Origin of the sequence: Paenibacillus sp. IHB B 3415, from assembly GCF_000802655.2 — a bacterium.
Classification (GTDB): Bacteria; Bacillota; Bacilli; order Paenibacillales; family Paenibacillaceae; genus Paenibacillus_AQ; species Paenibacillus_AQ phytohabitans.
Genome location: NZ_JUEI01000099.1, coordinates 1 through 45,192, shown reverse-complemented (window position 1 = coordinate 45,192; position 45,192 = coordinate 1). Strand labels below are relative to the sequence as shown.

At 48.7% G+C, this 45,192-nt stretch carries 43 protein-coding genes and 1 other annotated feature; of the genes, 8 read left to right on the top strand and 35 right to left on the bottom strand.

From position 1 onward, the window contains the following. Nucleotides 1-317 precede the first annotated feature (317 nt). From QW71_RS31540 to QW71_RS31490, 11 genes are all read right to left on the bottom strand, one after another. On the bottom strand, nt 318-848 hold the full coding sequence (locus tag QW71_RS31540) for a hypothetical protein (RefSeq protein WP_039308959.1): 531 nt from the start codon (nt 846-848) through the stop codon (nt 318-320). Next, nucleotides 845-1,264, bottom strand: a complete 420-nt coding sequence (locus tag QW71_RS31535) for a MerR family transcriptional regulator (protein ID WP_039308957.1) — start codon at nt 1,262-1,264, stop codon at nt 845-847. Before QW71_RS31535 ends, QW71_RS31540 begins: the two co-directional genes overlap by 4 nt. 396 nt (nt 1,265-1,660) lie before the next feature. Next, nucleotides 1,661-2,404: a hypothetical protein gene (locus QW71_RS31530; RefSeq protein WP_039308955.1), complete on the bottom strand. Its 744-nt coding sequence runs from the start codon at nt 2,402-2,404 to the stop codon at nt 1,661-1,663. A 45-nt stretch (nt 2,405-2,449) separates the two neighbouring features. Beyond that, a complete protein-coding gene (helD, locus tag QW71_RS31525) occupies nt 2,450-4,870 on the bottom strand; it encodes an RNA polymerase recycling motor HelD (protein ID WP_039308953.1) in 2,421 nt (806 codons plus the stop codon). A gap of 327 nt (nt 4,871-5,197) precedes the next feature. Then, nucleotides 5,198-5,791, bottom strand: a complete 594-nt coding sequence (locus QW71_RS31520; protein WP_039308951.1) for a flavin reductase family protein — start codon at nt 5,789-5,791, stop codon at nt 5,198-5,200. A gap of 29 nt (nt 5,792-5,820) precedes the next feature. Further along, nucleotides 5,821-6,759, bottom strand: a complete 939-nt coding sequence (locus tag QW71_RS31515) for a ring-cleaving dioxygenase (RefSeq protein ID WP_039308949.1) — start codon at nt 6,757-6,759, stop codon at nt 5,821-5,823. A gap of 394 nt (nt 6,760-7,153) precedes the next feature. Next, entirely contained in the window at nt 7,154-8,323 is a 1,170-nt protein-coding gene (locus QW71_RS31510) for an MFS transporter (protein ID WP_039308946.1), read from the bottom strand. 159 nt (nt 8,324-8,482) lie between these two features. Beyond that, on the bottom strand, nt 8,483-9,067 hold the full coding sequence (locus QW71_RS31505) for a GNAT family N-acetyltransferase (protein WP_039308943.1): 585 nt from the start codon (nt 9,065-9,067) through the stop codon (nt 8,483-8,485). 152 nt (nt 9,068-9,219) lie between these two features. After that, nucleotides 9,220-9,693, bottom strand: a complete 474-nt coding sequence (locus QW71_RS31500; RefSeq protein ID WP_039308941.1) for a GNAT family N-acetyltransferase — start codon at nt 9,691-9,693, stop codon at nt 9,220-9,222. Between the two features lie 18 nt (nt 9,694-9,711). Continuing rightward, a complete protein-coding gene (locus QW71_RS31495) occupies nt 9,712-10,197 on the bottom strand; it encodes an N-acetyltransferase (protein ID WP_039308939.1) in 486 nt (161 codons plus the stop codon). Between the two features lie 138 nt (nt 10,198-10,335). Beyond that, on the bottom strand, nt 10,336-11,211 hold the full coding sequence (locus QW71_RS31490; RefSeq protein ID WP_039308935.1) for a MerR family transcriptional regulator: 876 nt from the start codon (nt 11,209-11,211) through the stop codon (nt 10,336-10,338). Nucleotides 11,212-11,351: 140 nt separating this feature from the next. Continuing rightward, nucleotides 11,352-11,610 (top strand) — a binding site (T-box leader). 44 nt (nt 11,611-11,654) lie between these two features. Here QW71_RS31490 and QW71_RS31485 point away from each other — a divergent pair. Continuing rightward, entirely contained in the window at nt 11,655-12,653 is a 999-nt protein-coding gene (locus QW71_RS31485; RefSeq protein ID WP_039308934.1) for a tryptophan--tRNA ligase, read from the top strand. A gap of 95 nt (nt 12,654-12,748) precedes the next feature. Beyond that, nucleotides 12,749-13,570, top strand: a complete 822-nt coding sequence (locus QW71_RS31480) for a methyltransferase domain-containing protein (RefSeq protein WP_039308932.1) — start codon at nt 12,749-12,751, stop codon at nt 13,568-13,570. Nucleotides 13,571-14,021: 451 nt separating this feature from the next. Here QW71_RS31480 and QW71_RS31475 read toward each other — a convergent pair whose 3' ends face one another. The 9 genes from QW71_RS31475 to QW71_RS31435 form a co-directional block, all read right to left on the bottom strand. Further along, nucleotides 14,022-15,620: a hypothetical protein gene (locus QW71_RS31475; protein WP_039308930.1), complete on the bottom strand. Its 1,599-nt coding sequence runs from the start codon at nt 15,618-15,620 to the stop codon at nt 14,022-14,024. Further along, nucleotides 15,613-16,326 (bottom strand): ABC transporter ATP-binding protein, encoded by a 714-nt coding sequence (locus tag QW71_RS31470; RefSeq protein WP_039308926.1) that lies wholly within the window; start codon nt 16,324-16,326, stop codon nt 15,613-15,615. The genes QW71_RS31475 and QW71_RS31470 overlap by 8 nt, the downstream gene beginning before the upstream one ends. 76 nt (nt 16,327-16,402) lie before the next feature. Next, entirely contained in the window at nt 16,403-17,161 is a 759-nt protein-coding gene (locus QW71_RS31465) for an ABC transporter ATP-binding protein (protein WP_200905997.1), read from the bottom strand. Nucleotides 17,162-17,170: 9 nt separating this feature from the next. Next, complete coding sequence (locus QW71_RS31460) at nt 17,171-19,489, bottom strand: ABC transporter permease (protein ID WP_039308923.1); 2,319 nt, start codon at nt 19,487-19,489, stop codon at nt 17,171-17,173. Further along, nucleotides 19,474-20,781: an MFS transporter gene (locus QW71_RS31455; RefSeq protein WP_039308922.1), complete on the bottom strand. Its 1,308-nt coding sequence runs from the start codon at nt 20,779-20,781 to the stop codon at nt 19,474-19,476. The genes QW71_RS31460 and QW71_RS31455 overlap by 16 nt, the downstream gene beginning before the upstream one ends. Next, on the bottom strand, nt 20,765-21,427 hold the full coding sequence (locus tag QW71_RS31450) for a TetR/AcrR family transcriptional regulator (RefSeq protein ID WP_039308920.1): 663 nt from the start codon (nt 21,425-21,427) through the stop codon (nt 20,765-20,767). Before QW71_RS31450 ends, QW71_RS31455 begins: the two co-directional genes overlap by 17 nt. Before the next feature lie 243 nt (nt 21,428-21,670). Continuing rightward, the gene (locus QW71_RS31445; protein WP_039308917.1) at nt 21,671-22,534 is read right to left on the bottom strand and encodes an aldo/keto reductase; all 864 of its coding nucleotides are present in this window, start codon (nt 22,532-22,534) and stop codon (nt 21,671-21,673) included. A 42-nt stretch (nt 22,535-22,576) separates the two neighbouring features. Continuing rightward, nucleotides 22,577-22,921, bottom strand: a complete 345-nt coding sequence (locus QW71_RS31440; protein WP_039308915.1) for a helix-turn-helix transcriptional regulator — start codon at nt 22,919-22,921, stop codon at nt 22,577-22,579. 125 nt (nt 22,922-23,046) lie between these two features. Beyond that, entirely contained in the window at nt 23,047-23,817 is a 771-nt protein-coding gene (locus QW71_RS31435) for a hypothetical protein (protein ID WP_039308913.1), read from the bottom strand. 170 nt (nt 23,818-23,987) lie between these two features. On the opposite strand from QW71_RS31435, the gene QW71_RS31430 reads away from it, so the two are divergent. Beyond that, the gene (locus QW71_RS31430) at nt 23,988-24,689 is read left to right on the top strand and encodes a 1-acyl-sn-glycerol-3-phosphate acyltransferase (RefSeq protein ID WP_039308912.1); all 702 of its coding nucleotides are present in this window, start codon (nt 23,988-23,990) and stop codon (nt 24,687-24,689) included. Nucleotides 24,690-24,746: 57 nt separating this feature from the next. Here the strand turns inward: QW71_RS31430 and QW71_RS31425 are convergent, their stop codons facing one another. Then, nucleotides 24,747-25,202: a MarR family winged helix-turn-helix transcriptional regulator gene (locus tag QW71_RS31425; protein ID WP_039308969.1), complete on the bottom strand. Its 456-nt coding sequence runs from the start codon at nt 25,200-25,202 to the stop codon at nt 24,747-24,749. A gap of 167 nt (nt 25,203-25,369) precedes the next feature. Between QW71_RS31425 and QW71_RS31420 the strand changes: the two genes are divergently transcribed. Further along, complete coding sequence (locus QW71_RS31420) at nt 25,370-26,335, top strand: zinc-binding alcohol dehydrogenase family protein (RefSeq protein ID WP_039308911.1); 966 nt, start codon at nt 25,370-25,372, stop codon at nt 26,333-26,335. A gap of 171 nt (nt 26,336-26,506) precedes the next feature. Then, nucleotides 26,507-27,112 carry a histidine phosphatase family protein gene (locus QW71_RS31415; RefSeq protein WP_039308910.1) on the top strand — a complete coding sequence of 202 codons (606 nt, stop codon included), beginning with the start codon at nt 26,507-26,509 and terminating at the stop codon, nt 27,110-27,112. Nucleotides 27,113-27,153: 41 nt separating this feature from the next. Here QW71_RS31415 and QW71_RS31410 read toward each other — a convergent pair whose 3' ends face one another. From QW71_RS31410 to QW71_RS31395, 4 genes are all read right to left on the bottom strand, one after another. Then, complete coding sequence (locus QW71_RS31410; protein ID WP_039308907.1) at nt 27,154-29,028, bottom strand: LTA synthase family protein; 1,875 nt, start codon at nt 29,026-29,028, stop codon at nt 27,154-27,156. Nucleotides 29,029-29,434: 406 nt separating this feature from the next. Then, nucleotides 29,435-30,277 carry a phosphotransferase enzyme family protein gene (locus QW71_RS37435; RefSeq protein ID WP_235441606.1) on the bottom strand — a complete coding sequence of 281 codons (843 nt, stop codon included), beginning with the start codon at nt 30,275-30,277 and terminating at the stop codon, nt 29,435-29,437. Nucleotides 30,278-30,504: 227 nt separating this feature from the next. Next, a complete protein-coding gene (locus tag QW71_RS31400) occupies nt 30,505-31,035 on the bottom strand; it encodes a hypothetical protein (RefSeq protein WP_039308905.1) in 531 nt (176 codons plus the stop codon). Between the two features lie 199 nt (nt 31,036-31,234). After that, nucleotides 31,235-32,281, bottom strand: coding sequence for an aromatic ring-hydroxylating dioxygenase subunit alpha (locus QW71_RS31395; protein ID WP_047014079.1), 1,047 nt, complete (start codon nt 32,279-32,281; stop codon nt 31,235-31,237). Nucleotides 32,282-32,720: 439 nt separating this feature from the next. Between QW71_RS31395 and QW71_RS31390 the strand changes: the two genes are divergently transcribed. Then, nucleotides 32,721-33,263 (top strand): NADPH-dependent FMN reductase, encoded by a 543-nt coding sequence (locus QW71_RS31390; RefSeq protein ID WP_039308902.1) that lies wholly within the window; start codon nt 32,721-32,723, stop codon nt 33,261-33,263. 616 nt (nt 33,264-33,879) lie between these two features. Here the strand turns inward: QW71_RS31390 and QW71_RS31385 are convergent. Then, entirely contained in the window at nt 33,880-34,941 is a 1,062-nt protein-coding gene (locus tag QW71_RS31385) for a helix-turn-helix transcriptional regulator (RefSeq protein WP_039308901.1), read from the bottom strand. 128 nt (nt 34,942-35,069) lie between these two features. Here QW71_RS31385 and QW71_RS31380 point away from each other — a divergent pair, with 128 nt between their 5' ends. After that, entirely contained in the window at nt 35,070-36,185 is a 1,116-nt protein-coding gene (locus QW71_RS31380; protein WP_047014078.1) for a saccharopine dehydrogenase family protein, read from the top strand. A gap of 125 nt (nt 36,186-36,310) precedes the next feature. On the opposite strand, the gene QW71_RS31375 is transcribed toward QW71_RS31380, so the two are convergent. From QW71_RS31375 to QW71_RS31355, 5 genes are all read right to left on the bottom strand, one after another. After that, nucleotides 36,311-37,132 (bottom strand): methyl-accepting chemotaxis protein, encoded by an 822-nt coding sequence (locus tag QW71_RS31375; RefSeq protein ID WP_039308899.1) that lies wholly within the window; start codon nt 37,130-37,132, stop codon nt 36,311-36,313. 92 nt (nt 37,133-37,224) lie between these two features. After that, nucleotides 37,225-37,989 carry a DUF817 domain-containing protein gene (locus tag QW71_RS31370; RefSeq protein ID WP_039308897.1) on the bottom strand — a complete coding sequence of 255 codons (765 nt, stop codon included), beginning with the start codon at nt 37,987-37,989 and terminating at the stop codon, nt 37,225-37,227. A 30-nt stretch (nt 37,990-38,019) separates the two neighbouring features. Continuing rightward, nucleotides 38,020-38,235: a helix-turn-helix transcriptional regulator gene (locus QW71_RS31365; protein WP_039308895.1), complete on the bottom strand. Its 216-nt coding sequence runs from the start codon at nt 38,233-38,235 to the stop codon at nt 38,020-38,022. Between the two features lie 10 nt (nt 38,236-38,245). Next, nucleotides 38,246-38,734: a DUF2975 domain-containing protein gene (locus QW71_RS31360; RefSeq protein WP_039308893.1), complete on the bottom strand. Its 489-nt coding sequence runs from the start codon at nt 38,732-38,734 to the stop codon at nt 38,246-38,248. A gap of 108 nt (nt 38,735-38,842) precedes the next feature. Further along, on the bottom strand, nt 38,843-39,724 hold the full coding sequence (locus QW71_RS31355) for a LysR family transcriptional regulator (protein ID WP_039308890.1): 882 nt from the start codon (nt 39,722-39,724) through the stop codon (nt 38,843-38,845). A gap of 125 nt (nt 39,725-39,849) precedes the next feature. On the opposite strand from QW71_RS31355, the gene QW71_RS31350 reads away from it, so the two are divergent. Further along, nucleotides 39,850-40,518: an O-methyltransferase gene (locus tag QW71_RS31350; RefSeq protein ID WP_039308888.1), complete on the top strand. Its 669-nt coding sequence runs from the start codon at nt 39,850-39,852 to the stop codon at nt 40,516-40,518. Between the two features lie 101 nt (nt 40,519-40,619). On the opposite strand, the gene rhaM is transcribed toward QW71_RS31350, so the two are convergent. From rhaM to QW71_RS31330, 4 genes are all read right to left on the bottom strand, one after another. Continuing rightward, nucleotides 40,620-40,934, bottom strand: coding sequence for an L-rhamnose mutarotase (rhaM, locus tag QW71_RS31345; protein ID WP_039308886.1), 315 nt, complete (start codon nt 40,932-40,934; stop codon nt 40,620-40,622). Nucleotides 40,935-41,058: 124 nt separating this feature from the next. Further along, complete coding sequence (locus QW71_RS31340) at nt 41,059-42,147, bottom strand: rhamnogalacturonan acetylesterase (protein ID WP_047014077.1); 1,089 nt, start codon at nt 42,145-42,147, stop codon at nt 41,059-41,061. 85 nt (nt 42,148-42,232) lie between these two features. Then, the gene (locus QW71_RS31335) at nt 42,233-43,537 is read right to left on the bottom strand and encodes an alkaline phosphatase family protein (RefSeq protein WP_039308883.1); all 1,305 of its coding nucleotides are present in this window, start codon (nt 43,535-43,537) and stop codon (nt 42,233-42,235) included. Nucleotide 43,538: 1 nt separating this feature from the next. Further along, complete coding sequence (locus tag QW71_RS31330; protein WP_039308881.1) at nt 43,539-44,765, bottom strand: MFS transporter; 1,227 nt, start codon at nt 44,763-44,765, stop codon at nt 43,539-43,541. Nucleotides 44,766-45,192: the final 427 nt, after the last annotated feature.

Sequence of the window (45,192 nt, the reverse complement as noted above, 5' to 3'; positions counted from 1 at the left end):
GAATTTCCGGGAATGTAGCAGCTTGAAAATCGACTTTTTCAACAGTCTGAAAAACAGCATCTAATCTAGTTAGTTTTCGCTACTGTGGATGAAATGGGCGGATTTAAGTGTTGTTTTTCCAACTGTTGGTTTAGATGCTACCATTCGTTCATCAGCAAGTGGAGGAAATCCAACTAATTCCGCTTCCCCTCCTCTCTGAGCTTATCCAGTTCGTTCTAATCCCCCTAACGGGTGAATTGGTTTTCTAGCCAGCGGTCATTTGTCCGCTGGCTCTTCTTTTCTTAGCCATGATGGGCAGGATTTCCAAAAATACGGTACTATTCAATTGCCCCTTCGACGCGGTACTTCTTCTCCCATTCGGATACATTACTGGAGTCAATCCTGATCAGCTTGACCGGGGGGTACTCATTATCCTCGTTCATCTCACCACTGCCAGGCAGAAGCTGCAGTTCTTTAATTCTTCGCACCACTTCCTCATCGGTATCAATATCACCTGACTTTTCTTCGGGTACGACGATAAGCGGAATCTCCTGCCTGATACTGGTGCCCGATCCTACATAGTCTTTGTATGACAGTTCAACAGTAATATAGTGCATCCCGCAGGGGATTGGCTCCAGTGTAAAAATTTCGATGAACAGATCCGTTACAACCAGCGGCTCAAGAACCGATATCACCCCGGCGTTGTCCTCGTCTGCACCATTTAGATTACACACCCGGTGAAGTCCTGCCGGCAGAGTAATCTGCACCCGGGCATTCTGGACTGAACCCAACGGAGCAATCTGAAGCCAGAGATGATTCATACCTTCTGCATTTTCAATTGCAGATTTGGCATAGCGGACTTGTATCATGAGTGTCCCTCCTCCTTAAGTAACCGGTTGACGGTTTCGATCATCTTTTCTTTCAACGCTGGCGGGATACGCGGACTCACCGAGAGAATCACATCTTCATTGACAACAAGTATTTCGTTCCGAATCATCTGGTCTGACTGATACAAACGCAGATTCTCACCAATCTTAATCACTTCATCCATCGCCAGATCCGCTAATTTCTCTTGAGCCGAGGAGAGTGTGTCGCCGCCCTTGGACAAAACGAGAATGGCGCGTAAATAATGCAGATGATTATCCGTATACGCCCGCTTGTTGCCAACCAGCTCGAGCGGCGGAAGCATACCAATCTGTGTGTAGTACCTGACCGTCCGCAAATTCATTTGCGGATCTTCGCTTTGCAGTACTTCGGCTACTTGCTTCGCGGTGTACGTGTTCATAATAATCACCTTTCTTATAGAAACATTAGTTACAGTCATCTGTTTCTATTACATCTTAGTGTGTTAGTTACAGTTTAGTGTAACTAATATCCGTTGTCAACATTCCGCTTAGACGGAGACCAGAACATAAACATAAACTACCTCTCTCCGGTCAGAGTAACTTGGTATCCTATCGTTTCAGCACTAATGCCCCTCATTTACTCCTTCGGCCCGCGTCTGGGGAATTCCAGGGGACTTCCCCTTGATTGTCCCATATGGCCGGCTTCCAGGAGATTCAGTAGGATTCATCCACAACAAACGAAAATCATAATTTACTAAATATCAAAAAAACCAGCTGCTGCGCAGCCGGTCGGTTACTGTTCATATTTTCTTTATCATATATATTCAGAGCGTTCTTCATTTACCGCTAAGCGCACGTATCTTATTTCGCATGGACTCCTGATGGCTGGCAAACTGCATATGTCTATGTCCATTGGCGCCGGAAGGATGAGGGAATCCCCACAGACAATCTCCTGCATCCAGCACCCCGTCCGCTGCAAGCTGCTGAAGCACCTGCTCTACATTTTTGCCCAGAGGTATGATTAACGGCTGATTCATGAGACTGAGTTCATCTTGCAATGAGCGTAAGGCAGTCTGGTTCAGAAAAGGGTTGCTCAGCAGACGGGGATGGGTTCCGTTATAATTATTCCCCGCCACAAAAACCGGAAACCGCAGCAGAGAAGTAGTATGCAGCAGCTCATGCTGATCCTGAAACAAATCCCCGCAAGATCCGGCACCCAGATATCGATGCAGTTCAAGTCCGTCCAGCATGTCAATTAAGTGGGTTCTCATTGTTCCGGCAAAGCCGGCCGCTTCTTTCGCCAGCCTGCACACTGCCTCATCGGAGAGTCCAGCCTTAAGGCCGGCTTTGGCTGCTTGCAGCGCTATTCTCATTTGTGTCCATCCGGGCGTAATTCCGATAATCACCACTTTGGCAGCAGGATTGACATACTCGTTGTGCGGAGCATAATACATTTCAAGCAGGCCGCTGCGCTTCATGAGCAGATCACTGGCCAGCAAATCCGCTTTGGACAGCATTGTATCTTCCGGGAGCTCAAGAATCGTCTGTCTATACTTGTTCAAATGACTGGAAATCAGCATACCTCCGCTCCTTTCCTTTCAAGAAATCCCCAGGATAACCTGCGCTTATCGCTCCGTCAGTTCATACAATGCCGGGTCTACCTCCCGGATGAAAGGCGTCCATTCCCCCGTCGTGTACAGCTGAAGCACATGCATCGCCCGTGTACCTGCGGTATAAAAAAGCTTCCGCTCGTTCTCCCTCTGGTACGTCTGCGGGGAAGCATCGTAGATCAGCACAGCGTCGAACTCTACGCCTTTGGCCAGATAAGCAGGAATCACCTGTACCCCTTTCTCGAAAGTAGGCGTGTTCTTCGTGATCAGACGCAGCTCAGCGGCGCCTCCGGCGGTCAGAGTCTTATAAGCTTCTATACTCTCAGCTGCAGTCTTCGTAATCACGGCAATCGAAGTGTACCCTTCCGCCTGAAGCGCAGCAATATCTTTCACTATGCGTTCCGCCTTCATCTTATGGCTCTCCAGCTTAGCCAGAACAGGCTTTCTGCCTCTCCGCTCAAAAGGGACAATCACCTCACCGCCGGGCAACAGCGGCTTCGTGAACTCCACGATCTCATAAGTTGACCGGTAGCTCCGGACCAGCTGATACTGCGTAGTCTCCGCCTCTCCATACAGCTGAACCAGCGGTGAACCCGCACCTGACAGATTCGTCGCCTGCGTGAAGATCGCCTGGCCGAAATCACCGAGGACCGTCATACGGGCGCGGGGAAACAGCTTTTTGAGAAACTCATACTGAAACATGGAGTAGTCCTGGCCCTCATCAACGAAAATATGCCGCACCTGCGTGTTCGTCCGGACGCCTTCGATCAGCTCTTTTAAATACAGATAGGGTGTCGCATCTTCATAAAAGAGTTCCTGCCCGCTCAGCTTCTCCTTCGTCTGCGCACAGATCTCCGGCCAAAGCTCCGGCACCTCCGATTCACCTGTCATTTCCCTGTAGGCCCGTTCATCAGTGAACAGCTGGCGGTATAACCCGCTCATGTCGATAAATGTGAACCGCTTGATTCCCCGTCTCAGAGGTCTGAACTGCTCCTTCACGATCATCTCGCCCAGCAGCTCTTCCTCCCGTTCGGCGTAATCAAAATCACTCTCATCCAGCTCGCGCTTGTGCACCAGCATTTCCTGAAGCCGGAGGTATTTCTCGGCAAAGTCAAACACCCCCTTCTCTCTGTGCAGCATGCCGTATACCTTAGCGTATTGCTCATTATCGAGGTAATTCATCTCCTCCTGTACCCAGGACGCTCCCTGCTCCTCCTTTTGCAGTCTGGCCAGCTCTTCCAGCAGCCATTTCTGCACCAGGGTGACGCGGTTCGGCAGACGAATCGAAGGATCATAGCTATACAGCCTGGTCTTGATCTGCTCTCCTGAGATCAGCACGCGGTCCCGGAAACAGATGTCGTTAAACAGCATGCCCTCTTGCTTCAGCCACTGCGAATAGCCCTGAAGTGCCCGAAGGAAGGCTTCCGATGCCTTATATTCAATGGCTTGAAGACGGGACCCATAACCCCTGTCCTGCTCCCCGGTTAATACATATTCAATCTGATCAAACGGATCTTCAAGCCGGAATTCCGGACTTAGCCAAGTTTCCAGATATTCCTGAAAGGTCGTCTGCTGCATATTCTCTTCACCAAGTTCGGGAAGAACAGTAGACACATAGCTGTTGAACATCGGGTTAGGTGAGAACAGCACGATCTGATCCGCCGAGAGCCGCTCGCGGTGTTTATACAGCAGGTAAGCTACACGCTGCAGCGCTGCTGATGTTTTGCCGCTGCCGGCCGCTCCCTGCACAATGAGCATCTGGCTGTTATCGTTGCGGATGATCGCGTTCTGCTCCGCCTGGATGGTTGCCACGATACTTTTCATTTGGGCATCCGCACCCTTGCCGAGCACCTGCTGCAGCAATTCGTCGCCGATCGTTACATTCGCATCGAACAGATGCTGAAGCTGGCCGTTACGGATCTGGTACTGCCGCTTCAGACTCATTGTTCCGCTGATCCGTCCTCCTGGTGTATCGAAGGCTGCTTTTCCCGGCGGATAGTCATAGTACAGGCTCGCAATTGGAGTGCGCCAGTCATAGACCACAAAGCTCAGTCCGTCTGTATCGACGAAGGAAGAGACACCGATATAGACCTGCTCTTCAGCACTCTGGCCATCCTCATGAAAATCAATCCGCCCGAAATAAGGGGACGGCAGCAGCCGTTGCATATTCTTCCACTGCTGCAGCTTCCGCGCGTGGCTGCGTTCCCGCTCAGATAAGACGGCATCCTGCTGAGTTATGGTAAAGAAGCTCTCTTCGAAGTCTTCCTGGGTGCTGGTATTCACCGTTACCTCTTCCCAGAATCTTTTGCGGATATCTGTTGCCTGCTCCTTTAACCGGCCAACCTCCGGCTCCAGGTTAGCGATCCCCAATTTCAGCTTTTCTTTTACCTGCTCCAGCCACTCCTGCTCCTGCTCCCAGCTGCTTATCTTCTCCATCACCTGACCACTCCCTTTTCTTGAAGGATAAAAATTTAATTACGTCGCGCCTACACTTTCCTTATCTTCCCCGCTGAAATAATCCCAAACTGGCGGGTTGACAAACCGGATGTCCCTTTGCTATAATTAAAATATAAATAAGATGTGTAACCTCCGTTCTTTTTTTAAAAAAAGTCAACAGTTCTTTAACATTAACATATTACTTCTTTGTATGCAATACTTCCCGATACATAATTAACCCTGGCGCTTGCGCCAGGGTTTTGTTGTTCAGATATAAGAATCTGAGTATAACAGACATCCTACGACTGCCTGCTTACCAGCACAGCCTTAAACCGGTCGCTCTATGGTAAAAACCTCACCAATCCCCGCATAATTATTCCCCGCCAGACGGCTTACCGCTCCCAGCTGTACCGGATCTATTCTCCCCTGATTATAAATATCCTCATCGATATGAAACTGTACAATCCTGCCGATAATCAGGTCATTATTAGGCAGCTCCAGACAATGCTCAAGTGTACATTCCATCCGCACCTTCGCTTCCTTAACCCCCGGAACAGCAATCTGCAGGCTATCTACAGGCGTCAATCCCGCTAAAGCAACTTCACTCTGGTCCGGAGGAAGGGGTGCTGCGGTGATATTTACCTGCCCGACATTCTGCTGATCCACAATATGAACGACAAACTCCTTCGTCTGCTTAATATTCCGCGCCGTATCCTTGGACTGGCCCGCAGCATGCTGAATCGAAATGGAGATCATCGGCGGGTTGGAGGAAACAATATTGAAGTAGCTGAACGGCGCACCATTCAAGATACCCTCCCCCGACATCGTCGTGACAAAAGCAATCGGCCGCGGGATAATGCTCCCGGTGAGAAGCTTATAATTATCCCGCTCGCTATTCTGCAGTGGATCAATTGAAATCATCTTAGCATCCCCTCTTCTCTGAAAGTCGGTTAATCTACTGCCCTTACGGTAAAAGGCAGCAATACCTGCTCAAGCTGTTCTCTGTGCGGCTCATATTGTGCCGGCAGCATCAGGTGGCTGCCCATCGTTTCCGGCGATTCATCATGGGCGAAGCCCGGAGGATCAGTGGCGATCTCAAACAGGATCTCCCCATGCTCTCTGAAGTAAATAGCATTGAAGTAATTCCGGTCCTGAACTGGCGTTACTCCATATCCATTATCATGCACATAATCCTGCCATTCAAGCTGATCCTGATCATCCTTCGCTCTCCAGGCAATATGATGCACGGTGCCGACACCCATTTCGCCGCGCTGCACCGCAGTTACCTTGAGTTCAACTACATTTCCGATATCCGCAGTGGAATGGTAACGGGCGACATCGCCTTCTTGTCCTACGAATGTAAGTCCCATCACTTTCTCCAGCAGCTCCGCCGTTTGTTCCGGATGCGTGGACAGCAGTGTAGCACCGCCGAAGCCCTTGATCGCAACCTCTGGTGTTACCCCGCCGAAGGTCCATTCGTTACGTTCTCCTGCCTCCCGTTCCACCAGTTCGAGATGAAGACCGTGGGGATCATCGAATTCCAGGTACTGCTCGCCAAACCGCTCTATTTCGGTAAAAGCAACCTTGAACTTCGTCAGTCTTTCTCTCCAGAAAGCCATCGCCCCTACCGGAATCACATATGAAGTAACGCCGACCTGCCCCCCGCCAATTTTACCCTGATATGCATCTGCCCAAGGGAAGAAGGTGATAATGGTCCCCGGCTTGCCTCCATTGTTGCCGAAGTAAAAGTGATACGTTCCGGGATCGTCGAAATTGACGGTTTGCTTAACCAGCCGGAGTCCCAATACGCCTGCATAAAAATCCATATTTTCCTGCGGATGGCCGACAATTGCGGTGATATGATGAATGCCCATAGTTTGTTTTTTCATTTAAATTCACTCCTAATTAAATTTAGTTAGATTATATTAATGTTTTATCTTTACTTTAAGATATTAGGTTGAATATTATCTTTAAGTTAAGATAATTTATATTCTCACTTTACTTTTTATTATTCTGCTTGTCAAGCACTTGTCTATATCTCTTACTATTTACAATCCTGCACAAAATACAACATCCTCCTCCCAAAAACGTCCATAATCGAAAATTGTTGTACAGAATGCAGCATTTTATATCTGTTCGGTGAAAATAAAGTATTAGACTGGAGTCGTTGATTTAACGCGAGCAGCGAACAGAACAAGACTTGAAAAATAAAGTCTTAGACTGCCGCTATTGTCGTTAAACTAACGTTTCCCGTTAGCTAAATAACAAGACCTCGTTCTGAGGTCATCTATCTTCTGAAAAAACATATTCTTTTTTGGCTTCTTGTACCTTTTGGGTACTGAGTATAAAACTAACGATTGCTGCGCCGCTACAAACATAAGGGAGCAGTGAATATCCCCAATTAGATATGACATAACCTCCAATCATTGAACCAATCGTGATACCTATATATAAAGCTGTATTATTCCATGCCATTGCAATTCCTCGTTCTTTTGAATATTCCATTGCCAATCTTGCTTGATATGATGTGAATCCTGCATAACCAACCAAAGCCCATATAAACAGAAAGAAATAAACCCAATCGCCAGATGAGAAGAATATCCCTAAACAAATGAGTATAAGAGTCAAGAAAATTAGTGTAGCCTTTGAAATTTTTCTTTCTCCAAACTTATCTGTTAATTGTCCACTTATAAGGCTTCCTAAAACCGCTCCGATACCATAAAAAGTAACAGCTAATGCGATTTCTGATGACGAGAATCTATTTTCGGAGTAAAGAGCTGCTCCCAAATAAACATAAAGAGTGTACATCGAAATTGCCCAAATGGTAGTAACACTTACAGAACCTAATATTCGAAGAAGATTTCCTTGTAGTAGATTTATGGTTGAATCACTTCTTGGAATAGAAACCCATGTTTTGAAATTCACTACTGCCAATATTGCTCCTATGGCAGCCATTACAACAAATACTGAACGCCAACCTAGAAAATGCTCCAATAACGTACCGAACGGCGTTCCTGCCCAAAGACCCGTTAAGTGTCCTGAAACAACAATTGAAAGCCATGATCCCCTCCGATTTGGCGGTGCAATATCACTAATGATTGCATAAATCAAAGGGGTAATTGAAGCGACGGACAAACCAGCTAAAATACGGCTTATAATTAACCATAAAAAAGAAGGAGTAAAAGCGGTTAGTGTATTAGAAATAGCAAACAGCAATAAACCAAACGTAATAAATAATTTCCGTCCCTTTTTATCTGAAAACCAACCAAAAAAAGGAGCTGAAAAAGCATATGTAACTGCAAAAACTGTTACCATCCATCCAGTGGTCGATGTACTAACCTGATATGCTTCCGAAATGAACGGTAATAACGGAGACACCACAAATAAGTCAGTACCCATAAGAAACAAAGTTATCCAACCAACACTTAAACTTATCTTCCCTTGTAACTCCATTAAATCCCCCCCATTGAAATGTATATTCACAAAGGGGCATAAAAAGAGTTAGGTTGGAATCATTAATGATGAAACATATCACTACAAAAAAAGGGCTGCCGAACGCAGCCCATCTTATCGAACAATCGAATCCCTTCGTTTAATAATCAAGAACTTACGCTATTGTCGTAGCATACTCTCTAATCTGTCCTTCACGAAAAGCCATTCTTCATCGATTACACTGTAATACACAGAGTCTCGCACATATCCATCATACATGATGCGATGCCGACGAAGCACTCCTTCCTTAACAGCACCTAATCTTTCAATTGCCTGTTGAGACCTAAGATTACGACCATCTGTTTTTATTTGTACACGAATTGTCCCTAGTTTTTCAAAGCAATGCTTCAAAAGAAGATACTTACACTCAGTATTTATACTTGTTCGCCAAACTGTCGGAGACAGCCATGTCCAACCAATTTCCAAACTCCGATTAGGTATGGATATATCAAGAAAACGAGTGCTTCCCACAACTTTTCCTGAATCATTATCATAGATAACGAAAGGAAATTCAGTTCCTTGTACTTTTGCTTGAAGCGCTCCATCCACAAGACATTTCATATCTTCAATTGAATTTATTTTCATTGGCATATACGCCCATATATCTGGATAGTTTCCCGCATCAAATAATTCCTGTACGTGATCAACTTCCATAGGAAGTATCTTAACCCTTTTTCCTATCAGTTCTACTGGCGTTATCTCCATGATAATTCTCTCCTTTTTATGAATATTGAATAGTCATTTCGTCTCTTTTATGCCTTCTCCTTCTTATTCAATTAAACTGCCCGTTAGATTAATGAAGCGCCCGCCAGTCTAACACTTTATTTTCTTTGAACAATATCTTTACGACGTGAACCTTAAAAAAGCGTTTTTTCATAAAAGCACAAAGTCAGCTTGTCGTTGATCTCTTTGGTCTCACCCGTTCTTCTATAACCCAGCTTCTCATACAAGTAGCAGTTTCTTTCCTCTTGCACGATGGTAGCCAGCCCCCAAGACTTAGCGTCAGCATAGATGCGCTCAATCTGGCTGAAAACTTGCTGGGCAATGCCTTGACCTTGAAATTCCGGCAAGATGAATGTTGTGCCGATCCAGTAATGATTATCCTCTTTCTTCACGACTCTAATACTACCAGCCGCAACACCGGCATTCCGGATGATGTAATAATCTACACAAGCTTGATTGAGCCGCTCCACTACTCTTTCTACAGTTTCACTAGCAGGGTTCGTATCATAGTCCTGATATTTCTCGAGCAAAGGCAGGAATGCCCGGGTCTGCATTTCGTGAATCGCTGCCGCATCTTCCACTATCGCTTTACTTAAAGTAACTTCCATCCTATGTACCTCCAGATTTTATACAAAATATACATAATCCAAGTGTTCGCCATCCAGTCCGGCAATATGATTATTCTGTCTTCTATGCGAGAGGCTGAACCCGATACTCTCATACATCCGCCGGGCAGGAACCAGATCATCATTCGTCGTTACAATAATTTTCCGGACTTCATTTTGGAGGATTCTATTCACTGCTTCTTGAAGCTGCATTTTACTGTAACCTTTACCTTTGTGTGCTGAAGCAATGCAGTTATGGCCGATTTCCGCAACCTCCGGCAGATTCCTCGGGTCCCAGAAAACAAAGCCGATAGCTTCATCGTGCAGCGTTGTGATAAACCCGTATTTATCTGCAATCGGCGGATTGTCAAAGAAAAAGTTATCAAAATCCCGCCATTCAGCAAGGCAGCTTTGTTCATATCTGCAATCAAAAGAATACGCATCTTTTAATAGTTCAAAGAGTGTTCCCCGTTGAAAACTGCTCACCTTCTTAAATTCAATCCCCATGCCTCGCCCCCTCGCCATTCCTCTTAAATTCACTTCCAAACATTACATTGAATTACATCATTCTACCATGACATATTGCATGTAAGTGCTTGGACGCGAACAGGCAGAACTTCACTAAGGATGCCCGCCTGTTTACACTTATTTCGCCTTTACCGGCTCCAGAAGGTTAAGATCATACAGGTTGCCGCTGCCCTCCGGATGATCGTTACGGATATGCTCTTCGAGGCAGAGCCTTCCGCGATCAGAACGGTATTTCCTGCTTTGCGATAATTGATTCATCAGACTTTTCCAGGAACCGCCGATGTCGTCACTGCTACCAAGCATGGCATACAGTCCTCCAGGCAGCTGCATTTCCTTGAAAGGCTCTGGAACAACGACTGCCTCTGGAATTGTCGCACACATCCCGTAACCATAGGGTTTGCCCGCACTGCTTGGCATGGGCTTCATATTACCACCGAAGAGCCGCGCTGTACCCAGCAGGTTCGCTGACTTCAGCCAGTCCATTAAAGGGCCCATCGCTTTGTCTTCGGGAGATACGTCTACAACAATATGAAAAGCCACTCTCATGGGAGGTAAATCGATAATTTTGAATACATGCGGTTCCGTTAAACTGCTCATAAACACAGCCTCCGTCTCGGTAAGAATATCATCCAGGTCCAGCTTGCCTTCGTTCTGCCGCTCAAGGTATTCGAGGACCCGGTTTAACTGCCGCTCAACACCCCCTATCTCTTCCCTTTGCTTCTTGATAGAATTCACTTTATTCACTATGACTTTACTGAGCCCGGCTACTGAATTCGCACTAATCACTGACTTTATTTCTTTGATCGGTATGTCCATCTTCCGCAGCACCGCCATGATCCGAATACTTGCCAGCGCATGTTCATCGTACACACGCCACCCCGAGGAATCATCTCTACCGCTTTGGAATAACCCTTCCGCTTCCCAGTGGCGCAGCGTGCGGCTCGTCAGCCCGAGTTGCTCCGACATTTCTTGTATAGCAACAGATCTGTTCATTTCGCTCTCCTCTCTGAGATCTCATAGCTATCGTATCACTTGACGCCGCGTCAAATTCAAGGGGGGTTTCCATAAATCCAATAATAAAAATTGACTTTCACCCGCATGTATTGTAAAAATACAGTAATACAATAGTATACAACTTTGCAATGACGAAGAGAGTACGCATAACGAATACTCCAGAGAGCTGATGATTGCTGCGAATCAGTGTAGGGATTATGCCGAAGTGGGCTTCTGAGCATCCAAACCGAACCTTCAGGAAGTAGGCTTTGGCGAAGGTCTCATCGTTACAAGAGACGCGTATTCAGGGCACTTAGCAGTGTCGCGATACGTTCAAGCGGGTCCGGATCACAATTCGGGCTAATTAAGGTGGTACCACGGGGTTCTCTCGTCCTTTTCAGGATGAGAGGACCCCTTTTTGATTACATAAACGGAGGGATAACATGAGTAAGGAAATTGTATTAACCGGAATTAAGCCTACCGGCAAAGTCCATCTGGGGAATTACATCGGTGCGATCAAGCCTGCACTGCAACTCGCCGGGGCCGGTGATTGTACTGCACTTTATTTTATCGCTGACTATCATGGATTAACTTTCATTCAGGACAGAGACGAGTTTCGTGATCTGTCTTACGGTATCGCAGCTACATGGCTGGCACTGGGACTGGACCCGGAGCGGGTAGTCTTTTATCGGCAATCTGATGTGCCGGAGATCTTCGAGCTTCACTGGATTCTATCTTGTCTGACGTCCAAAGGTCTAATGAACCGTGCCCATGCGTACAAAGCCATTCATGAACAAAATATTCAATTAGGCGTGGATGCAGATGCAGGAGTCAATATGGGCCTGTTCACTTATCCGGTGCTGATGGCTGCGGACATTCTGCTGTTCCAGTCTGACAAGGTCCCTGTCGGTAAGGACCAGATTCAGCATGTGGAGATCGCCAGAGATATTGCCGAGGGCTTTAACCGGGTTTATGGAGATACCTTCAAGCTCCCTGATTATAGGGTCGATGAGAACACATCCGTGATTCCAGGGCTGGACGGGCGGAAGATGAGCAAAAGCTACAATAATACGATTCCGCTGTTCGAAACACCAGAAAACCTGAAGAAGCTGATCAGCAAAATCAAAACGGACTCTACGCCTCCCCAGGAGCCGAAAGACCCGGATACGTCTAATATTTTCTTGCTGTACAAAGAGTTTGCGGCTCCCGCTCAAATACAGGATTTCAGGAAGCAATATCTAAGCGGCATTAGCTGGGGGGAGGCCAAGCAGGAGCTGTTCCAGGTGATCAATGCTGCTCTGGAGGAACCCCGGAAGAAATACAATGAGTTCATGGCAGCACCAGAGCAGATCGACGCGATCTTGAGTGAAGGTGCCCGGAAGGCAAGAGCCATAGCTGCTCCTCTGCTTGCGCAGGTCAAAGCGAAGATCGGGCGTTTTTAAATAAGCTCCCTGGAGCGGAGTTTAACTCAAACGGACGGTATGGTAAAATTATCAAATTCAAACTTTTACAAATAGCCGGTTGGGAGGCAATAGCTATGAACGTACGTAACTCCACGTATAATTTCCAGAATGTCAGTAACGGGGCAGAATCAGAAATGCTGCGCCTGCAGGAACAGGCTTCGATGGGCTGGAACAAAGAGTACCGCACCTTGCAGCAATTCGGATTGGCAGACGGGATGAAGGTTCTGGAGGCCGGTGCAGGTCCGGGATTCGTTACCGCCCAATTGCTGGAGCACTTGCCGCACAGTGAAATCACAGCCCTTGATATCGATGATGCTTTACTAGAAGAGGCTAAGCTCAGGTTAAGCAACATCCCCGAATCACGGCTTACCTTCGCCCATGCTTCGGTGTATGAGACTGGACTGCCCGACAATCAATACGATTTTGTTATTGCCCGTTTAATTTTCCTTCATCTATATAACCCGCAGCAGGCAGCAGCAGAGCTTAGACGTGTCCTCAAGCCAGGCGGTAAATTGGTCATTATTGATGTGGACGACGGGGTGTTCGGGGCAATCGAGCCTGAAATCGGGATTATGCCTGCTATTATCCAAAAGCTGGTCCAGCAGCAAGCTTCAAGAGGCGGAAACCGCAACATTGGCCGAAGCCTGCCACGCCTGTTATCCGGCTCCGGCTATACAGATGTAGATATGGATGCCATCCTCCAGCATAGCGATCTGCATGGTATAGAAGGCTTCAAACGTCAATTTGATATTAACCGGTTCACCGGGTTCTATAAGAAAGGGATCATTACGGAATATGAGTATGAGGAATTGAACAGAGCCTATGAACAATTCGACCGTTCCCCGGATGCACATGCGATGATGCTATTTTTTATGGCCTGCGGCACCAAACCTTAATAGAGTACTATAGCATTCCGTTTAGTCTTGGTGAGCTATTGTCATAGACAGCACAAAGAAACCACTTCTTTAAAAGGTTTAATCCTACTTTAAGAGTGGTTTCTTTTGTATAAAATCGTTTCCCGCTTAAACAGCGGAGAGGACGGAATGATTGTGGAAAAGCGGCAGCGGTCGCCTTTGTCCCCGGATTTTCACCGCTAAGGAGAATCAATAAAATCTGGGGACAACAGCGATTGGAACAACAGTCCGTTCGCGCAATAAAATCGTTTCCCGCTTAAACAGCGGAGAGGACGGAATGATTGTGGAAAAGCGGCAGCGGTCGCCTTTGTCCCCGGATTTTCACCGCTAAGGAGAATCAATAAAATCTGGGGACAACAGCGATTGGAACAACAGTCCGTTCGCGCAGCGTCCACCCAAGTGCTCACGTTGATCCTGCTCAAGACAACAATGGCTACAACCTCAGAAACAACCGTTCCCCGCTAACCTGTATATATCTGTACATTCCGGCGCAGACCACGGCCATAAGGATTCCATAGCCCAGTAATATGAGATTTCCATTCACCGAACGAAGCAGCATGAACAGCGCGGCCGGAACAACCAGACTGATGAACCCCAGAATCATCGATACCAGCACCGCTGCACTCTGCTTGATTACCGCAACCTCACTTGTCCAGTCCAGCTTAGGCAGCTTCAGGTTCACAATAACGCCCAGCATGGCAGAATAACAAGCGTAGATCACCGGGATCACAAGCATTAATATACTTTCCATCCATCCGGTCCGCAGTGTATAGATAAGCAGCACCCAGCTCACGGCAATGACCGGTAGCGTAATGGTGAGATTCACAGCTACTTTGCTGAGTATAATGGCGGGTTTAGAGACGGGCGAGCTTTGTAAAATCCACAAATGATTCCCTTCAAGCGAAATCGAACTCGCCGTAGTGCAGCTCAGAACCACAAATAAAGAAACCACAAGCGGACTCAGCGTGCTCAAATACTCGGATAGCCGGGGAATATCGAGCAGGACGCCAAGCTTCTCCGAGCTGACGAACAATAAGGAAACCGACATAACCAGTAATAGCACCATACCGATACCAGTATTCAGCACATAATTGGCTGAGCTGAAATAGCGGCGCAGCTCTTTGAGATACAACGCCTTAAAAGCAGAATTCGCCTGCAACGGCTTCATCGTATACCTGCTGCCTGAGTGGCTGGTCATAAGGCCTGTATGAATGGCTTTGTACCGGGTTGCCAGCACGGCGGAGAAGAGTACAAATGCAAGGACAGACAGGGCAATGAAGAAGATCAGTGAACTTACCCGGTACGAGCAGACTGCATCGACATACACGGATGCCAGGGGATACAGCTTAAAGATCGCATCACCCAGCCCTGCCCCCATATCAGCAAGCTCCTGCTGGTCTCCATTAAGATTAAATGAACCCAGCATGAAAAGAATAAGGACGGCAAAAGTGAACACTACACTAATCATCTTGCTTGCTCTAAATCTCGAAGACACCCAGCTGATGAGTGCGCCAATGATCGTTGCCGCTATAATCGGCAGCAAGGTGATGAACAAGAGCGTTATTAGAAAGAACAGATAAAACAGCACTCCCGGATTCACTTGTATCGCATACACCGCACCTGCAGGCAGCATAACCAGCAGTGTAAAAAACAGATTCATCACATATAGCTGAAGCACACGGCTTGCCACCACATGACTCGTCTTCACCGGCAGCGACATGATCATATCATAATCCTTATAGCTGAATAAGACCCCGCTTGCCTTATAGACCGTGGTGAAGAACCCGACAATCGAAGTAACGGCCATCATAATCGCCAGCAGCAGATCCATCCGTCCCAGCTCTTCAAATGCCATCGCCATCATGAAGCTGTAGCTGAAGGAGAACGCCCCAATCATAAGCACACCGGCCATAATCGTTATGCTGAGCAGCAGCGCCTTGCGTCTCTCTGCAGGATCTTTCGTATGCAGCGCTTTATTCAGGCCGAAGGTGGACATCAGCTGCAGCTTCGTTAACCTCCAGATATTAATCATTGTCGATCAGCTCCATGAATACTTCCTCAAGGCTGTTCTTGCCCTTCACCTCTTCAGTGCTGCCATGGGCAATGAGCTGGCCTGCCTTAATGATCGCGATCTTATTACAAATCTTCTCTGCCGTATCCAGCACATGCGTCGAGAAGAAGATCGCCCCGCCGCTGCTGCATAGCTCAGCCATGATGGTCTTCAATGTATGCGCAGCTTTGGGATCCAGGCCTACAAAAGGTTCATCCAGCACCAACAGCTTCGGCTCATGAATAAGCGCAGAGATAATTGCAAGCTTCTGCTTCATCCCGTGAGAATACGAGGAGATCATATCACCCAGATTGGCCGTTAGCTGAAAGGCATCGCTATATTTTTGAATAAGCCGTTCACGGTTGGCCTTGGATACTCGAAATAGATCGCCGATGAAATTCAAATACTGGATGCCCGTAAGATGATCGTACAGATCGGGGTTATCCGGAATATAGGCAATATTCGCCTTGCAGGCTACCGGATCTTTTTTAATGGAGATTCCATCAATTTCTATTTCCCCTTCTTCAAAATCAAGAACACCTACTACAGCGCGGATGGTCGTTGTTTTGCCCGCCCCGTTGTGTCCGATGAAGCCATAGATATCGCCCCGCTCGACCACTAAGCTTAAGTCATCTACCGCTTTCTTCCCGCCCTTATAGCTCTTCGTAAAATGTTTAATCGTCAGCATGTTCTCTCACCTCTTCATTGGTGTCAGCAAATAAATATAATACGTACAGCCCTCCCTAATCGTTCATTTGCAATCGTTAAATCCCGATCTCCCGCATTTTCACCGTAATCTTCTCCACCCGGTCCTCTATGTCCTTGCCGCTATATTTAGGCAGCCGCATCTCGCTGACGATTCTGCCGTCACACATAAACATAATCCGCTCCGTCCTCGCAGCAATCGTTGCATCATGAGTGACCAGCATGGCCGCAGTACCTTCCGCGTTAATTTCTGACAGCAGGTTCATTATGCCCTGAGCCGCTGCCTGGTTAAGCGCACCGGTCGGCTCGTCAGCAAAAATAATGCCCGGGCTGCTCATCAATGCGCGGCATATCCCTGCACGCTGAAGCTGCCCTCCAGAGGCCTGCGTAATATCCCGCTGCGCCAGCTCCGCGATTCCCACCTTCTGCATAAGCTGTCTTGCTTTCTCTGTAATCCCTGCTGCGTTGCGCCTGTTGTCACGCATGGACGGAAGGATAATATTATCCAGGATGTTCAAGTTCTTCATTAGTGTCGGCTGCTGAAACACAAAGCCCATTCCCGTTCTGCGCAGGTCAGCAAGCTCATTCTCCGCAAGTGTCCCCAGATCCCTGCCGTCAAAAGTAACCCGTCCGCCGTCAATCCGCTCCATTCCGCTCAGCGCAAACATCAGAGTAGACTTGCCTGAGCCCGAAGGTCCCATAACCGACACGAACTCCCCTTCTTTAATTTCGATAGACACTCCGTCCAGAACATTACGCTTGTCATCACCGGTGCCGTAATGTTTGGTTATATTTATACCGGTAATCATCTTCTTCATCTCCATAACCTACTCCTTAATATTCCCGGATATTTGAATTCGCCCTGTTCCTGCTGTACCAATAATTGTGGCGATCAGCACTGAGCCTGCCATCATCAGCGGGCATAACACATACGCCGATAGCGGATTGATTACGAACTTGAACGATGAAGCTCCAAACGAGGAAATCAGCACCCCCGCAAGTACCTGCCCGAGCGTGTTTGCCAGCAGTGTGCCGAGAACCATCCCGATAAGCAGCACGAATACCGAACGTGAGAAATACTGTACAGTCAGATCCGAATTTGTAAACCCGAGTGACTTCATGACGGCAATGGAATGCCGGTCCTTGGCCACAAGCATCCGCATAAACAACAGCGTTATCAGTACATTGATGAACAGCATCACGGTAATGGCTACCCGGGAGGCCTTACCGACTGAGCTGATAGTAGAGCCGAAGGTCTGTGTAACATATTCATCAATACCCGACACCTTCGCATAATTGAAGCGGTCCGCATATTCGGTTACCTTGCTGCCGGTTAGCGACGGATCTGCAAGCTCCGCATAAATAACGGACCACATAACCTCAGCCGATTTCGTAGTGAACACCGCTTTGGCTGTTTTCCCGCCATTGGTCACATCCGAATAAATGCCGCTTACCGTGAGCTCCCTGGCCTCCCCGTCGATCATCACGCTAAGAGCATCGCCAGTCTTTTTGCCCAGTTCATCCGCATTCACAGCGGAGAGGGCAATTTCATGCTCCGCAGCCGGTCTGTTTCCCTGGGAATAAGCCACCGGGAAGATCGAATGATCGCCAAGCTCAACCTTTAACCGTTCCTCCGATCCATCCTCCAGCTTCACCTTGAGAGCCTGCGTTGTCAGCACTGCATAGCGGGAGATGGCTGCATCCTGCTTCATAGCCTGTGCAATATCTGCAGCCTTCACGGCAATATTGCCGGTCTGCTGAATATCCAGGCGCAGATCACTGTCCCCGATTCCCATGTAGGTGATGAAGCTTTTGGAGGCAATCGTGTTGTAGAGGTTCTGGGGAACAATCATAATAAATGCAGAAATCACGAGTACAGCGAGCATTGTGCCGTATAGACTTTTCCTCGACAGGACATCCTTGATGCCTAGAAAAACATTCGTATTCAGCAGCCGGTTCCCGCTCAGATTGAAACGCTTCGAGCCCGCCGGCTGTTCCTGGGAAGTACCGAAGCGGATGGCTTCTGCGGGGGAAATCTTCCGGAAGCGTGTCAGCACCCTATTCACATAAGCGGTAACCCCAAGGAATACAAGCAGTACTCCAAGGACTCCGCAGCCTAAGGCAAGCGCCGAGTTCTCACTCTCCCCCATGTATAACCTGATATTCTCAAGCAGAAGACCTCTGAATAGGAACGAAAGCGCAAATCCGAGAATACTGCCCAGCGCGGCCATACCTGCGTATTTCGCAAGATAGATTTTCTTCAGGTCAGATACACGTAATCCGATGGCTTTCATCACACCGATCTCGCGGTAATCACTTTCTATGGTTGCAAGGAGCGTAAAGCGTATACACATAAATGCAATAATAACCACCAGCACGCTTGCCAGGAGGATGACTGCAATCATGAGTCCGTCGGATATGGCATTAAGCATTTTGAATAGCGGATAGGTTAGGGTCGGTCCGTTGGCTTCAAGACCTGCTGCGGTGTAATCTGATTCGAATGCGCCAAGCGTGGACAAGTCCTTGAGTCTGAATTCAATCAGATATTCGGTGCTTCCTGAATCCTTAATTTCTGCATAATCATGCTCACTGACGAGGAATCTCTTGGACGAGGCAAGCAGCGAATTCATCTGTGAATCACGCAAAAAACCTGCTACAGTGAGAGTCTTGCCGGCCACTGCGAGCGTACTCCCAACCTTTGCTGAGCCGTCCTTCATATAGGTAACCGGAACATAGACCTCACCGTCGGCTGCCGTAATCACGTTCCCGTCCAGGTCCAGCAGATAATCAAATTTCCCGCTTTGCGTACTGAAGCCGTTATCCTGAACGCTGTCCGCAAGCGATTGGCCGTCAATCACAATCCTCGTACCTTCAACATTGAGGAAATCGAGCACCTGAAATTCGTCAACCTTGCTGTTCTGCTCGGCAAAGGCGGTAAACCGCGGCTTATCCAGTTCACCGGAATGCATCTGCATGAAATGCGGTGTTCCGGCCTGCTTCATGAGCGTATCAATGGCCCCGGACAGATTGACGACCAGGATTGCTGACAGAGAAACCAGCATCGCTGCGGCAGCCACAAATATCATCGTGGTCAGGGTAATCCCTTTGCTTTTGAGAATATCATTGCGGATTATTCGGTGGTACATATGTCACCTCTGTTCTCAAGGCTTCTAATTGATTTCAAATGATAAATGATGAGCGAGGCTAAGCTTAACAGCAGCCCTGCGATAATAATAAGCAGTCCCATGCCCCGTCCGCTGCCTGTGCCGATGACCTTCCCCACACTGCCTGCAAGCACTCCGCCTGTAACCAGCAATGGAGTGAACACATAATCTGCCAGCACACCGGATAGCGAATAAGCGGCGACAAACCCGAGTTGTGACACCAGTCCAATCAGTGACCAGGCTCTTCCCTGAACGGAATTATCGATGTTGGTGCGGACCAGATAATCCAGGGCTGTGTTCGTGAATGGCAGCATGGCAAAAAAGAGAAATCCTGAAATTCCAAGCAGCACAATATTCTCACGGAGTCCGAAAGCCGCCATACTTATTCCCGAGCAAAAGAGCGACACTGACAGGATTTTGACAAACCCCTTCTTCATCGGCAGCATTCCTATGATCACACTCGACACAAGCATCCCCGAAGCAATAATAGTCTCAAGCGTACCTAATACCGCACTGTCCGAAAAAGTCAGGATCATCGGCATGGACAGGGTCTCAATGAAACCAATAAAAAATGTCATTACAGAGGTCATAACCACAAGCACGAGCACGCCCCGGTTACCGGAAACAGCTCTCCAGCCGTCTTTGAATTCACGGATAAAGGGTTGTGCCTGCCCGGAGCTCTTCGGGGAAAGACCGCTGCGTACAGCAAGTGTTACAGCAACAGTTACGAAAAATGTGCAGATGTCGATGACCAGCAACAGCTTCACATCTGAAACAACGAGCAGAAATCCGGCGATGACAGGCGAAATCAGATATTTGGCCGAACCGGCCACCTGAACAAAACCGCTAGCCTTCGTGTATTGCTCCTCGCTGAGCAGATCCGTAACCGTAGCCTTGTAAGCCGGATCAAGCAGCGAGGAGAACGCCGAGCTAATAGTCACTCCTATACAAATCTGCCACAGCTGCGCTTCTCCGTTCAGTAAACAGATTAGAATGAAAATAAGTCCTGTTGCGGAAAGACTGTCGCCCAGTACCATCAGCAGCCTGCGGTCATAGCGGTCCGCCAGCACCCCCGCTAGCGGACTCAACAGCAGCGAAGGCATAAACGCCAGCAAAGTTACCAGTGCCATGGCGGATGCCTGACCGGTCTGCTGAAAAATATAAATCCCCAGCCCGAACGAGGTAAGCCCGCTTCCTATTGCTGAAATCAGCTGTCCTGACCAGAGCAGCAGAAATTTACTGAACCCTTTGCCGGATCTATTCGCCGTCTTCATCTCTGGCTTCCTCTCCGTTACCGAACATCTGCATTACGCTCATCAGACTTCCGCTTTCGGCCCCGAGCAGCCTTTCTACATTCGAAATAAACGCCAGTACCCGTGACATGCGTACCTCATCCGTCATTTCAACCATGTCATCATCAAAAATCGTGTTCGCATAGATCACAACCATTTCCATACATTCATAGGGGTACTGGGTGTTGAATATTCCCTGCTCAATGCCTTCGCAGATAATCGGTGTCAGGATCGGCGGAACACCGCTGATGATCGCTTTTTGAATCTTCTGATGCATAAGCGCGTTCTGCGGCTTGTGAATATGCTCCATGATTTCCGTGCTGCTTCCGCTTCCGCCGCTAATGTTCAGTGCCATAACCACGCGGAGAATCCGGTCAATGACAGGTATGCTCTTGTCAGCGGCAATGTGCTGCGCAGCCCCCAGAATATTGGCATTCGTCCGTTCAATCAGCGCATCCATAATATCCTCCTTGGACTTGAAGTGATAATATAGCGTCCCCCGTGCAATCCCAACCTTGCCCAGAATATCGCCCGTGCTGGTTCCGTCAAAGCCCTTCTGGCCGAAAAGCTCTTCCGCTGCGTCAAGAATTTCATTTCTGCGTATTTCGGCTTCTTTTACAATTCTCATGGTTTGGTTCTCCTTAAGTTGTACCGACCGACTGTCTGTCGGTAATTGATTATAGAATAACATGCTTTTGCAGAGCTGTCGCGTTAAAAATGTTACAAACAGGAAAAAAGGGCGCAGCTCCGGCGCCCTTAAGTCTATTTTCCACAGTCATAAAACGTGTACAGCCATTTCGCTCTGCGGTAGACTGCGCCTTCGCTAACTGCTATGCCAACTTAGAAGATGCTCCAATGCACCTATGTGGAGTCACCTTGGAATGAATAGCTTCATGAATGTCACGTACACCGGATTAACCATAAGACCTGCCGGGTTTACGGAATATCTCTTCCCCGTGTCCAACCGCCGGATTCGGTCCATTTCCTCCCGGTTCAGTGCAAAGTCGTAAATTTCGCTATTCTCTTGGATCCTCTGCGGATTTGACGACTTAGGGATAACAATACTCCCCCGCTCCAGATGCCAGCGCAAAATGACCTGCGCAACCGACTTGCGGTGAGAGCGGGCGATTGCTGTCAGCTCCGGATGCTCCAGCAGCACCTTGCTTCCCTGCCCGAGCGGCCCCCACGCCTCATGAAGAATCCGGTTCTGAACCATATAGTCATACAATTCGTTCTGTTGGAATTCAGGATGAGTTTCGATCTGATTCACCATCGGCATGATCCGGGCGTTCTTCTTGAGCTGCTCCAGATGCCGGATACCGAAATTGGCAACACCTATGACTTTGATCCTGCCTTCATCGTACAGCTCCTCCATCGCCTTCCAGGCCTCAACATAATGAGGGCCCGCGAAATGTATCAGATACATATCGAGATACGTTACGTTCAGCTTCCGGCAAGTCTGCTCGAACGCCTTTCTCGTCGCATGATACCCAAGATCCGTCGTCCAGGCTTTGGAGGTAATGAAGAACTCCTCACGGTCAATGCCACTGTGCAGGATGACCCGGCCCAGTGCCGCTTCATTACCGTAAATTTTCGCTGTATCGAAATGGCGGTACCCGCTTCGAATAGCCTCTTCGGCCGTCTTCTTAAAGGCTTCCCCGCTCTTGATCTTATACAGGCCAAACCCCAGTTGGGGAATGTTTACTCCGTTCACCGCTTGAACTGTCTGATTCATTGACGGTCCCTCCCTTTTTCTTCCGGATTACGGATACGATGATTACCTGTCACATTGTGCAAGGGCCTTCTCCAATTCGCTTACTAAGCTTTTCAACAACATCAGCTTGCTTCCGGTGTCCAGACGATAATAGTTACGTGTTCCTTCTTTCCGGACGCTTATAATCTGTGCCTCTTTCAGGATTTTCAGATGATGCGAAACGGCCGGACGGGATAAGTGGGTTTCCACCCTTATCTCACCTACACGCATGCCGGGATTCTGCGGCCCTTGAAGCAAGGCCATCAGGATGGCCTGCCGGGTCTCATCTCCAACGGCGTTCAGCACCTTGAGCGAGTTCCTAAATTCGATGGCAAGAGCAGCCACAAGTTTCTGGTCTACGGAAATCATCCCTTTTCGTTTAATCGTTTATTTCTTTGGACGGAAATAAGATACCACAAATTCCACCCCGGCTGCATTTCGGGAAAGAAATTCAAGAACCTTTCTTTCCCATAACAGGAAGCAAGGTCGTTACTTTACATAAGCTTGGCCAACCGCCGGATCTCATTGCTTAACCTTGGATTGACCGGATACACCTCTTCCAAGAAATCCAGAATGCATAGTGCCGATTCGGGCACATGATCGTATCCCAGAATCATCCCGCCGATAATCTCTGCAAAACGGGGGTATCTCTTCTCCAACCGTCTTTCATTTCCAAACGGGTCGGGATAATAATAAACCTCGTCCTCCAGCAGATGGAGTACAGACAGAATCCTGTCTATAGCATATCCCTGAATAAACCGCGTAGCGGATAGACGCTCGCCTCTTGCATAACGGCCAAGTCCTACATATAAATTGGTTAAGGCTTCGTTCAAAGGAAAGTCCAGGGAATCCTCCTTCGGGGAAGGGAGGGGTCTTAAAGGTCTGGCGATTGCCGTATTGGCATAGAGCGGATTCTTCCATATCACCCGGCCCTCCGTGTAAGCGGCGTCAACCAGCTCCGATTCCTCGAATACAGCATATTCCGCGAAAATCCCATCCTCGAACAACACCTTATATCCAAGGTCCGAATTCTTGAAGGCATAGGCAAGAGGCTGTATGGCTTCGAGCCAATCCAACTGGTCGATATATCTCCGGGTCACTCCCGGCTTCACAATAACGAAGAAATCCAAATCTGAATACTCATCCATCCGTGCCGTCTCGACCCCAACGGAACCAACACCTAATAATAATAGAGCATCGCCCGTACGCTCCAGTGACTTACCGATTTCGTCAAGCCGCTGCAGCAGCAATTCTGTTCTCCGCATATGAATCCTCCTCTGGTTCGGCAATGCAAAAAGGGTCCAACCCCACTTCTCAGCGAGGTTGAACCCTTAGGTTACATTGCCTTTATTAATCTACCGTAAAGTTATCATGTTTGAATTGTTGCTGTCAAATGGTATCCTAGATTACAGGTGAATATTGGGGGGACACGAACATGATTACCGCTACAGCGGCAAGAATCATAAATTTTTTGCCGGATAAATGGGTCACATCCATATCGAAAAATATTATAAATAATTACCTGAACAAATATGCAAATATACATATAACCGGCAGTGAAAACTTAAAAGAAATACAAACACCTACTATTTTTGTATGTAATCATCTAAGCAATTCGGATGGATTAGTGCTGGACAAGGCTCTAAAAGCGATTGATCCGACTTTTGTAGCTGGGGAAAAGCTGTCAAATAATGCAGTGACCAGTATCGGTGTCAATGTAATGAAGACTACAACTATTAAGCCCAATACTGCTGACAAAGAGGGTCTCGAAAAGATAATCAAGCTTGTTAAACAAGGAGAAAGCTTACTGATCTTCCCGGAAGGAACCCGAAGCAGAGCCAGCAATTTGATTGAAGCGAAGAAAGGTATCCTTCTTATAGCAAGATTAACCGGAGCTCCAATTGTACCTATCGGGTTATATGGAACAGAGAAGCTTTTACCTATTCATCAAGATGGCAATATGAAGGCGGAAACGTTCAATAAGGCAGATGTGCATATCCAGATCGGACAACAATTTGAATTGCTTCAGCGGGCGAAGGAGCAGGATAAAAAAGAATATGAAGAATTCACCCTCACATACATAATGAAAAAAATAGCAGAATTATTACCCGAAGGCTATCGGGGAGTCTATAAATAATCTGAGCCATCCTTTGAAATTTCTAAGGCCATCCTTTGCGGATGGCCTTCTTTATGTTCAGCGACTCGCCCCAGGCGCAGTAATCAGAATTTTACTGGCAAGAGCAATAGTCTGTGCACGTTCCGCTTCAGTAAGACCTGCGGTTACCTCCTTAATCTGACGCTCAATCTGCTCTCCGACTTCATGAATGATCTGCCACCCTGCCGCAGTTGCCCTCACGTTGAATCCCCTCCGGTCACTCTGCGAAACGGTACGCTCCACCAGTCCGCGGCGCTGTGCACGGTCCACCAGTCCGGTAATGCTGGATTTATCAAGTCCCAGATGCTTCGCCAGCTGCAGCATACCCGGTTCCCGGTCCCGGAGGATACCCAGCAGCCGGATCTGAATGATCGAGAGATCATGCTCCGCCCCTATTCTGGCGAGAATGTTCTGGATCAGGAAGGATAGCTGCACCAGACTGTCCACAATCGACAGATCATCCAGTTTATCAAAAGAACCATCGTAACTGCTCATATGCTTCACTCCGCGCTCTGTTATATTCTTATCTGCTTTTTCCATTGTATCATAATCGCCGTTGACTTTGTACGTGAAACAAACTATATTGTTTGTATTGCAAACTTATTAGTTTGTGTCACAAACAAACAAACAAACCGCCCATGGGGCAAATGGAGGCCAATATTATGTATGCTGCTGTTGTACGATCCTTCGATTCAGGTCCGAAATATGAAATTCACGATACTCCGGTACCCTCAGGAGAACATGAAGCTCTGGTTGATGTGCTTGCAGCCGGGTTACATCTCCGGGTACGGGCACAAGCCAATGGCTCTCACTACACCAGTACGGATGAGTTGCCGCTGATCCCTGGTGTTGACGGGGTAGGCAGGCTGCCGGACGGTCAGTTGGTCTATTTCGTTACAACAGATACTGCTCTAGGATCTTTTGCCGACAAAACTGTAATTGACCTGCGGCGCAGTGTGCCAATTCCGGCTCATGCCGATCCCGTGCTCATCGCTGCCGCTATGAATCCGGCCATGTCAGCCTGGGTGACCCTGCGCCGCCGGGTTCAGGCGCAGCCCGGGTTCAAGGTTCTGATTCTGGGGGCAACCGGCAATTCCGGAATGATGGCGGTCCAGATCGCCAAGCTTATGGGCGCCAGTCAGATTATCGCTGCCGGTCGGGACCCGGAGCGCCTCCGTTCGCTTACGCCGCTCGGTGCTGATGTAACGGTGTCGCTTGCGGGTGATCCACAAGCAGCCGCCCGGCGCCTCGGCGAGGCGGCTTACGAAGTGGATATCGTTCTCGACTATCTGTGGGGCGAGCCTGCCGGGTTGGCTATGATTCCGCTGCTGACCCGCCGGGCTGACCGCAGCCGGCTGTTGACCTGGATCCAGATTGGTTCCGTTGCCGGAGCGGATGCCGCTATCCCTTCTGCCGCACTCCGCTCGGCCAACTTCCAGATCATCGGCAGCGGTCAAGGGTCTGTGACTCCGGCCGGATACTTAGCCGAATTCCCGGCGCTCATCGATGCGATTGCTGGAGGCAAGCTTATTGCGAACCCTATTGCTTTTCCGCTGTCCAAGATTGAAGAAGTGTGGAATACTCCAGCAGGCTGTCAGCAGCGGGTAGTATTCACGCCGGCGAATTAAGCAATCCCTGACCTGAACTGTCTAAGCAAGCCCGTGTCCGGCTTTTGTCAAGCTTTGTTATCCCGGTTGTAACTTCTCCTCTTGATAAATCTGGAAAGTGAGTGATAAACTTAGCAGGGCATCCCGCATAAGGAAGCATGCTACTCTCACAGAACAGGAGGCCGAAGGAAATTGGCGATTTATTTGGTAAGACACGGCAAAGATGATGAAGGATTCCGTGGCGGATGGAGCCAGCGGGGACTAATCACGCAAGGTTACCGACAATCTGAGAAGCTCGGCCGCTATCTTCAAGATAACCAGTCTTCATTTAACATAAAGCGTATTGTCAGCAGCGATCTGCAGCGGGCTCTGGATACGGCTGGTGAGCTGGCAAGAGAGCTCGGATTGCCGCTCGAGCGCAGTATGGACTGGAGAGAAATGAATAATGGCGTGATCGCCGGCATGCCGAACGAAATCGTAAATGAACGGTTTCCGGGTTTGTATTTCTCCGGTTTACGGATGGACGAGCGCTATCCCGGCGGCGAAAGCCCGCTGGAGTTCTTCACACGTATCAAGGAAGCGTTCGGCCGCTTATGCGAAGACCAGGCAGACAGCCATCCGGAAGGTAACCTCATGATTGTTACTCACGGCGGAGTCATTAATATCATCTATCATATTATAAAAGAATTAGACTGGAACAACCGCGGCAGTAAATTCCCGGCTTCCTATACCGGCTTGCACACCATCGAGAATCAGGACGGCAAATGGATCGTTTCCCTGGAGAATTATACTGTGTAGCTTACAAAAAAGGGGTTCTGCCCTTTTTTTCAAACCTAAATCTATTCTTCTGACTGAACATCCGGACGGTCCGGCAGCTGTTCAAGGTAACTGTTAGACATATTCAGCAGCCGCTGCACGTTATTGAACTGCGCCTCAGTCGATCCGCCAGCAAGCACCGAATTATCCTTCTGGCTGAAGTTGGTTCCGTCCGCGTAGGCTTCTCCGGTTACATAAATACTTGAATTGTTGATAAAAGAGCCCGTCGGCAGGAAATGCCGGACCGGTAACAGATTGGTCTCCTGATTCAGCAGATCCTCCCCGAAGTGAAGCTGATTCTGCACGGAGACGCCCAGCAGATTGGCTACAGTCGGCAGAATATCAATCTGTCCTCCGGTATGACCGATCTCGGCAGGCAGTATTCCCGACGGAGAGTGTACAATGAACGGGATATTGAACATGTCGGTATAACCGTACTCATACCCGATCAGCTCTTTCAGCCAATCCTTCTCTTTATCGCCAAGCGCATAGAGCGGTACGCCCTGGTGATCCCCGTAAAATACAATCAGGCTGTCGTCCCACACTCCGCTGGCTTTAAGTTCATCCAGGAACTGCCCCATCGCGTAATCCGCATAATTCTGGGCCTGGATATAGTCGCCAAGTAAAGTCCCCTGATACTGCTCAGGCAGAGTCATCATAAGCTTATCCTCCGGCAGACGGAAAGGATGGTGAGCACTCATGGAGATGACCATGGCATAGAACGGCTCTTCCTTCGCATCCAGAGCGGCCAGCTCTGGAACGGTTTTGGCGAACAGCACTTCGTCTGAAGAACCAAAAGCAATATGGTCATCGTCGCCATAGAAGCTCTGATCATAATACTTGTCGAATCCGATGGCTTTGTAGAGCTCTTTGCGGTTCCAGAAATCCACGCTGTTGGTATGGAAGGTATACGTATGATAGCCGTTTGATTTCAGCAGACCCGGCAGGCTCGGCAGCGTTTTGTTCATATAATTGGAAGAAGTCGCCGGCTCATTCTTGGGCACATAAAAAGAAGTATTCACCACGAACTCCGCGTCCGAGGTTGTACCTTGACCCGCATCCGTATAAAAGTTATTAAAATAGGTATTGTCTTTCACCAGCTTGTTAATGTTCGGCGTAACTTCCTGTCCGTCAATGGTCAGCCCGATCAGGAAGTTCTGGAAGGATTCCATCTGTACCACGATCAGATTCTTGCCTTTGTCGGCAGCAAAATACTGCGGGGACTCTGGCACGGTAATGCCTTTCAATTCATTCACAGCTGTCTGCGTAATCTCTTTGCTGTCGATGATTTCTTCCTTCTCCGTAGTATCGGCGAACAGGGTATATACCTCGTAGTTGAGGATGCCCATACTCTCGGCTTTCTTGATCTCATTCATGCTCGCATGGTTCGGCCAGATATTGAAGATACAGAGTCCGATGGAGACAGCAGTGATCACTGTCAGCACCGGCCGGCTCATCCGCACGGTACCTCTTTCTTTCCAGCGCGAAATATATTTCGGACGGAACATCAGGAACAGGAAGAACACGACGTCTACGAAGATAAACAGATAATAAGGAGTGATAAGGGAATAGGTGCTCTCCCCTACCTTCGTAACTTTGTCGGCCTGCTGCAGCGCATGATACGTCGCAATGACGCCATAATACTTGTAGTACATCAACACAGCGAAATAAATGACCGTTATAAACAGATTGGCCACCATGTAATAGAGAATCTTCCGCTTGCGTGCCAGCCACTCGATGAGACTGAATACAATGAGGAAAAATGGAATTTCCGTAAACATTGTGCCCCAGTTAGGCCCGTCATTAAAAACAACATACCACGCCACCCCACTCTTGAGCAGCAAGAGAAAAGTGAACAGCAATATAGGCTTGTTGCGGATATCAAATGATTTTTTCATAAGTGTTCTCTATCTCCTTGTATTTCAGAAAGAATTACATCACGTTTCAATAATATGCACAGCAAGAGGTCTTTGCTCCAGCTGTTGCCATAGAAGGACTAACGATTGGTCACTTCCTCACATTTGTTGTAGGCGTAAATTGTACTACTGAATTAAAGCACAAATTACATAGGTTATCAACCTATTTTAATTTCGCGGATAAAAACGGCAATACCGCCCTTTAAGGGACGGCATCTGTTTCATCCTTCATACTCAAACGGTTCGTCGCACGAGTAAATCTCATCGAAAAATCCGTTATACAGAATATCGTCTTCCAGGCATTTAATGAGAAAAGACAGCCGCCCGTCACATTCCGGTTCCCCGCCGTTATTCCGCATGACCTCGAAGGCATCCACAACACTTTCCATTAGAGTGACTTGGATGAATAAAGGCAACTGATCCAGTACCGCTGGTTCAATCCCGGTCTCTGACCGGTACCCTGCGAGACAAAGTAATCATCCATGAATTCCTTGCGTTTACCGGGATCAGGTTCAAATTGAATCCAGCCCACTCCATGTGTCCAGAGAGCTGCCAGCTCAAACATATACCAGCCGAAACAGCAATTGTCGAAATCGTATACGGTAATTTGTCCGGTATCATAATCTATTGAATAATTCCCGTCATTGTAATCGAAATGAAGCATTCCGTAAGTCTCCCTGTTCGCTTCCACTTCCTGCAGGGTGCTAAGCAGCTCAATCAGCTTCCCCTTAAGCAAGGTCAGGGATTCAGGAATCAGCTCATCCAGATATGCGGGATTGTATTTGTCAAAAAAGCTATACCGGCGATGGACCGGCGTGTACTCTTTGGATAACTGATGCAGTTTCCCCAGCACTTTACCGCAGTTATAATAATATTCGGTAATGGGCACACCTTCCCTGTACCGGTAATGATGCTCCACCAGCATTGTTCCTGCGGCCTTAGTGAACAGGCTGACAAAATACCTGTGATTATCATGAGTAATCTCTTCCAGCAGATTCCCGTTCCGGGAGCTGATCACATTCGCGACGCTGCCTCCATGCTCATACGCGTAGCGGATATACTCCAGTTCACCCAGGAAATCCTCGCGGCTCCGGTCAGGCAGGAAAGCGAACCTGAGTATTTTGGGACTGGCGCCTGCTTTTTCACAGGTGTATACAATATTACGCCCTCCCTCATGCGCCTCAATCTGCTCGAACTCGTAGCCGTTTAACCCGTACAATTCTGATGCCAAGGGAAGCAAGTGTGCAGTACTTTTTTGGGCAACCTCAATATAGTTTATAATATCTCCTCCAAATCTAATTTGCGCGGCGATTTCCTGTACCGGAATCCCAACCACCATATTTTACCAAAGAAACCACTCAAGCTCCAGGGATAGTTTTTATATATTCAAACTTTACTGCCATTTATTTCATTTCGCTTCTATACAGTCATCACAGTCATCCGCCAGCTTAATGAGATTCACTTCCCCCTTTGGCTGGCAACATAGTTACGGAAATAATCAACAAATGGGCTATACAGCCTTTTCGCCTCAGCAATAGCACTCTGAAACTCTCTTTCCACACTCTCCGCCTGTTCAAGCTCTAACCGATTGGAGAATTCATGATCCTCATAATCATTAAGCATATAATAAAAAAATTCACATGGTTGCTTCACTACCTGGTAATTGTCTGCGTATCTACCGGAGTCCGTCAAAAAGGAGGCCCAGGAGATTTCCTTACGTTCATACCGCAAATAGAGACAGCCAATATGCAGATCGTATACAGTATCCGGAAAAGCCTCAAAGGGTTCTGAGAATGCGTACGTATTCACTATTCTTATAGCGTCCCCAATGTACTTTTGGGTTGCCAGGTCCATAATCCAATATGGCGGTTTATCCATCTGTTCAATTATTTCATCACAAAAGAAGTAATAATGCTTGTACCAGATAAGCCTGGCTTCAAGCATAACCCCCATTTTTCTTGCGAATAGTCTATTCAATTCGATCTCCATAGATCTGCTCACCTCAAACCTAATTTATTCCTTCAATATAGCACACTTCCAATTTTCAGAATGCTGCGACATCAGAATCCTGCGACATAAGTGAATTAGAATAAAATAACTAAACACAAAAAACAGCCCCGGTCATTCGCTGACCATCGGGCTGCTTTCTATTCTTATAAACAACGGTTCGAAGGAGCTACGCCTGCGGTTAAGACGTATAATTCTTGCCCAGTCCCAGGCTGGTCAGCAGCTGTCTGTAGGCAATCGATGTCCGGTCTGCCGGGATATGGGCTTCCGCCTGCAGATCGAGCGGCAGATCCTCCGGAGTCTGCGACTCCACCATCTCTGCATCCTCCTGGAACACCTGCAGATTGAACTTTATCGTATCCTCTACAGGGGCGCTCTTGTCAAAGTTACGGGAGATCGGGCAGAACAGCCGGGTATAGCGGGCGGATACCGGGGAAGCACAGTTCAGAATCTTCAGCCTGCCCTCATCCGGGAAATAGACAGTCAGCGAAGCGGCGAACGGTGCAAAGACGCGGAACTCGCGCAGCCACATGAACCCTTCGGGTGCAGGGTTCTCCTGCCCTTTGCCGTAGTTGCTGACCGTACTCCAATACTCCGCTACCAGCTCCGTATCTCCTTCACGCCATACCTTATACTGGGGGACCTCTGTGTTGTTGCGGTCACCGAAGGTTGCCGTATGCACATAAGCGAAATGCGATACATCCAGGAAGCCTTCCATCTGCCGCCCGGAGGAACCGGCAATATCAAAGCTCGGAATTAGAATATTAATGTAGTCGGGATCATCCCAGGCCGGAAAAGATGGGATTTGCTCCGGCGCGCCAGCAAGGCAGGTCCAGATCAGGCCATAACGTTCAACGGCGGGATAGACAATCAATTTCAATTTGGGTGAGATCTTGCTGCTTGGATGCGCCGGCACCGCCGTACACTTTCCTTCACAGTTATACCGGAAACCGTGATACGGGCAGACAATCTCACCGTTCTCAACCCAGCCCTTGCTTAAGGGCGCCCCACGGTGGAAGCAGAGGTCCCGGGCAATGACCACCTTGCCCTCGCTGCGGTACAATACCAGCTTCATATCCAGCAGCTTCACCGGAACAGGTTTATCCTGAACCTCATCTGCAGCCGCCACCGGGTACCAATACTGGGCTAGTATACGCCAGTCTTCTGGCGAGAAGGTGCAATCACGCGGGAGCTCCAGTTGTTCCTGCCGTTTCTTTTCCTCTATCATGACCGCTCCACCTCTCAATTCGCTATAAATGCATAAGATGATTTAATTATATGTTAGAATAACTAACTTGTTGTGTATATTTTAAACTGATTTCGCTACTAAAATCAATTACATATCCGTTCCTTTTGTGATTTTTCCTAAAATACACCTATTTATGTTATGCATCATGACATAACGGGAGCAAAATCTTAATAGATGTATATTCAAGCCATCCTCCGCAAAAGTTAACTGGTGTGCTACCGTAAGCTGCAATACATACAACATTGTGAATGGTACCGCTTTGCACAATGGTGATCGAGTGCTTTCAAGTATATCTGTCTAGTAAGATTCGCCTAATAATAGTTTCTAAAAATAACTTGCTTTATTTAAGTTATAAGCTATAATAAAAACATAAGAGCTACTTCAAAAAACTTACAACCACATTCGAGGAGGAATTACAATGACAACATTAAACATCGGAATTATTCTGGGAAGTACCCGCCAAGGCCGCGTTAGCCCGCAGGTAGGCGAATGGGTGAAAGGTATTGCAGATGCACGCGGAGATGCCAATTACGAAATCGTGGATATTGCCGATTTCAAACTGCCGCTTCTCGGTGAAACCGACAGCTATGCGGAGGCCCAAGCGTGGGCAGCCAAGCTGGCAACACTGGACGGCTTCGTGTTTATTGTACAGGAATATAACCACAGTCTTACCGGAGCACTCAAAAATGCCCTGGACTCCGCCCGTGAAGAATGGAACAACAAGGCAGCCGGTATCGTAAGCTATGGTTCAGCCGGAGGCGTCCGCGCCGCTGAGCATTTACGCGGAATTCTCGGCGAGCTGTCCGTAGCGGATGTTCGCGTACACCCTCTGCTCTCATTGTTCACTGACTTTGAGAACGGCTCTGTCTTCAAACCGGCCGATCTGCATATCGCCAATGTTAACGCCATGCTCGATCAGGTTCTGGCCTGGAGCGGCGCCTTGAAGACTTTGCGTCAGTAAATAAAGGGTAATGGCAACGCATCAATGTCATTGATAAAGGAATAAAGGGGTCTCAAACGCCAGTAATGGCTATTGAGACCCCTTTTTACATTGAGATGGATGGATAGATGGATAGATGGATAGATAGATGGATGGATGGATAGATAGATAAGATAGCGGAACTATGTGAGAATGCTGCGCGAACAGACTGTTGCTCCAAGTGCTGTGGGACTGGCGGAATACGACCACTCCACACACTCAATTCGTTGCCGGCAGAATGGAAACTACTTGGTAAGCTTGTAGGCAAGTTTTGTAAACATTAAAGCTTTGTAGACATAAAAAGCTTTTAAGATATAAATGTTGCACGTTTTGCAACTTGTATTGGCATATACCAGGGTGTTCAGGCAGATTGTTGTATGAAATACAACAATTGTCCCGCTAAACCGCATGGTGGAGGAGAATTGCTGCATTTTGTACAACAATATTGGATTTGAGCCGAAATCATGAGGAAAACACTGCATTTTATACAACAATTTTGTATTTGGGCCGAAATTATAGGTTCAGCCCATACATCCCATCCTTACGCACAAGTCTAATCCTATCTTTAAGATCATTCATCAGGGACACCCGCTCCTTCTTATCGTGACAGCAGCCTGCTGATCAGCTCCCGGCGGCTGGACACACCAGCTTTGGCAAAGATTGATTTCAGGTGATCCTGAACGGTATAAGCAGAGATATGGAGCGACTCCGCCAATTCCTTGGTGGATAACCCCAGCAGCAGCATTTCTGCAAGCTGTTTCTCGCGTGCGGTTAAGGTAAAGGCATCGGCCAGCAGGCGAAATACATCGGAGGATCTGGCATTTACAAAAGAAACGGCCAGCATGCCTTCCGGACCGTCAAGCCTGCTGGCCGTTACGGTCAGATAAGCCCCATCCCCGGTTTGGAGGCATATTTTAGCGCTTGAAGGGACAGCTCCGGAAGCTCTCTCCTCCGCTACAACCCGTAAGCACACAGCCCGGACCGGCCCCGGCAGCACGCCCACATCCAGACGTTCCAGCTGCCGCATCTGCTCCAGCCAATAATTCGCCGCTGCATTCGCACTCAGCGGAACCAGCTGCTCATTCAGCATCATAATTCCGTTATCTGCCGGTGCCCCACTGTCTGCATCTCTACCGGTCAGCGATGTGGCGTAACTGCGCAGCCCGGCAGCAATCAGCGGTGCAGCGGATGCGATCCGGGCACATTCCTGCGCTTGAAACGGAAGACTGTCCAGCGGACGGAATAACGTCAGGAAGCCCCAGCAGACCCCGCCTGCCATGAGCGCTGCGCGCAGCTCATCTCCGAACCCGGCGGGCTGCAGTACTTTGCGGTAACGCTCACTCTTCTCAAGGCTTCCGCCGGTAACACCGCTTAAGCAGGCTACCGGAAGCTCCGCCTTGGCCAAGTGCTCATACTTCATATAATCCTCATGCAGATATTCATATTCGAACAATACAGAGTGCACAGCTGCAAGCCCCTGCTCTGTTACCGCTCCGGTGGTTAGAAGCGTATGCGGATCTACTGTCGTGCAGCAGGCTGCGGCAAACGGAATAAAGGAACGGAGTTTAGCAATAACCGCTTCCCTGTATTGCTGTGAATTCATAGCTCCCCCGCCCCGGGCCGGGTCCAGCTGCAGAATGCTTTTCATCGCCTCGTTCATCTTGGTGTCCTCTCTAAATCCCACATATGTGGGATGGTCTCCCGTCCTTGAAATCCGGATAATGAAACACAATTCCTATTATATCGCAGGTAAGCTTACATTCAATATTCAAGGACGGAGAAGATACAATGAAAACAGATATTATAGTCATCGGTGGTTATGGTCATGTCGGGTCACAGATATGCCGGCTTCTTGGCGAGAAGCATCCCGGGAAGGTCTATGCGGCGGGAAGAAATCTGAAACGTGCCGAAGAGTTCTCCCGCAGTACCGGCGGGTATGTGAAGCCGCTGCGGCTGGCGGCAGAGGAGCCGCTGGACCAGAAGCTGCTTGAACGGGTGAAGCTGGTTGTAATGTGTCTGGACCAGCAGGATACGCGGCTGGCTGAAGCCTGCTTGCAGAGCGGCACGCATTATGTAGATGTCTCGGCGAGCGGCGAATTCCTCAGCAAGCTGCAGATGCTGGAACCGGTGAAGAATGGCCTCCAGGCTGCAGCACTACTGAGTGTCGGCCTGGCTCCGGGACTGACCAATCTGCTCGCGGCACGGGCCATGCAGGAGCTGGAGCAGACGGAGTCCATTGACATCTCCATTATGCTCGGGCTTGGAGACAGTCATGGACAAGCGGCTCTGGAGTGGACCGTGGACAACCTGGGGGCAGTCTTTGAGATTACTGAGCATGGCAAAACGCGTACGGCTTCAAGCTTCACGGAAAGGAAGTCCACTGATTTCGGTTTTGGTCTGCGGACCCGGACAGCCTACCGTTTTCCTTTTTCGGATCAGCAGACGCTGCCTGTAACTTTAGGCGTTCCATCGGTGTCCACCCGTCTCTGCTTCGATTCCCGCATCTCCACCTCCGCTGTTGCTGTGCTGCGCAGACTAGGTCTGCCCGCACTGCTGCGGAACAGAACCTGCCGTAACTTCGCTGTCCGGGCTTTCGGCAAATTCCGGTTCGGCTCGGCACGCTTCGCGGTTAAAGTGGATGCCTATGGGTTGAAGAACGGCAAGCCCAAGCAGATTGAATATGGAATAGAAGGTGTACATGAAGCAGACATTACTGCAATAACTGCCGCTGGTGTAATCCTTAACCTCTACGAATCCGCACCTCCGCCAGGTGTCTATCATATTGAGCAGTTATTCACACTGCAGCCGGCAGGGAACCATCTGTCACTGGTATACACCGGGGAAGCCGGGACCAGTCACGGTGTGGCTTATTCTCTGGAAGGCGCCACTTTCTGGAACAGGTGACCGGTACAACAGATTCTCTTTTGGACTTACCTGAATGCCCATCCTCCGGGCAGTTCAAATTCCTGACGCCTTCCTGAATACAACAAGGCGGCCGTTAACCTAACGGCCGCCTTGTTTATGCTATTTTATTGGATTACGGATGAAATGAATCTGGCCATCTCCCCGCTGGTCTCATTCAGCTTCTCAATCACATCACTGAACTGGGTAACCAGCTCAGCTTGCGCCGAGGAAGACTTGGCGATTGCCTCAATCTCCTGCTCCATCTCCCGGATCGAGCGCTGCACCGTGCTAAGAGAATCCTCGATCGACTTCGTAGCTTCCTTCGTATGTACCGACAGCTTGCGCACCTCTGTCGCCACCACACCGAAGCCTGCCCCCTGCTCTCCGACCCGCGCAGCCTCAATCGCCGCATTCAGGCCCAGCAGATTCGTCTGCTCGGAGATCTCCCGGATGAATCCGGCAACCTTATTCACCTGCTTGGACTCTTCCACCGTCTTACGGGAATTGTCCAGAATCTGCGCGGTTGTCGCCGACAGCTCCTGAGACTGGGCCGCCACATTCTGAACCATATCCACAAGCTGGCCGCTGATCTGATTAATGCTTTCCGTCAGCTGTTCCATTTTATCTTCATTTTCCAGCGTATAGGCTATAGCGAAAGCCCCGATCACTTCCCCCTCCGCATCATAAATCGGCACTGCCGATGAGATTACAGTTGCTCCATACAGCTCAGGTGACAGACGGTTTGTCGTGGCGCGTCCGGCCAGGGCATTGCCGAGTGAAGGATCATCCGGCGAAACGGGACTTCCTTTGGAGAGTCCGAAATCCAGCACTTTGCTGGGTGCATAATAATGGAATATTTCCCGATCTGTAATGCCGATCATTATATCCTGTGCGTGAATCTGTTTGAAAAAGGGTGCTGCTGCGACCAATGCTGCCAAGTTATCCATAAGCATCTCCTAAATGTGAATGTTTAGAATTATTATCGACACATTTAGCCGATTAGTGAAGAGTGCTGATTATGAATTATGAACATCCTGAATTATGAACGCCCTGCCTTAACATGCTTAAGCTGAGCCACAATAATGACGCTGATGATAACCAGCAGAAACCATGAGCTGATCTTGCTGAAGCCCACCAGATGCCAGGCTTCGTGCTGGTCGGGATATTTCCAGGCACCCAAGAAGGTAGCGATATTCTCAGCGAGCCAGATGAAGAAGCCTACAATGAAAAAAGCCATCGTCAGCGGCATCCGGTACGTCCGCTCCTGCACCCGGTAGATGATCCATGTCCTCCAAAAGACAATCACCACCAGCGCCGTCAGCCACCAGCGGAAATCCGGAATGAAGTGGTGAGTGAAAAAGTTCAGGTAGATCGCTCCGCCCAGTAATCCCGCAGAAGCCAGCCCCGGCCAGCCGGTCATGTCCATCTTCAGCCTGCGCCAGATCTGGCACATATAGCTTGCCACGCTGGCATACATAAACCCGCTGTACAGCGGTACCCCGAGCAGCTTCGTGTATCCCGGATCAGGGTATGCCCATGAGCCCATTCTTATTTTATATATCTCCAGCACCAGACCAATCACATGAAATACGCAGATTACCTTGATCTCATCGAGGGTCTCCAGCCCGCTGCGGTACATAAGGTACTGCACGGTCAGCAGGATCAGCAGAATGGCATCATACCGGTGGATGAAGGGCACTTCTACTTTACTTGTAAGTACCAGGGTTCCAAAGATCGCAACGGGAAAAATGCAGCTCATCGCGTGATGATAGCCGAAATGCAGCAGCCGTACCAATGATTTCAATATAGTCCTCTCCTCGTTCCCCGCTCCCCTTTATTCTATAGATTCCGGAGTGTATTCTAATATATCTCCCGGCTGACAATCCAATGCCTTGCAGATCGCCTCGAGCGTTGAGAACCGGATCGCCTTCGCCTTGCCGTTCTTGAGTATAGACAGGTTAGCCATCGTTATGCCCACCTTCTCCGTAAGCTCAGTTACACTCATTTTCCGTTTCGCCAGCATCACGTCAATATTGATTATAATCCCCATGGTCATCACCTCAGACTGTCAAATCATTTTCAGATTTTAGTTCAATAGCTTCGTTCAACAGCTTCTGGAGCACTGCAGCGAATACAGCGATCACCATGGAAGCCAGGATAATGATCATTCCGATGACGATAATCCCCGGGGCATCATCTCTCTCCGCCATCAGATAGAACAGGGGCATGCCTATAACAAACATACCGCTGATGGCGACTGCACAGTTCTTGATATTCTTCAGCACCTGTACAGAGGTATCCGAGAATGCCTTGTTCTGGTCGATGTAGCCTAACAGCTTAAAGGCCTGATAGAGTGCGATGTAAAAAGGCAGCGCCGCCCCATACAGATCGATCATCACGAGAGCCTGTATGTAAGCCATATCCGGATACAGCTCTGCTGCAAACCCCGCAATCTCCGGCACTACAAATACACATAGAGCAAGTGCAGCCAATCCAAACAGCACAATCACTGCCTTCAAAAAAGTGGTCGATCCTGGTTTGCGTTTCATTGTAAAAGCACCTCACTTCGGAATTGTGAGTTTAATTTACCACATAATTTATCGTTTATCAATATATTTAGATTGAAATATGATATTTAATTATTGTTTATCCGTTGATCATTGTCGGCAGATTTCAATAAACTGCTGCAGCGCGGCAGGCAGGGATTCATTCTTACGCGTGCAGACAGCAATATGGTTGCTTAGGTGAATCCCCTCCACATGCACACGGGAGAGCTGCTTCCACTCCACATATTCGCGCACTGCGAGAGAGGATATGAAGTTTGCACCATACCCCGCGATTACCGAACGGATGGCTTCACCCAGTCCGCTGAATTGCAATGCGACCTCTGGCGGCTTCAGGCCATAAGTCGTGCATAACGAGACAAGGCGCTCTCTTGTTGAGCTGCCCTCCTCCCGCATAATGAACGGCTCCCGCATCATCTCCGGCAGTGAAACCGTACGGTCTGCATAGGGATGGGAAGGGGCTACCACGAACCACAGCTCATCCTCGAAAAGCTCCAGCCAGTCGACATCCTCCGGCTTCTCCTTGGCTCCGCCCCCATAGAAGGCAACGTCTGCTTCATGCCGCTGCAATTGCTCAAAGGCCTGCTGGGAATTCGTTGTTGTAATCTCGATCTCAATCCCTGGATGTCCCGCTTTGAATCTGGCAGCCCAGCCGGGGACCAGAAAATTAGCCGGCAGATAAGTAGCGGCGATACGAAGCTTCCCTTTTTTGCCCTGGCGGTAGTCTTCTACAAATTCATCCATTTGTTCCTCATAGGTGAAGAGATTACCTGCCTGCTTCGCCAGTTCTGTTCCAAAGGAAGTTAGTGAAATTCCGCGGCCGCTGGGGTTAAACAAAGGCAGTCCCAAATCCTTCTCGAACTTCTTGATTTGGCTGGTAACCGCCGGTTGGCTGATATTGAGCCGTGCAGCCGCCTTCGTGACGCTGCCCGTCTCGGCAACATAATAAAATAGCCTTAGTGCATGAATGTTCATTATCTCCGCCCCATTCATAATCAAATTATATGTAAACCACAAAAACATATATTAGTTTTATGAATTATTTTACCTTATATTTAAAACAGATCCAATACAACACTTAATCTAATGGAGGGATTCACATGAAAGAACAGAACAAATGGAGTAAGGTTGACGCGTATTTCAATGACAAGCTGCTGGCGGCAGATCCGGTGCTGGATGCCGTTCTGGATGCGAATGAAGGTGCAGGATTACCGGCGATTGATGTTGCTCCGAACCAGGGAAAGCTGCTGTATCTTCTGGCTAAAATGAAAGGCGCTGTTAATATTCTTGAGATCGGCACGCTGGGCGGCTACAGCACCATTTGGCTGGCCAGGGCGTTGCCGGAAGGAGGAAGACTGGTTTCACTCGAATTCGAGCATGACCATGTAGTCGTCGCTGAGGATAATCTGAGAATGGCAGGGTTAGCGGATAAAACGGAGGTGATTGAGGGGCCGGCACTTGAGACGCTGGCGACACTTGAAGCCCGGGGTTATGCTCCGTTTGACTTCATCTTTATTGACGCCGACAAACCGAACAATCCTCATTATCTGAAATGGGCATTGAAGCTGGCCCGGACGGGAGCGGTAATTGTGGCCGATAACGTGGTGCGTGATGGTGAGGTCATTCAAGCGCATAGTACAGATGACCGCGTACAAGGTGTACGTCAGTTTATGGACCTGCTCTCCGCGGAACCGCGGATAGAGTCCACTGCACTGCAAACGGTAGGCAGCAAGGGATACGACGGCTTCGTGCTTGGCATTGTTATTTGAATGTCCTCCCCGGATCGAACGGCGGTGCACTTCATGACCCCTTTGCAAGCTATACAATACAAAAGTGCCCCGCAATGTCATAGGGCACTTCTGACTACCGGTTATTTTAAGTAGAATACATCTTTCAAATTCTTGGACACCGGGCTGTGATCAGGATTGGTCTCCATTAACGGCTCCATATACACCCACCACTTCCGGCAAATCTCCGTCTGCGACATCTGATCCCACCGCTCTTCGTCTTCAATCTCTACGTAAGCAAACAGGCTGCCCGTTTCTTCATCCAGAAAAATGGAATAATTATGTGCGCCATGGTTCTTCAGCTCTTCAGCCATCTCCGGCCAAAGCTCATCATGACGGCGTTTGTACTCCTCATAAGCATCGGGATAAACATGCATAACACTCGCTTTTCTAATCACTGTTCAGCTCTCCAGACATATAGGGGTGTAGTTAAAACTAAATGAACTATTATATTGAACATTATAAAGTATAGATGAACTTTATTGAATATAAAAAAACACAAATAAACTCCGAATATCTGGCTTAAATCAAAGAATCCCCTATATTGCTGATCAGATGCCGCTTGAGCTTGTCAGCCTCTGCCTGCTGTATCCCCTTCGCCACCAGTCTGGCCATTTCAATCGCCCCGGCTTCCGAGAAATGCGTGTTATCCTCTGCTCCCTCAGGAAGGTTAGCATATTGGCCCGGTTCCGCCCACAAAAACACTTGTTTGGAACGCGCTTCACCAAGCTCCTCAAAATATGCTTTGCTGAGTGAAGCCAGATCTACAAAAGGCACAGCTTCACGTCCGGCCAGCTGCCTCATAGCTTCAATATAATCCCCGTGGGTGTTCCGGATGGCCCCATCCTCTTCGAAGAACCGCCGGTGCATGGGCGCTATAAGCACTGGATACGCACCGGCTGACCGCGCAAGAGCAATATATTGCTTCAGGTAGTGCTGATAGGTTGTGAACGGACCCGCACCTTCTTCCGTTTCTTTCTCATCATTGTGGGCAAATTGGACAAGCAGGAAGTCACCCTTGCGCAGTCTTTTGGCTATCCGCAGCAGACGGCTCTCCTCAATAAAGGTTCTGGCGCTTCTTCCGGAACGTGCATGATTCGCCACAGCAATATCTTCACCCAGGTACAATCCGATCATTTGGCCCCAGCCTGTATAAGGGAATTGCCCGGAGGCCTGATCCGTCACGGTAGAATCTCCGGCAAGAAATAAGGTAGGGATGGAGCTTACCCGGTTAACCGTCACCTGCCGCACACTTGGTGCAGCACCGCCGAAAGCCAGCTTGAGCACACCATCCTCGACATGCACAGCAAAGATGCGGGTGGTGATCTCACCGGACCCGGTCTTCACCTCAAGCAGTCTGATCCGGCCTAATCCTTCTCTTACGGTAGTAACGGCGGAGGTGTCCGGCGAACCGATCTCCAGCGTTACGGTGTAATTGCCATTCGGCACATCCATCAGCAGCGTCGGTACTGCAGGAGAGAAGTAATCCCCGGGCCATGAATCCTTGAGCTCCTCATTCTTCGAGCCTGCCGGCGCTGCGGCAAAGCCATAACCTTGTTCCATGTCATACAGGCTATCCAATGCGGGTACAAACGAATAGTTAAATATCATACGGGCATCCACCTTTCTTTCCCGTCTACACTAATTCATCCGGATATAGAAGACAATCGGACTCTTTTGCCGATTTTGCACTTTTTTATTCCCGGGCAATCTCCTCCAGCACTCTACCGTCCCCGTGCCCGAAATCGATCCCCAGAATTCTTCCCAGTGTTGGCGCAATATCGACCATTTCGATGTCGCCGATAGAATAGCCCTGTTTAATCGTACCGCCGGAGACGACAAAATTGCACCGGTAGCCGCTTTTGTCAGGAGAATAACCATGCGTAGCATAACGAATTCCATGTGCCTGCAAATCGACAACCAGCTGCTCCTCCAGACTCTCATCAAAGGAATAGCCGCGCCGCGCTTCAAGCATTACTCTTGTGGAATGGCTTGCATGAAGACGGTCTAATGTCTCTCTGTGGTATACGCTTTCAACCCCTGACATGTCATTCTGCATATATTCTTCAATAGCCGTGAGCGCGAGCCGCTCTGCTTCTTCGTCTCCCGGCCGGACATGCAGGTACGCTGAACCTCCGCCGCACTGGAAGTACGCCCGCCATTTCATTACGCCGCCCTCTTCATAGATCAGACCCTTTGCCTGCAAAAGCTTGTTCAAATGTACTTTGTAGCGCACATTGAACTGGCCGTGGTCTCCGAGCACCATAATTACCGTATCCTGCCTGATCCCGGCGTCTTCTACGGCCTGCAGGATCTCACCCAGACGGTTATCCATGCGCAGGATGACCTCCCTCACCTCATCGCTGTCTGTCCCATACAGATGTTTGGCATCATCCAGATCAATCAGATGCATCATGAGCAGATTAGGCTTGTTGCGCTTAATCGTGTCTATCGCACACTTCGTTGTAAAGTCATCCAGGTAAGGCTGGGTAATCCCTTGCCTGATCCGGCCGTATTTCAGCTCCATCCGGATGCAGTAGGCGGGACTGCCGCTTCTCAGCACCTTAAGTGCCTGATTCTCACCTTTCAGCGCCCTGATTTCCGGGATATTATACCGGATCGAGGACTTGCCCGAAACCGGCCAGAGTAGTCCGGCTGTACTCAACCCTGCCTTACGTGCAGCATCATAAATTGTCGGTACCTTGACCGCCTCACGGAACCAGAACCAGCGCTGATCCTCCTCCTTCACGAACGGCTGCAGCGGATTGTTGTGGTGAATGCCGTGCTTGTCCGGATGAACGCCGGTAGCGATCGTGGTATGAACTACATAGGTGAGTGTGGGATATACGCTCCGCAAGCGGTTGCTGTGGGCACCTTGCTTAATCAGTTTGGATAAATGGGGCAGCCGGCTCGCCAGTTCCCAGTTGTCCTCCGAGAAGGCATCGTAGGAAATGACGATCAGATGTTTAGCTAATGGTGCGCGAGGCGTTGTCGGTTCCATATCAGTTCCCCTTAGGCAGTGTGATGAAGATGAAGAATCCGATCAAAAACAGCGGAATTATGGATAAAATGCTAAAGCGGGCCTCGCCCGTTAACGTCGTAGTCAGTGACATCAGCGCCGGGCCGAGAATTGCCGCGAACTTGCCGAAGATATTATAGAAGCCGAAGAATTCATTGGAATTCTCCTTCGGAATGATTTTGGCGAAATACGACCGGCTGAGCGCCTGGATGCCGCCCTGGGCCGAACCGATCAGTGCACCGAGAATAAAGATATGCCACACTGAGGTGATAAAGAAAGCCGCAATACAGGAAATGATATAAGTGAAAATCCCGAAGATAATCAGCTTGCGGGCAGAGTGGGTTTTGGCCAGATTACCGTAGAGGATCGCACACGGAAAGGCAATGATCTGGATGATGAGCAGAATGCCCAGCAGGGTGAAAGTGTCCAGGGAATCCCCGCCCAGCACCGAAGTCGCATACGGTACCACCATTTTAATAATGGTATCTACCCCGTCGATATAGAAGAAATAAGCAATCAGGAATACAAATACAATTTTGTGCTGGCGGATATTCATGAAGGTGTTCGCCATTCTTTTGAAGCTGTTTGCAACCGGATTAGGTTCAGGCTCAATATAGTATCGCTGCTTCACGTCTCTGATCATAGGTACAGTGAGCAGCCCCCACCATAGTGCAGTGATGATGAATCCGATCTGATAGCCGATGGCCTTATCCATCCCCATCATGAAGATCAGCAGCAGACTGATTCCGAACGGAATACAGCTGAAGATATAACCGAAGGCAAACCCTCTCGTCGATACCTTATCCATCCGCTCATCATCTGTAATATCGACCAGGAAGGAATCATAGAAGATATTGGCCCCGGCAAACCCGACCGCTGACAGAATGTAAAAGGCAATCAGCAGCTGCCATTGTCCGCTATCCGGTGACACGAAGGCCAGGGAAGCCGTAGCAAGCACACCTACCGCAGCGAAGAAGATAAAGAAGCGCTTCTTCCTGTCCTTGTAATCGGCAATCGTCCCCAGGATTGGACTGAGGACCGCGACCAGAATACTGGCAATGGAATTAAAATAGCCCAAATCCATACTGCTGCCCACAGTCGTGAACATGCCGAAGATAATGGGCAAAAGCGCCGTAGTCACCGCCATCGAGTAGGCAGAATTACCGCAGTCATACAGAATCCATGATTTCTCCTCTTTACTCAGCTTCATCTAATCTTCTCCTCCAATAACCGATTGTTTCAGTTATATCACGCGAACATATGAAGCATGTTAATGGGATGTAAAATCACAGAATCTCTGGTTTAGTGGCAATAGCCTTCCTAATATCCTGCAATATACATGGTCATTATAACCTGAATTGCCAAAGGATAGGGTGAAAAATATAGATTAAGCTCACTAGATTCACGGAATATATTCGGGCAGAGGGTGCAGCAGCAGAATGGAGACTTTTCAGTAAACACTGTAGACTAAATGTTGTACGTTTTACAACTTTGGATCATTGATAGTTAGGTGTCCGGGTGGATTGTTGTATAAAATACAAGAATAATTCGGCTAACCCGCTTGAAAAAGGTAAAATCCTGCATTTCAGAGTCAATTTCATAATTCAGTTGGCTGAATAGCAAGACTTGGCCAAAAT

What these genes read in the sequence shown, in the direction of transcription:
- QW71_RS31540 (WP_039308959.1), bottom strand. Translation starts at nt 848, where the DNA reads ATGATACAAGTCCGCTATGCCAAATCTGCAATTGAAAATGCAGAAGGT.
- QW71_RS31535 (WP_039308957.1), bottom strand. Translation starts at nt 1,264, where the DNA reads ATGAACACGTACACCGCGAAGCAAGTAGCCGAAGTACTGCAAAGCGAA.
- QW71_RS31530 (WP_039308955.1), bottom strand. Translation starts at nt 2,404, where the DNA reads ATGCTGATTTCCAGTCATTTGAACAAGTATAGACAGACGATTCTTGAG.
- helD (WP_039308953.1), bottom strand. Translation starts at nt 4,870, where the DNA reads ATGGAGAAGATAAGCAGCTGGGAGCAGGAGCAGGAGTGGCTGGAGCAG.
- QW71_RS31520 (WP_039308951.1), bottom strand. Translation starts at nt 5,791, where the DNA reads ATGATTTCAATTGATCCACTGCAGAATAGCGAGCGGGATAATTATAAG.
- QW71_RS31515 (WP_039308949.1), bottom strand. Translation starts at nt 6,759, where the DNA reads ATGAAAAAACAAACTATGGGCATTCATCATATCACCGCAATTGTCGGC.
- QW71_RS31510 (WP_039308946.1), bottom strand. Translation starts at nt 8,323, where the DNA reads ATGGAGTTACAAGGGAAGATAAGTTTAAGTGTTGGTTGGATAACTTTG.
- QW71_RS31505 (WP_039308943.1), bottom strand. Translation starts at nt 9,067, where the DNA reads ATGGAGATAACGCCAGTAGAACTGATAGGAAAAAGGGTTAAGATACTT.
- QW71_RS31500 (WP_039308941.1), bottom strand. Translation starts at nt 9,693, where the DNA reads ATGGAAGTTACTTTAAGTAAAGCGATAGTGGAAGATGCGGCAGCGATT.
- QW71_RS31495 (WP_039308939.1), bottom strand. Translation starts at nt 10,197, where the DNA reads ATGGGGATTGAATTTAAGAAGGTGAGCAGTTTTCAACGGGGAACACTC.
- QW71_RS31490 (WP_039308935.1), bottom strand. Translation starts at nt 11,211, where the DNA reads ATGAACAGATCTGTTGCTATACAAGAAATGTCGGAGCAACTCGGGCTG.
- QW71_RS31485 (WP_039308934.1), top strand. Translation starts at nt 11,655, where the DNA reads ATGAGTAAGGAAATTGTATTAACCGGAATTAAGCCTACCGGCAAAGTC.
- QW71_RS31480 (WP_039308932.1), top strand. Translation starts at nt 12,749, where the DNA reads ATGAACGTACGTAACTCCACGTATAATTTCCAGAATGTCAGTAACGGG.
- QW71_RS31475 (WP_039308930.1), bottom strand. Translation starts at nt 15,620, where the DNA reads ATGATTAATATCTGGAGGTTAACGAAGCTGCAGCTGATGTCCACCTTC.
- QW71_RS31470 (WP_039308926.1), bottom strand. Translation starts at nt 16,326, where the DNA reads ATGCTGACGATTAAACATTTTACGAAGAGCTATAAGGGCGGGAAGAAA.
- QW71_RS31465 (WP_200905997.1), bottom strand. Translation starts at nt 17,161, where the DNA reads ATGAAGAAGATGATTACCGGTATAAATATAACCAAACATTACGGCACC.
- QW71_RS31460 (WP_039308923.1), bottom strand. Translation starts at nt 19,489, where the DNA reads ATGTACCACCGAATAATCCGCAATGATATTCTCAAAAGCAAAGGGATT.
- QW71_RS31455 (WP_039308922.1), bottom strand. Translation starts at nt 20,781, where the DNA reads ATGAAGACGGCGAATAGATCCGGCAAAGGGTTCAGTAAATTTCTGCTG.
- QW71_RS31450 (WP_039308920.1), bottom strand. Translation starts at nt 21,427, where the DNA reads ATGAGAATTGTAAAAGAAGCCGAAATACGCAGAAATGAAATTCTTGAC.
- QW71_RS31445 (WP_039308917.1), bottom strand. Translation starts at nt 22,534, where the DNA reads ATGAATCAGACAGTTCAAGCGGTGAACGGAGTAAACATTCCCCAACTG.
- QW71_RS31440 (WP_039308915.1), bottom strand. Translation starts at nt 22,921, where the DNA reads ATGATTTCCGTAGACCAGAAACTTGTGGCTGCTCTTGCCATCGAATTT.
- QW71_RS31435 (WP_039308913.1), bottom strand. Translation starts at nt 23,817, where the DNA reads ATGCGGAGAACAGAATTGCTGCTGCAGCGGCTTGACGAAATCGGTAAG.
- QW71_RS31430 (WP_039308912.1), top strand. Translation starts at nt 23,988, where the DNA reads ATGATTACCGCTACAGCGGCAAGAATCATAAATTTTTTGCCGGATAAA.
- QW71_RS31425 (WP_039308969.1), bottom strand. Translation starts at nt 25,202, where the DNA reads ATGAGCAGTTACGATGGTTCTTTTGATAAACTGGATGATCTGTCGATT.
- QW71_RS31420 (WP_039308911.1), top strand. Translation starts at nt 25,370, where the DNA reads ATGTATGCTGCTGTTGTACGATCCTTCGATTCAGGTCCGAAATATGAA.
- QW71_RS31410 (WP_039308907.1), bottom strand. Translation starts at nt 29,028, where the DNA reads ATGAAAAAATCATTTGATATCCGCAACAAGCCTATATTGCTGTTCACT.
- QW71_RS31400 (WP_039308905.1), bottom strand. Translation starts at nt 31,035, where the DNA reads ATGGAGATCGAATTGAATAGACTATTCGCAAGAAAAATGGGGGTTATG.
- QW71_RS31395 (WP_047014079.1), bottom strand. Translation starts at nt 32,281, where the DNA reads ATGATAGAGGAAAAGAAACGGCAGGAACAACTGGAGCTCCCGCGTGAT.
- QW71_RS31390 (WP_039308902.1), top strand. Translation starts at nt 32,721, where the DNA reads ATGACAACATTAAACATCGGAATTATTCTGGGAAGTACCCGCCAAGGC.
- QW71_RS31385 (WP_039308901.1), bottom strand. Translation starts at nt 34,941, where the DNA reads ATGAACGAGGCGATGAAAAGCATTCTGCAGCTGGACCCGGCCCGGGGC.
- QW71_RS31380 (WP_047014078.1), top strand. Translation starts at nt 35,070, where the DNA reads ATGAAAACAGATATTATAGTCATCGGTGGTTATGGTCATGTCGGGTCA.
- QW71_RS31375 (WP_039308899.1), bottom strand. Translation starts at nt 37,132, where the DNA reads ATGGATAACTTGGCAGCATTGGTCGCAGCAGCACCCTTTTTCAAACAG.
- QW71_RS31365 (WP_039308895.1), bottom strand. Translation starts at nt 38,235, where the DNA reads ATGGGGATTATAATCAATATTGACGTGATGCTGGCGAAACGGAAAATG.
- QW71_RS31360 (WP_039308893.1), bottom strand. Translation starts at nt 38,734, where the DNA reads ATGAAACGCAAACCAGGATCGACCACTTTTTTGAAGGCAGTGATTGTG.
- QW71_RS31355 (WP_039308890.1), bottom strand. Translation starts at nt 39,724, where the DNA reads ATGAACATTCATGCACTAAGGCTATTTTATTATGTTGCCGAGACGGGC.
- QW71_RS31350 (WP_039308888.1), top strand. Translation starts at nt 39,850, where the DNA reads ATGAAAGAACAGAACAAATGGAGTAAGGTTGACGCGTATTTCAATGAC.
- QW71_RS31340 (WP_047014077.1), bottom strand. Translation starts at nt 42,147, where the DNA reads ATGATATTTAACTATTCGTTTGTACCCGCATTGGATAGCCTGTATGAC.
- QW71_RS31335 (WP_039308883.1), bottom strand. Translation starts at nt 43,537, where the DNA reads ATGGAACCGACAACGCCTCGCGCACCATTAGCTAAACATCTGATCGTC.
- QW71_RS31330 (WP_039308881.1), bottom strand. Translation starts at nt 44,765, where the DNA reads ATGAAGCTGAGTAAAGAGGAGAAATCATGGATTCTGTATGACTGCGGT.